General features: G+C 68.4%; 40 protein-coding genes, 1 pseudogene and 1 riboswitch (1 of these 42 cut by a window edge). Of the genes and pseudogenes, 22 read left to right on the top strand and 19 right to left on the bottom strand.

The window, feature by feature from the left end; genetic code table 11:
- Positions 1–138: 138 nt before the first annotated feature.
- Positions 139–585: a PaaI family thioesterase gene (locus ACFWPH_RS17285; protein WP_378752069.1), complete on the bottom strand. Its 447-nt coding sequence runs from the start codon at positions 583–585 to the stop codon at positions 139–141.
- A gap of 317 nt (positions 586–902) precedes the next feature.
- A complete protein-coding gene (locus tag ACFWPH_RS17280; protein ID WP_378752067.1) occupies positions 903–1610 on the bottom strand; it encodes a hypothetical protein in 708 nt (235 codons plus the stop codon).
- Positions 1611–1839: 229 nt separating this feature from the next.
- Here ACFWPH_RS17280 and ACFWPH_RS17275 point away from each other — a divergent pair, with 229 nt between their 5' ends.
- The 8 genes from ACFWPH_RS17275 (at position 1840) to ACFWPH_RS17240 (ending at position 11648) form a co-directional block, all read left to right on the top strand.
- The gene (locus tag ACFWPH_RS17275; RefSeq protein ID WP_033246209.1) at positions 1840–2229 is read left to right on the top strand and encodes a BlaI/MecI/CopY family transcriptional regulator; all 390 of its coding nucleotides are present in this window, start codon (positions 1840–1842) and stop codon (positions 2227–2229) included.
- A gap of 38 nt (positions 2230–2267) precedes the next feature.
- A complete protein-coding gene (locus ACFWPH_RS17270) occupies positions 2268–3206 on the top strand; it encodes a M56 family metallopeptidase (RefSeq protein ID WP_033246210.1) in 939 nt (312 codons plus the stop codon).
- On the top strand, positions 3199–4536 hold the full coding sequence (locus ACFWPH_RS17265) for a DEAD/DEAH box helicase (protein ID WP_378752064.1): 1338 nt from the start codon (positions 3199–3201) through the stop codon (positions 4534–4536). Before ACFWPH_RS17270 ends, ACFWPH_RS17265 begins: the two co-directional genes overlap by 8 nt.
- A 359-nt stretch (positions 4537–4895) precedes the next feature.
- Positions 4896–6332 carry a GuaB1 family IMP dehydrogenase-related protein gene (locus ACFWPH_RS17260; protein ID WP_378752062.1) on the top strand — a complete coding sequence of 479 codons (1437 nt, stop codon included), beginning with the start codon at positions 4896–4898 and terminating at the stop codon, positions 6330–6332.
- Between the two features lie 247 nt (positions 6333–6579).
- The gene (locus tag ACFWPH_RS17255; RefSeq protein WP_378752060.1) at positions 6580–7974 is read left to right on the top strand and encodes a hemolysin family protein; all 1395 of its coding nucleotides are present in this window, start codon (positions 6580–6582) and stop codon (positions 7972–7974) included.
- Complete coding sequence (locus tag ACFWPH_RS17250; RefSeq protein ID WP_378752058.1) at positions 7967–9034, top strand: hemolysin family protein; 1068 nt, start codon at positions 7967–7969, stop codon at positions 9032–9034. The genes ACFWPH_RS17255 and ACFWPH_RS17250 overlap by 8 nt, the downstream gene beginning before the upstream one ends.
- Positions 9031–9930, top strand: coding sequence for a 3-methyladenine DNA glycosylase (locus ACFWPH_RS17245; RefSeq protein ID WP_378752056.1), 900 nt, complete (start codon positions 9031–9033; stop codon positions 9928–9930). The genes ACFWPH_RS17250 and ACFWPH_RS17245 overlap by 4 nt, the downstream gene beginning before the upstream one ends.
- A gap of 140 nt (positions 9931–10070) precedes the next feature.
- Entirely contained in the window at positions 10071–11648 is a 1578-nt protein-coding gene (locus ACFWPH_RS17240; protein ID WP_378752054.1) for an LVIVD repeat-containing protein, read from the top strand.
- Positions 11649–11938: 290 nt separating this feature from the next.
- Here ACFWPH_RS17240 and ACFWPH_RS17235 read toward each other — a convergent pair whose 3' ends face one another.
- The 3 genes from ACFWPH_RS17235 to ACFWPH_RS17225 all read right to left on the bottom strand — a co-directional run bounded on the left by ACFWPH_RS17235 (position 11939) and on the right by ACFWPH_RS17225 (position 17225).
- Complete coding sequence (locus tag ACFWPH_RS17235; RefSeq protein ID WP_378752052.1) at positions 11939–12778, bottom strand: MHYT domain-containing protein; 840 nt, start codon at positions 12776–12778, stop codon at positions 11939–11941.
- A 159-nt stretch (positions 12779–12937) separates the two neighbouring features.
- Positions 12938–14632 (bottom strand): hydrogenase maturation protein, encoded by a 1695-nt coding sequence (locus ACFWPH_RS17230; RefSeq protein ID WP_378752050.1) that lies wholly within the window; start codon positions 14630–14632, stop codon positions 12938–12940.
- Positions 14633–15035: 403 nt separating this feature from the next.
- Positions 15036–17225, bottom strand: a complete 2190-nt coding sequence (locus ACFWPH_RS17225) for a malate synthase G (RefSeq protein ID WP_378752048.1) — start codon at positions 17223–17225, stop codon at positions 15036–15038.
- A gap of 908 nt (positions 17226–18133) precedes the next feature.
- Here ACFWPH_RS17225 and ACFWPH_RS17220 point away from each other — a divergent pair.
- The 3 genes from ACFWPH_RS17220 (at position 18134) to ACFWPH_RS17210 (ending at position 20977) form a co-directional block, all read left to right on the top strand.
- On the top strand, positions 18134–18682 hold the full coding sequence (locus tag ACFWPH_RS17220) for an HNH endonuclease (RefSeq protein WP_378752046.1): 549 nt from the start codon (positions 18134–18136) through the stop codon (positions 18680–18682).
- 27 nt (positions 18683–18709) lie between these two features.
- Positions 18710–18958: a WhiB family transcriptional regulator gene (locus tag ACFWPH_RS17215; RefSeq protein ID WP_280419384.1), complete on the top strand. Its 249-nt coding sequence runs from the start codon at positions 18710–18712 to the stop codon at positions 18956–18958.
- Positions 18959–19309: 351 nt separating this feature from the next.
- Positions 19310–20977, top strand: coding sequence for a VWA domain-containing protein (locus tag ACFWPH_RS17210; RefSeq protein ID WP_378752044.1), 1668 nt, complete (start codon positions 19310–19312; stop codon positions 20975–20977).
- A 758-nt stretch (positions 20978–21735) separates the two neighbouring features.
- Here the strand turns inward: ACFWPH_RS17210 and gcvP are convergent.
- From gcvP to ACFWPH_RS17175, 7 genes are all read right to left on the bottom strand, one after another.
- On the bottom strand, positions 21736–24552 hold the full coding sequence (gcvP, locus tag ACFWPH_RS17205) for an aminomethyl-transferring glycine dehydrogenase (RefSeq protein ID WP_378752042.1): 2817 nt from the start codon (positions 24550–24552) through the stop codon (positions 21736–21738).
- A gap of 144 nt (positions 24553–24696) precedes the next feature.
- Positions 24697–24796, bottom strand: a riboswitch (glycine riboswitch).
- Between the two features lie 103 nt (positions 24797–24899).
- Complete coding sequence (locus tag ACFWPH_RS17200) at positions 24900–25478, bottom strand: MerR family transcriptional regulator (protein WP_378752658.1); 579 nt, start codon at positions 25476–25478, stop codon at positions 24900–24902.
- A gap of 175 nt (positions 25479–25653) precedes the next feature.
- A complete protein-coding gene (locus ACFWPH_RS17195; protein WP_378752040.1) occupies positions 25654–26127 on the bottom strand; it encodes a bifunctional nuclease family protein in 474 nt (157 codons plus the stop codon).
- Positions 26128–26328: 201 nt separating this feature from the next.
- The gene (locus ACFWPH_RS17190; RefSeq protein ID WP_378752039.1) at positions 26329–27132 is read right to left on the bottom strand and encodes a MerR family transcriptional regulator; all 804 of its coding nucleotides are present in this window, start codon (positions 27130–27132) and stop codon (positions 26329–26331) included.
- Positions 27133–27194: 62 nt separating this feature from the next.
- The gene (locus tag ACFWPH_RS17185) at positions 27195–27680 is read right to left on the bottom strand and encodes an FHA domain-containing protein (protein WP_030520553.1); all 486 of its coding nucleotides are present in this window, start codon (positions 27678–27680) and stop codon (positions 27195–27197) included.
- A 150-nt stretch (positions 27681–27830) separates the two neighbouring features.
- Positions 27831–28229, bottom strand: a complete 399-nt coding sequence (gcvH, locus tag ACFWPH_RS17180) for a glycine cleavage system protein GcvH (RefSeq protein ID WP_378752038.1) — start codon at positions 28227–28229, stop codon at positions 27831–27833.
- A gap of 42 nt (positions 28230–28271) precedes the next feature.
- Positions 28272–28892 (bottom strand): CDP-alcohol phosphatidyltransferase family protein, encoded by a 621-nt coding sequence (locus ACFWPH_RS17175; protein WP_378752656.1) that lies wholly within the window; start codon positions 28890–28892, stop codon positions 28272–28274.
- Positions 28893–29527: 635 nt separating this feature from the next.
- Here ACFWPH_RS17175 and ACFWPH_RS17170 point away from each other — a divergent pair.
- From ACFWPH_RS17170 to ACFWPH_RS17160, 3 genes are all read left to right on the top strand, one after another.
- On the top strand, positions 29528–30886 hold the full coding sequence (locus tag ACFWPH_RS17170; protein ID WP_378752654.1) for a DUF2252 domain-containing protein: 1359 nt from the start codon (positions 29528–29530) through the stop codon (positions 30884–30886).
- 64 nt (positions 30887–30950) lie between these two features.
- A complete protein-coding gene (locus tag ACFWPH_RS17165; RefSeq protein WP_378752036.1) occupies positions 30951–31841 on the top strand; it encodes an NERD domain-containing protein in 891 nt (296 codons plus the stop codon).
- 248 nt (positions 31842–32089) lie between these two features.
- Positions 32090–32857 (top strand): phosphatase PAP2 family protein, encoded by a 768-nt coding sequence (locus ACFWPH_RS17160; RefSeq protein WP_378752034.1) that lies wholly within the window; start codon positions 32090–32092, stop codon positions 32855–32857.
- A gap of 82 nt (positions 32858–32939) precedes the next feature.
- Here ACFWPH_RS17160 and ACFWPH_RS17155 read toward each other — a convergent pair whose 3' ends face one another.
- Positions 32940–34871: an acyl-CoA dehydrogenase gene (locus ACFWPH_RS17155; RefSeq protein WP_378752032.1), complete on the bottom strand. Its 1932-nt coding sequence runs from the start codon at positions 34869–34871 to the stop codon at positions 32940–32942.
- A gap of 443 nt (positions 34872–35314) precedes the next feature.
- Here ACFWPH_RS17155 and ACFWPH_RS17150 point away from each other — a divergent pair.
- The 3 genes and pseudogenes from ACFWPH_RS17150 to ACFWPH_RS17140 form a co-directional block, all read left to right on the top strand.
- Positions 35315–36727, top strand: a pseudogene (locus ACFWPH_RS17150) (threonine/serine exporter ThrE family protein); the annotation flags it as partial.
- 742 nt (positions 36728–37469) lie between these two features.
- Positions 37470–38153, top strand: a complete 684-nt coding sequence (locus ACFWPH_RS17145) for a heme oxygenase (biliverdin-producing) (protein WP_378752030.1) — start codon at positions 37470–37472, stop codon at positions 38151–38153.
- 69 nt (positions 38154–38222) lie between these two features.
- Positions 38223–39920: an FAD-binding dehydrogenase gene (locus tag ACFWPH_RS17140; protein WP_378752028.1), complete on the top strand. Its 1698-nt coding sequence runs from the start codon at positions 38223–38225 to the stop codon at positions 39918–39920.
- Positions 39921–40254: 334 nt separating this feature from the next.
- On the opposite strand, the gene ACFWPH_RS17135 is transcribed toward ACFWPH_RS17140, so the two are convergent.
- The 3 genes from ACFWPH_RS17135 to ACFWPH_RS17125 all read right to left on the bottom strand — a co-directional run bounded on the left by ACFWPH_RS17135 (position 40255) and on the right by ACFWPH_RS17125 (position 43054).
- Positions 40255–41076, bottom strand: a complete 822-nt coding sequence (locus ACFWPH_RS17135) for an IclR family transcriptional regulator (RefSeq protein WP_378752026.1) — start codon at positions 41074–41076, stop codon at positions 40255–40257.
- A gap of 98 nt (positions 41077–41174) precedes the next feature.
- On the bottom strand, positions 41175–42605 hold the full coding sequence (locus ACFWPH_RS17130; protein ID WP_378752024.1) for a serine/threonine-protein kinase: 1431 nt from the start codon (positions 42603–42605) through the stop codon (positions 41175–41177).
- Positions 42602–43054, bottom strand: coding sequence for a thioredoxin family protein (locus tag ACFWPH_RS17125; protein ID WP_378752022.1), 453 nt, complete (start codon positions 43052–43054; stop codon positions 42602–42604). The genes ACFWPH_RS17130 and ACFWPH_RS17125 overlap by 4 nt, the downstream gene beginning before the upstream one ends.
- A gap of 222 nt (positions 43055–43276) precedes the next feature.
- On the opposite strand from ACFWPH_RS17125, the gene ACFWPH_RS17120 reads away from it, so the two are divergent.
- The 3 genes from ACFWPH_RS17120 (at position 43277) to ACFWPH_RS17110 (ending at position 44831) form a co-directional block, all read left to right on the top strand.
- Positions 43277–43945: a PaaI family thioesterase gene (locus ACFWPH_RS17120; protein WP_378752020.1), complete on the top strand. Its 669-nt coding sequence runs from the start codon at positions 43277–43279 to the stop codon at positions 43943–43945.
- Between the two features lie 125 nt (positions 43946–44070).
- Positions 44071–44559 carry a hypothetical protein gene (locus ACFWPH_RS17115; RefSeq protein WP_378752018.1) on the top strand — a complete coding sequence of 163 codons (489 nt, stop codon included), beginning with the start codon at positions 44071–44073 and terminating at the stop codon, positions 44557–44559.
- Positions 44556–44831 carry a hypothetical protein gene (locus tag ACFWPH_RS17110; protein WP_378752016.1) on the top strand — a complete coding sequence of 92 codons (276 nt, stop codon included), beginning with the start codon at positions 44556–44558 and terminating at the stop codon, positions 44829–44831. Before ACFWPH_RS17115 ends, ACFWPH_RS17110 begins: the two co-directional genes overlap by 4 nt.
- 92 nt (positions 44832–44923) lie before the next feature.
- Here ACFWPH_RS17110 and ACFWPH_RS17105 read toward each other — a convergent pair whose 3' ends face one another.
- Genes ACFWPH_RS17105 through ACFWPH_RS17095 form a run of 3 tightly spaced genes read right to left on the bottom strand, consistent with a single transcriptional unit; the run spans position 44924 to position 48048 of the window.
- A complete protein-coding gene (locus ACFWPH_RS17105) occupies positions 44924–46096 on the bottom strand; it encodes a sulfotransferase family protein (protein WP_378752014.1) in 1173 nt (390 codons plus the stop codon).
- A gap of 12 nt (positions 46097–46108) precedes the next feature.
- The gene (locus ACFWPH_RS17100) at positions 46109–46885 is read right to left on the bottom strand and encodes an SDR family oxidoreductase (protein ID WP_280419367.1); all 777 of its coding nucleotides are present in this window, start codon (positions 46883–46885) and stop codon (positions 46109–46111) included.
- On the bottom strand, positions 46885–48048 hold the full coding sequence (locus tag ACFWPH_RS17095; RefSeq protein WP_378752012.1) for a hypothetical protein: 1164 nt from the start codon (positions 48046–48048) through the stop codon (positions 46885–46887). The genes ACFWPH_RS17100 and ACFWPH_RS17095 overlap by 1 nt, the downstream gene beginning before the upstream one ends.
- A gap of 81 nt (positions 48049–48129) precedes the next feature.
- Here ACFWPH_RS17095 and ACFWPH_RS17090 point away from each other — a divergent pair, with 81 nt between their 5' ends.
- Both ACFWPH_RS17090 and cysD read left to right on the top strand, forming a co-directional pair.
- Positions 48130–49041, top strand: a complete 912-nt coding sequence (locus tag ACFWPH_RS17090; protein WP_378752010.1) for a helix-turn-helix domain-containing protein — start codon at positions 48130–48132, stop codon at positions 49039–49041.
- Between the two features lie 32 nt (positions 49042–49073).
- On the top strand, positions 49074–49309 hold the 5' portion of the coding sequence (cysD, locus tag ACFWPH_RS17085; RefSeq protein WP_378752008.1) for a sulfate adenylyltransferase subunit CysD. 697 nt of this gene lie beyond the right edge of the window; the window shows 236 of its 933 coding nt (coding positions 1–236); its start codon is at positions 49074–49076; the stop codon falls past the right edge of the window.

Here is a 49309-nt window from a genome sequence, read left to right as displayed (position 1 = left end):
CCCTGATGGGCGGTCGTGGGAGGGCGGGGGTTGTGGGAGAAGAGAGGGCCTCTGGTTTTCTCGGTCCGCGGCCCGGGTCCTCTTTTTCCCCCCCCCCCCGGCCCGTCTTTCGTTCGACCGCCGCTATGCCGCCCGATCTCAGGACCGATGCGGCAGATTCTGTATCCGTACCTGACCGCGCGCGACCAGCCGGTCCTCCTCGTCGGTGACCAGGACCTGCCACAGCTGCTGCATCCCGCCGCGATGGATCGGGGTGGCTTCGGCGGTGAGCTTGCCCTCGCGCACAGCCCGCAGGAAGTCGGTGGAGTTGTTGACTCCGACCACGATTCCCCGGTCCCCGTACCAGGCGGAGGCACCGGTGCTGGCGAGCGTTTCCACGGCGGTACACAGGACCCCACCGTTCTGGATCCCGGCCGGCTGATGATGCTGCGGAGTGACGACCCATTCACCCCGTACCCGGTCCGGACCCAGTTCGGTCACCTTCAGGCCCATCAGGTCCGCGAAGGTGCCCTTGCTGATCTCGTTCAGCTCCTCGGGGCCGAGATCGGCCATCGACTGCGGGAGCCGGGTCTGCTGTTCGGTCATGCCTCAACAATCGCACGGCCGCCGCGAGCCGGATCGGAACGGTCGCCCGATATACGTCCCGGGCTATCCGCCGCGCCCTCCGGCGCCGGCCAGGTCGAGCTCCTGCGCCCCACTCGGCCTTCGGACCGGGCCTGCCCTTGCGGGCAACAGCGGCTGCTCGGGGTGGTACGCAAGCTCGGGCCTGACGTCCGGAATGTAAGCGGCGGGCCCCACCAACAGGTGGAGCCCGCCGCGCGTTTGGATCGGGGGTCACCGCAGCCCTCGGGACTCTCGCGCGATCCGTACGCCGCTTCTGAGTATAGGTCAGGCTTACCTAACTAGGCAACACGTTGGGCGCGGCGGATTGCCAGTCCGCGATCTTCGAGGGCCGTCAGCAGGCCCTCGCCACGCCGGGCGCCCGCCACCGGATCGGCACCCGCCAGCGCGGGTACATAGGTCGTGGCGCCGCACACGGATTCGGCGACCAAGGCCCAGAAGCGCCGCGAACTCAAGCCGGCACACCGGGCCAGTGCACCCTGCGCCAGCAGAAGCGACGGTTCACAGCGGTAGGCGAGCCAGACCCACATCGCGCGCTCACACGGCAACGTCACCACATCCGGCGAATCGGCCAGCGGATCCCCGTCCACCACACGGATCGTCGTATCGGCCAGACCCGCCCAGTCGATACCGCCGTCGTTGTCGGTATGGATCCAGATGTTCTCCAGCCCCGGATCCCACGCCCGCCCGTCGGCGACCCACAGCGCCGCGACCCGGCCGACCACCGCATGAATCAGGGCGGTGGCGACCACCTCGGCGGCCGCGGTCGCGCTGATCATCTCGGCGGCGTGCCGGCGGTACATCAGGTCGATCCGCCCCTCACGCAGACCGGTGGACAGCGCCCACCAGCGCCGTTTGCCCTGATCGGCCATGGCCGCGGCGGCGTACACCCGCGGATGTTCCGGTTGCAGCGCCCGCAACCGGGAACATGCCGAACCGAAGGCCGCCTCGTAGGGACGGGGGATGCGCACAGTGGCCAGTTCGGACATTCGAACCTCCTCGGGATCGGCGTTGCAGCAGCGGCATGATCGAAAGATAGGTTAGCCTAACCAGACCTAGCAAGTATTTCGCGCAAACCGATCGAATGCGCACCATCCGGCTCACACACCACCCCGGGGATCACCGCCCGAGCGGGCGAACTGTGAGCTATGACCAATCCCACGCGGTTACGACACCCTGTAGTACGCCCAAGTGTCGTTGAGGTCGTAAAATCGAGAGATGGCTGGACTTGGTGAACTCGAGAAAGCGGTTATGGACCAGTTGTGGTCGGCCGACGAACCACAAACGGTCCGGCAGGTGCACGAGGCCCTGTCGGCGCGCCGTGAACTCGCGTACACCACGGTGATGACCGTGTTGCAGCGACTGGCGAAGAAGAATCTCGTAGTGCAACGGCGCGATGATCGCGCGCACCGGTACGCTCCGGTACACAGCCGCGACGAGCTGGTCGCCGGACTCATGATGGATGCGCTGCAGCAAGCCGACGAGGCCGGCAGCCGGGCGGCGGCCCTGGTGCATTTCGTTGAGCAGGTCGGGAAGGACGAGGCTGCGGCCCTGCGGGATGCGCTCGCTAAGCTCGAAGCAACCGAGGACACCGCACCGCCGCAGTGAGCTCGGACCCTGGCCCCACAACGCAGTGAGCAGAGTCGATGAACGCAGCAGCACCGGCATTCGCCGTACTTGCCTTGCTTCTCGCCGGTCCCGTCCCGGAGGCGCTCAGCCGTGCGACCTGGACCTACCGGGTGCCGCGGGCCGCGCTCGTCCTCTGGCAGGCCATCGCACTGGCGGCCGTACTCAGCGCCTTCAGTTCCGGGCTCGCCATCGCCGCCGAACTCCTGGTCCCAGGCCCCGACGGCCGGCCGACCACCAAGCCCACCGATGAAATCGATGCGCTCGGCCTGCCGCTGTGGCTGGCCTACGTCTCGGTTTTCATGCTGACCCTGCTGGTCGGCGCGCGGCTCGTCTACGCGTCGATCAGGGTCGGGATCCACACCCGGCGGCGGCGGGCCCGCCACCGCATGCTCGTTGACCTGCTCGACCAGAGCGGACCGGTCCGCCGCGCCGCCGATATCCGGGTGCTCTCGGCCACCGAACCCATCGCCTACTGCCTGCCCGGCCTGCGGCGCCGGGTCGTAGTGAGTGCGGGCACCCTGGACAATCTCACCGAACAGGAACTGACCGCCATCCTCAGCCATGAACGGTCGCATCTGCGGGCCCGCCACGATCTGGTACTCGAAGCGTTCACCGCGGCGCACGAGGCCTTCCCCCGCTTCGTCCGCAGCAAATCGGCACTGGATTCGGTGAAACTGCTGATCGAGCTCCTGGCCGACGATTCCGCGGTGAAGGTGACCGGACCCAAACCGCTGGCCCGGGCGCTGGTCGCCTGTTCGAAATCCACCGCCCCGCAGGGTGCGCTCGCGGTCGGTGGCCCGAGCACCCTCATCCGGATCCAGCGCCTGGCCGGGCCGCTCGGCGATATGCGTATCGCCGGGGCCGCCTATCTCGCCTCGCTCGCCATCCTGGTGGTGCCGACGCTGGCCGTCGCGATTCCCTGGCTCGTCGAACTGAGCCGGCTCTTCCGTGCCTGATCCGATATCCGCCACCCAGCGGCAGTCGCCGGAATCCGCGAGCTCGCCCCCGAAGCACCCGTTCGCCCGCCTGGGCCTGCCCGTACTCACGGTCCAGGCGCTGCGGCGGGAAGGTCTCACCGACCCACTGCCCATCCAGGAGGCGGCGGTTCCCGATGTACTGGCCGGTCGCGATGTCCTGGGTCGCGCACCGACGGGGTCGGGCAAAACCCTCGCCTTCGGGCTGCCCATGCTCGCCCGCCTCGCGGGGCGGCCGGCGATTCCACGGTCCCCACGCGGGCTGATCCTGGCGCCGACGCGCGAACTGGCCTTGCAGATCGAACGCGCGCTGGAGCCCTTCGCACTGGGTCTGCGGCTGGGTACCGCCGTCGGCGGTATGCCCGCGAGCCGGCAGGCCGATAAACTGCAGCGCGGTGTCGATCTGCTGATCGCCACCCCGGGCAGGCTCACCGACCTGGTCGAGCAGGGCGCCGCGGTACTGGACGCGGTGCAGGTCACCGCCGTCGACGAAGCCGATCACATGGCCGATTTCGGTTTCCTGCCCCAGGTGCGCCACCTCCTGGACGCGACCCCATCCGACGGGCAGCGGCTGCTGTTCTCGGCGACCCTCGACGACGAATCCGTCCGGGGCCTAGTCCGGCACTACCTGCGGAACGCGGTCACCCACAGCGTCGCTCCCGAGCCCACGGCGGCCGTCGCGGTCCACCATCTGCTCTACGTCGACACGGCCGACAAACCGGCCGTGCTCGCGCGAATCGCCGCCCGCGAGGGCCGCACATTACTGTTCGTGCGCACGCAGTACGGTGCCGAGAAACTCACCCGCCGGCTGCGCGACCAGGGGGTCACGGTCGCCGCCCTGCACGGCGGCAAAGCGCAGAGCCGGCGGCTGCGCACCCTGGCGGCGTTCGCGGACGGCGCGGTACCGGCGCTGGTCGCCACCGATATCGCCGCCCGCGGTATCCACGTCGACGCGGTTTCCCTGGTCGTCCACGCCGATCCGCCCACCGACCCGAAGGACTACGTCCACCGCGCCGGCCGCACGGCGCGCGCCGGCGCCACCGGCACGGTGGTCACCGTGGTGACCCCGGAGCAGCGCGCCGAGGTCACCGCCCTCACCGAAGCAGCGGGCATCGAAGTCGTGACCCACACCGTCCGGCCCCAGGACCGGGAACTCCAGCAACTCACCGGCGCACGCTCCCCCACGGCCGCACCCGCCGCCCCCGAACCGGCAGCCCCCGGCCATACCCGCCCGCGAAGCGGAGCCGGACGCGGATATCGCACCGCCGACGCGCCCCGGGCACGCCGCCCACATCGACGCCGGAAGAAGTAATCGTTCCCGCAGCCGACCGCCGCTCCATCACAACGGCCACCGGAACAGCTGTGAGGGCACAATGCCCCTCGTGCTTCTTCCCCACCGGTATCAGGACTGGCCCGCCCTCGGCTCGCCGCTGTGACACACCGGATCGCAACGCAGGAGCGCCCCTGTTCCCGCGGCGACGAGAGTCGCCGGTCCTCGTCGCCCGGTCACTCGCGGCAGCATAGTTCTGTACACCCGAAACGCCCGGCGCGGCTTCGCGGCCGCACGAACGGACGGCGGGCAGCGCGATGCGATCGTGCGGCGCCGACCGATCGGGGGCCCTGGGGGCAATGACCGCCCGCCGCGGTCCGGTCCCGATTACCATGGGTGCAGTGCAGTTTCTCCCCGGACAAACCCCGCCGTACGACCTGACCTACAACGACGTCTTCCTGGTCCCGAACCGCACCGACATTGCGTCGCGGTTCGATGTCGACCTCACCACGTCCGATGGCTCCGGCACCACCATTCCGCTGGTGGTCGCGAATATGACCGCGGTCGCCGGGCGGCGGATGGCCGAAACGGTGGCCCGGCGCGGCGGGATCGTGGTGCTGCCGCAGGACCTGCCCAACAGCGCGGTCGCCGAGACCATCGCGTTCGTCAAGAGCCGCTCGCTCATCGCGGATACCGCGGTCACGCTGACCCGGGACGATTCGGTGTCCGATGCCATGGCACTGATCCACAAGCGTGCGCACGGCGCGGTGATCGTGGTGGACCGGGACCGGCCGGTCGGCGTGGTCACCGAAGCGGCCTGCGCCGATGTCGACCGGTTCGCCCGGTTGCACGAGATCGCCACCACCGATTTCGTGACCGCCCCGGCCACGGCCGAACCGTCCTACATCTTCGACCGGCTCGAGGCCGCCCATGCCGATCTGGCGGTGCTCCTCGCCCCCGACGGCACCCTCGCGGGTGTGCTGACCCGCACCGGCGCGGTGCGGCACGGGATCTACACCCCGGCCGTGGACGGCGACGGAAAGCTGCGGATCGCGGCCGCCGTCGGAATCAACGGTGACGTCCCGGCCAAGGCCAAGGCGCTGGTGGATGCCGGCGCCGATCTCCTGGTGGTCGACACCGCCCATGGGCATCAGGTGAAGATGCTGGAAACCCTGCGCGCCATCCGCGACCTGGGCCTGGGCGTGCCGCTCGTGGCCGGGAACACGGTCTCGGCCGAAGGCACCCGGGATCTGATCGCGGCCGGTGCCGATATCGTCAAGGTCGGGGTGGGCCCCGGTGCCATGTGCACCACCCGGATGATGACCGGGGTCGGACGACCGCAGTTCTCCGCGGTGGCCGAATGCGCCGCCGCGGCCGCGGAGCTCGGGGCACATGTCTGGGCCGACGGCGGTGTCCGCCATCCGCGCGATGTCGCGCTGGCGCTCGCGGCGGGAGCATCCAATGTCATGATCGGTTCCTGGTTCGCCGGCACCTACGAATCGCCCGGCGATCTGCGCGTGGACCGGGCGGGCAACGCCTACAAGGAGAGCTTCGGGATGGCCTCCAAACGCGCCGTCGCCGCCCGCACCGCCGCCGACCGCGGCTACGATCGCGCCCGTAAAGCCCTGTTCGAGGAAGGTATTTCCAGCTCCCGGATGCTGCTGGACCCGGAGCGGCCCGGCGTCGAGGACCTGATCGACCACATCTGTTCCGGCGTCCGCAGTGCCTGCACCTATGCCGGTGCCCGCACCCTCGCCGAGTTCCACGACCGCGCCGTCCTGGGGGTCCAGTCGGCCGCCGGATTCGCCGAGGGACGCCCGCTGCCCGGCGGGTGGTGAGCGGACGGCCCGCCGACCGGCCCGTGCACCCCGGTGTACGGGCCGGTACCATGAGTGCCGTCGGCGATTGCCGGCCGTGAATTCACCAGGACGAAAGGAACCAGTTGTCACCCGCGTCCGAGGGCGCCACTCAGGAGGGCTCATCTATCGAGCCGGGTGACAGACCCGGCGCCCCCCTCCGCACGACCCTCCACCGACCACCTGTTCGTCCGGCCGTTGCTGCCGAAGCCCGCCGGGTGGTGGTGATATGACCGTCGTACTCACCATTGCGAGCCTGATCGGGTTCGTGGCGCTCACCGCGGGCACCGCCCTGTTCGTGGCCGCCGAATTCTCCCTCACCGCCTTGGAACGCAGTACCGTCGAAGCGCATGCCCGCGACGGTGACGTGCGGGCCCGCGCGGTCCGCCAAGCCCATCGCACGCTGTCGTTCCAGTTGTCCGGGGCCCAGCTCGGCATCACCATCACCACGCTGATCACCGGTTATATCGCCGAACCGGTGCTGGCCCGTTTGCTGGCACCACTGTTCGGCCTGGTCGGTATCCCCGATTCCGCGGCCACCGGTATCTCGCTCGTCCTCGCCCTGATCCTGGCGACCTCGCTGTCGATGATCTACGGCGAACTGGTGCCGAAGAACATCGCGATCGCGGCACCGCTGGCCACCGCACGCACCACTGCGGGCCCGATGGTGGCGTTCTCGACGGTGTTCAAACCGATGATCCAATTCCTCAACGGGACGGCGAACTGGGTGGTGCGCCGGCTCGGGGTGGAACCGGCCGAGGAACTGCGCTCGGCGCGGTCGCCGCAGGAACTGGGTTCGCTCGTGCGCACCTCGGCCCAGCACGGTGCGCTCGATCAGCGCACCGCCCAGATCCTGGACCGGTCGCTGCAGTTCGGGGCACGCAGCGCCGAGGAACTGATGACGCCCCGCGTGAAGATCGAGGCGCTCGAACGCACCGATACCATCGGCGATCTGCTGGCCGCCGCCGCCCGCACCGGTTTCTCCCGGTTCCCGGTGATCGACGGCGACCTGGACAACACGCTCGGCGTGGTCCACGTCAAACAGGCGTTCACTCATCCGGCGCGCACCCGCGCCGGGGTGGGTCTGGCGCAGATCGCGCAACCCGTTCCCGTCGTACCCGCCAGTCTCGACGGCGACGAGGTGCTCGAACGGGTCCGGGCCGACGGTATGCAGGTCGCGCTGGTGGTCGACGAATACGGCGGCACCGCCGGTCTGGTGACCATGGAGGACATCATCGAGGAGATCCTCGGCGATGTCCGCGACGAACACGACGAGGAGGAACGCGACGTCCGCCGTGTCTCCGACGGCTGGGACTGTTCCGGGCTGCTCCGGATCGATGAAGTCTCCCGGGCCACCGGTTACCAGGCGCCCGAAGGCGAATACGAAACCCTCGGCGGATTGGTGCTGACCAGGCTCGGCCGCATCCCGGCGGCCGGCGATATCGTCGTTCTGCCGCAGCGGCGCGGCCACGACCGCCGCCATATCGACGGCCCGGGTGGTTGGCTCGCCCGCGTGGAACGGATGGACGGGCGCCGGGTGGACCGGATCCGGCTGGTTCCGGTCGACGACCGGTCGCTCGAACGCGAACACCAGCCCGCCGGACGGGAGTACCACCATGGGTGACTTGTTCGCTGTCGCGCTCACTGTGCTGCTGCTCGCCGGGAACGCCTTCTTCGTCGGCGCGGAATTCGCGCTGATCTCGGCCCGGCGCGACCGGCTCGAGGCGCTCGCCGCGCAGGGTAAACGCAATGCCGATACCGTGATCCGGGCCGGCCAGAATCTTTCGATGATGCTGGCGGCGGCCCAGCTCGGCATCACCATCTGCTCGATTCTGCTGGGCCGGGTCGGCGAACCCGCGGTCGCGCATCTGCTGGAATACCCCTTCGAACTGGTGGGTCTGCCGGAGGCACTGCTGCATCCGGTGTCGTTCGTGGTGGCGCTGACCATCGTGGTGATCCTGCACATCCTGATGGGCGAGATGATCCCGAAGAACATCGCGCTCGCCGGTCCGGAGCGCAGTGCGCTACTGCTGGTGCCGCTGCATCTGGCCTGGTTGCGGATCGCCCGGCCGCTCATCGCGCTCTACAACTTCGCGGCCAACGCGACACTACGGATGCTGCGTATCGAACCGAAGGACGAACTCGAATCCGCGGTATCGAGCGATGAACTCGCCGAGATGATCGGCGAATCGCGGTCCGAGGGGCTGCTGGACGAGGAGGAACACCGCCGCCTCACCCAGGCCCTGGGTACCGGAGAACGGTTCGTGGCCGAGGTCATGATCCCGCTGCACCGGATGCGCACCGTGCCGTTGCGGGGAGCGGGCGGCACCACGCTCGGCGATATCGAAACCGCCGTCGCCGAAACCGGGTTCTCCCGGTATCCGGTGCGGGCCGCGGACGGGTCGCTGGTCGGGTACCTGCATGTGAAGGATGTGCTGGACAAGGTGTCCGACGAGTCGGCCGGACCGAATACCGAGATCCCGCGCACCGATATCCGGCCGCTGCCGACCGTACTGCTGGGCACCACCCTGTACGAGGCGCTGGCCCGGCTACGCCGCACCAGCAGTCATCTGGGCCGGGTGGTGGACGCCCGGGGGAACACGGTCGGGATCGTGGCGCTCGAGGATCTGGTCGAACAGTTCGTCGGTACGGTGCGTGATGCCACGCACCGGGTGGCCGAATGACGGTCGGTGCCACGGTGACGGTCCTCGCCGAATCCGAATGGCGACCCCGCGCCACCGCGCACACCGCCCGCGCCGATGAGCTCGCCGGTGACTATCTACGCCGGCGAGCCACCGGGACCCGGCACCCGGTGCTCGACTTCCTGTGGACCTATTACGGGCATCGTCCGGCGCAGCTGCGCCGCTGGCATCCGGGGTACGGCCTCGCCCTACGCGCCGCCGCCGAGTACAGCGGTCTGCGCGGTTATCATCGGCTCGACGAGCCCACCCCGGCCTCCGGGCCGGTGCTGACCGCCGATCCGCGGTTCCTGCGCGCCCGCGGCGATACCGTGGCCTACATCGCCGGCCTGCTGCGGGCGACCGCCTCCCGGCCGGCCCAGCTGTCCTGTTTCGGCCTGCACGAATGGGCGATGGTGTACCGCACCGGGGAGGTGCGCCACGATTCGGTCCCGTTGCGGCTGGGTGCGGCGGGTACCGATGCCGTGCTGGAGTCGATGCCGGTGCGCTGCACCCATTTCGACGCGTTCCGCTTCTTCACCCCGCCCGCCGTAGGTCGAAACAACCGGCATCTCACCCGCGACGACCAGCCACTCACCGAGCAGCCGGGCTGCCTGCACGCGAATATGGACCTGTACAAGTGGTGCTTCAAGCTCAGCCCGCTGGTGTGCTCGGATCTGCTGCTGGACTGTTTCGCCCTGGCTCGTGACGCTCGCGAACTCGATATGCGGGCCTCCCCTTACGATCTCCGCGAGTACGGGTACGAGCCGATCGAGATAGAGACCCCGGCCGGCCGCGCCGTCTATGTGCGGCAGCAATCGGCCATCGCGGACCGCGCGGCCACGCTCAGGTCTCGGCTGGTCGCCGAGTGCGAATACCTACTGGAACAACTCCGCGGATAGGCCGGAACACCGCCGGCATTCGGCGAAACCGCGCCACGGGGGCACGCCGAATCGCTACCATCACTGGACAATTCCGGGTGGTGTCCCAAAACACCGCCCGGGCGGGTCGGACGAGGTAGCTCGGGAAGCGCGAGGATGCAATGGGGCGTCCCTTCGGAGAACTCCAGCGGGCCAGGGCGATGGTGCTCGGCGTGGTCATCGTGGTCACCGCGATACTGCTACCGGGCAGTGCGACAGCGGATCTGCAGGCCGATATCCACAACGAGGTCCGGGAATTCCTCGACGTGGGCCGTACCGCTGTACCGCGCGCCGAATGCGGGCCCGGCGCCCTGCCCGAACCCGGGCTGCAGGGCGATGTTCCGGCAGCCGATCGCGACAGCGGGCGCAGCACCCAGGGCTACCGCTGCAATATGTCGATGGTCGGCCAGTTCGCCGGACGCGGCGCGGGGATCACCTCCACCAGTTTCGAGCACTGCGCCTATATGGGGACCTTCTTCCCCGGTAACCTGCTGCACCAGAACGGCGGGGTGCAGGTCCTCGATGTTTCCGATCCGGCGCATCCCCGCCCGACCGTGACCCTGAACGAACCGGCCATGGTCGCCGGCACCTGGGAGAGTCTGAAGGTGAACGCCCGGCGCAAGCTGCTGGTGGGCACCGGGGTCCCGATGCTGGTCGGGGCCGGGTATCTCTCGGTCTACGATATTTCCGATTGCGCACATCCGCGGCTGCTGAATCCCGGCCCGGGTACGAACCTCGGTATGCCGCTGCCGATCACAACCCATGAGGGCGGGTTCTCCCCCGACGGCAACACCTACTGGGCCTCCGGGCTCACGCCCGGTTTCCTCAGCGCGGTCGACCTCACCGATCCCGCGAACCCGCGGGTCGTCTGGCAGGGGCTCACGGGTATCACCGCCCATGGTTTCGGCGTGAGCCCGGATGGCAATCGGCTGTATCTGTCGGCTCTCAGCGGTGTCACGGTGCTCGACGTCAGCGCGGTACAGCGGCGCGATCCCAACCCGCAGGTGCATCACGTCGGGCGGATGTTCTGGTCCGACGGCTGGGCCACGCAGCACAGTATTCCGGTCACCTACGACGGCAAACCCCATATCTACACCGTCGACGAAGGCGGTTCCGGTGGCGTGAAACTGATCGACGTCTCCGACGACACCGACCCCCGGGTCGTCGCAAAGGTGAAGCTGGAGATCAACCTGCCGCAGAATCTGGACAGCAATATCGCCTCCTCCATGGGAGGTTCGATATTCGCCTACGAATCCCATTACTGCGCCGCCGACCGGCCGGCGAACCCCACCGCACTGGCCTGCGGCTGGATATCGTCCGGTATCCGGGTGTTCGATATCCGCGACCCGCACGCGATCCGGGAGATCGCCTATTTCAACCCGCCGGCGCGCACGGGGCGCAATCTCGAACTGACCAACTCACCGCATGCGCTGGCCTCACTGCTCGGTATTCCGGCGATGACGGCGCCCAGCGCGGCCCGCGCGGTACTCGAGGGTCAATTCGACCCGTCGCAGGCGCTCTCCTCGCGGACCGGCAAGCTCGCCTTCGGCGATGTCTCGACCGACTGGTGCCTGTCGCCACCGGAATGGCGGGGCAACGATCTCTATGTCACCTGTTCCGATAACGGTTTCATGGTGTTGCACGTGGACGAATCGGTGTACACGCCGCCGGCCGATCAGCAGTCTGTGGTGGGTTCCTGACCGGCGCACCGGCGCCCACCCGCGCGACAGCGGGGCCCGGGCACACTCGGCGCCCGGGCCCCGCATCGGCCGGTCAGCGACTCACAGCGGCGGGAAACCCGCCGAGCCGGTGGCCACCCAGTTCCAGAAATCCCCCGCCCGCATAACGATCAGCGCGGCGATATCGAGCACGGTACTACCCATCGAGCATTCCTCACATCAGCTTGCAGATACGGCGGCCCAGGATAGGACCACCGGCCCATCGGGACAACCGGGCCCCGCCCACGGTGTCACGACGGCGATCTCCGAGGTTAGTCGTGGCTGGGCATTCGTGGCCACTGACGGCCACTATGGGCCAATGTGGCCGGGTCCGTGGTGAGCAATGTGCCGGATTTGCCCGATTCGGGCGCCGGACCGGCCGCGGCGACACTGCGTACCTCGAGCTCGGCGACACCGACGAGCACCACCAGACCCACGACGACCAGTGCGACCGTGGTCAGCAACGGTGTGAGCAACTCGACGGGCGCGACACCCTCGGGTAGCCCGTGATGTTCGCCGTGATGGGCGCTCATGGACGCCATACCGGTGTAGTGCATACCGCACACCGCGACACCCATGATCAGCGCCGCCCCCACGGTATTACCCCAGCCCTGCACGTGCAGCATGAACCACAGCGCGGCGGTGGCGGCAACCACCGCGATCGCGATGGACAGCAGGACCAGGCCGGTGCTGTATTCCATATCGACGCCGGTGCTCATCGCGGCCATACCCAGATAGTGCATGGCCACCACGCCGAGCCCGGTGATGGCACCGCCGAGGGGTAGCGCGACCGCCTCCCGGTGCCCGCGGACGACGATCATCAGCCCGATCAGCACCACGACGATCGCGATCACCGCGCTGAGCAGCGTCATCGGCATGTTGTACCGGATACTCGTCCCGTCGATGGTGAAGCCGAGCATCGCGGTGAAATGCATAACCCAGATTCCGGCCCCGCCCAACGCGATCGCGGCCGCGACCAGCCAGCCGTAGGCCGGGCTCGCCGTACGCGCGCGCACGGCGCAGCGCAGGCCGAGCACCGAGCCGATGAATGACATCACATAGGCAAGGACAGGAGTCACCCAGCCGTTGCTGAAGTGCTCGAGATGTAGCACGTCTCTACTCCGCTTGTATTAGTCGATTTCCGAACCACAGCCACGCAGGCAGAAGTTCGATGTTCCCGGAACCGGGCAACAAAGTAAAAATTTCACCTCAGGCGAGTATGCCCTCGCCACCTGATGTCACAACTGGGCTACCCGGCTCCGACCGATGCCTCACCCCAGCAGATACGCCGGGGTGGCCGGGGGCACGACGTTGTACACGAAGTTCTGCCGCAACTGGTGGTACGGCTCGTCCTCGGCGAAGAAGTTCCGACGCATATGTGCCAGCTCCTCGGCCCGATAGTCGGCGAGCGGTTTGACCGCTTCGTCCGCTTCCCGCTGCCGTTTCTTCGCCGTCAGGCGAGCCTCCAGCTCCGGCGAATCGGCGAGCAGGGCCACCTCCCGGCGCACCCATTCGCGGAATTCGGCGGTACCACCCGCCGACACCCGGTCCACCAGACCGATGGCCGCCGCCGCGCCGGCCCCGACGGGCAGGGTCTCTCTGGTCAAGCGCGCGGCCTCGGTCGCCCCCACTCGGCGCGGCAGCGAATACGTCCAGTATTCCGAGCCGTACAGGCCCATGAGCCGGTAGTGCGGATTGAGCACGACCGATTCACGACACCACACCTCGTCGGCGGCCAGCGCGAGCATCACCCCACCCGCCGCCGCGTTCCCGGTCAACGCCGAGATCACCAGTTTGTCCGTCGTGGTGAGGATCGCCTCCACCAGATCGTTCATCGCGGTGATATTGCGCCATGATTCCTCGGCCGGGTCCGCGGCCGCCTCGATGACATCGAGATGGATTCCGTTGGAGAAGAAGTCACGGGCCGGGCCCAGGACAAGCGCCCGGATCGGCCGCGCACAGGCCTGCCGGTAGGCCGCATGCAGGCGCCGGCACTGGACGGTACTCATGGCGCCACCGGCGAAGGCGAATTCCAGATAGCCGACGGAGCCCTGCTCGTAATAGCACAGCTCCGACCAGGTATCGCGGACCGCTGCCTCGGCCGGCGTGACCGGTACCTCGGGAATATCCCCGGGCAGGTCGCGGCCGAGCGCGTCGGCGGCGGGACGTTTGAAGGTTGCCGGCCCGCCCGGTTTCCGGCGCCGACGCAGCTGCGGCAGCCAGACCGCGCCATCGACAGTGGCCCGGCAGATCGCCCCGTCGCGGGTCGCGACGACGGCCCCGGGAGTGCCCCGCAACCGGTCCTCACGGTGACCGCCGTGGAGGAAATACTCCCGGCCGTACAGTTCGTCGAGCACTCCCGGCTGCGAATCGGCGGCGCGCAGTTTGCGCAGGATCGAGGCGGTGTCCTCGGTACCCCAATCGATCCGGCGATACTGCTGGGAATGGTAGGGCCGCAGCTGCCCGCGCACATCGGGACGGCTGTAATCCAGCGGTTCGGGCTCGAATTCGCCGCCGGCGAACCGGTCGACGGCCAGCAGTACCGCGGTCACGGCGGCATCGGAGACCTCGTTGCGGTACAGCTCGCTCTTCCCGCAGGCAGCCACCGGGAACCGCACGGAAGCCCAGATCGGTCCGGCATCCATTTCCGCGACGGCCTGCAGTACTGTCACACCCCACTCCCGGGCACCGCTGCTGATCGCCCAGTCGAGCGAGGAGGGCCCGCGGTCCCCCTTCGGGCCGGGATGCACGATGAGCACGGTATGCGCGGTCCAGATATCTTCCGGGATCGCCGTTGTCAGCATCGGCGCCACGATGAGGTCGGGGCGGAAATGCGTGACCCGGGCCCGCAGCAGATCGTCGCCGAGTGCCAGTTCGACACCCACCTCGTGCCCGCGACCGCGTAACTCGGTGTGCACCCGCTGGGTGAGACTGTTGAATGCGCTGGCGACGAGCAGGACGCGCAAGGTTTTCCTCCATCGGGTGAGATCTGTTCGATCCCAAAGTATTGTTTCGATTCCCGACAAAGCTAATCCCCCGGCGCGCCATCCGCAGTCCGGGGTGATCCCCGTAACATCAACCCGCACGACGTATCCGTCCACCGGCCAATACATTCCGCGCCCTCCCGGCCCGAGCCGGAACGCAGCCCGGAGGCGGCGTCCGGCCCACGGCCTACCGCCGATGCCGCCACGGCATCGCGGCACGCATGATCGCGCGGCCTTCCTGTTCCATATGACCTGCGTTTCCGATCCGCCGGACGACCCATCCGGCACCGCGCCCGGCCAGTGCCGGTGGTCCGCGGCCGTGCCTGAAACGACGCCGCCCCCGACCGAATTCGGTCGGGGGCGGCGTTCGGCGTTACGCGGGCGATCAGGACCCGTTCTTCGCGGCCAGTGCCTTGGCTTCGCGGCGGCGGCGGTGCAGGATTGGCTCCGTATAGCCGTTGGGCTGCGTGGTGCCCTCCAGGATCAGCTCCTTCGCGGCCTGGAAGGCAACACTCCCGGCGAAATCCGGGGCCATCGGCCGGTAGCCCGGGTCGCCGGCGTTCTGCCGGTCCACCACCGGCGCCATCCGCTCCAGGCTGGCGATCACCTGGTCGGTGGTGACCACGCCGTGCCGCAGCCAGTTGGCCATCAGCTGGCTGGAGATGCGCAGGGTGGCGCGATCCTCCATGAGTGCGATATCGGAGATATCGGGGACCTTGGAGCAGCCCACACCCTGATCGATCCAGCGCACCACGTAGCCGAGGATCGACTGCGAGTTGTTGTCCAGCTCCTGCTGCTTATCGGCGTCGCTCCAATTCGTATCGGCCGCCAGCGGGATCTCCAGGATCTCGTCGACACTCGCGCGGGCACCGCCCTTGGCGATCTCGGTCTGCCGCTTGAACACATCCACCAGGTGGTAATGGGTGGCGTGCAGGGTGGCTGCCGTCGGCGACGGCACCCAGGCGGTGGTCGCGCCGGCCTTCGGATGACCGATCTTCTGTTCGAGCATCCCGGCCATCAGGTCGGGCATGGCCCACATGCCCTTACCGATCTGCGCCTTACCGGGCAGGCCCGCGGCGATACCGGTATCGACGTTCCAGTCCTCGTAGGCCAGGATCCAGCGCTGGGTCTTCATCTCGGCCTTGCGGATCATCGGACCCGCCAGCATCGAGGTGTGGATTTCGTCGCCGGTGCGGTCCAGGAAGCCGGTGTTGATGAACACCACCCGGTCGGCGGCGGCGTCGATGCAGGCCTTCAGGTTCACCGTGGTGCGGCGTTCCTCATCCATGATGCCGACCTTGAGGGTGTTGCGTGGCAGGTCCAGCACATCCTCGACGGCGGCGAACAGGTCGTTGGTGAACGCGACCTCGTCCGGGCCGTGCATCTTCGGCTTCACGATGTACACCGAGCCGGTGCGGCTGTTGGACAGCGCCACATCCTTGCGCAGCGAATGCTTGGCGATGAGGGAGGTGATGATGCCGTCCAGGATGCCCTCGGGCACCTCGTTACCGTCGGCGTCGAGGATGGCGTCGCTGGTCATCAGATGCCCGACGTTGCGGACGAACAGCAGCGAGCGGCCGTGCAGCGCCAGCTCGGAACCGTCGAGCGCGGTGTAGACGCGGTCCGGGTTCATGGTGCGGGTGAAGGTTTTCCCGTTCTTGCTGACCTCTTCGGCGAGATCGCCCTTCATCAGGCCCAGCCAGTTGCGGTAGCAGAGGGTTTTGTCGTCGGCGTCGACCGCAGCGACCGAATCCTCGAAGTCCATGATCGTGGTGACCGCGGATTCGATGACGAGGTCCTTGACACCGGCGGTGTCGGTGCTACCGATGGGCGATTCGGGATCGATCTGGATCTCGATATGCAGGCCGTTGTGCTTCAGCAGGATCGCGGTGGGCGCGGCCGGTTCGCCGCGGTAGCCGACGAGCTGGCCGGCGTCGGCCAGGCCGATCGTGGTGCCGTCCTCCAGGCCGACCTCGAGCTCCCCGTCGACGATCGCGTACGAGGTGGACCCGATATGCGAACCGGTGATCAGGGTGACGGCGTCGTCGAGGAAATTACGCGCCCATTCGATGACCTTGTCACCGCGCACCTTGTTGTAGCCGGTGCCCTTTTCCGCGCCGCCCGTCTCCGGGATGGCGTCGGTGCCGTAGAGCGCGTCGTAGAGCGAACCCCAGCGCGCATTGGCGGCGTTGATGGCGAAGCGGGCATTGCTGACCGGGACGACCAGCTGCGGGCCGGCCGTGCTGCTGATCTCGTCGTCGACACCGGTGGTGCCGATCGTGAAATCCGCGGGTTCGGGGCGCAGATAACCGATCTCGGTCAGGAACCGCTTATAGGCCGAGCGATCGTAGTTCGCGCCCGGGTGCTCGCTGTGCCAGGCATCGAGTTTGCCCTGGATTTCGTCGCGTTCGGCCAGCAGGGCCCGGTTACGCGGAGCGAATTCATTGATGATCCGCTCGGCGCCGGCCCAGAACGCGGCGGAATCGACGCCGGTGCCGGGCAACGCCTCGTTCTCGACGAAGTCGTGGAGAACGGTGGCAACCTCGAGCCCGCCGACCTTTTTCCGCTCTGTCATCTACTTGCCTCACTTCCGCGAATACCGGGTGGAAAGTCGATGGATATGTTACCGACCGGTAGTGCCGCTTCGGCCGCCGGGTGAGAGCGCGGGCGCGTGCCGCTGTCCGCCCCGGACTCTACTCCGTTCCCGGCAGGCCCCGGCACATCGGAACGGCACCCATGACACCGGGTCCGGACGAAGCCCGGCCACTCGCAGCAAGAGGGCTCACCGGGCACCCGGTCCTGCGATTACCACCGCCGTCTCGACATCGGAGGGCTGGGGTACTCCCTCCCCGACCGCCCTACCCTCGAACACCTGGTGAGCCTGTCCATCAACACGCTGCCGCTGCGGGTCCGGCCCGACCACCGGGCCGTTCCGTAGTGAAGAGCGGACGGCACCCCGTCGGGCCGCGCGACGGCCGGAGAACACCCTGGTGAGCCGGCCGACCGGGCGCAGACACGATGCGACCCGGTCGGCGGCAAGCCTGGTGGCCGGTATGCCCCGCACTCGATCGAAGGACAGTCGGTCCGATGCGGTTCGTGCCGCCACCGACCCCGGCCGACATCAACCGGAGCACCTCCACGGACGGCCAGGAACGCCGCCCCGGAAAAATGGGCCGACAACCGCTACTGCCCTGTGCCACCATATATTCCACCAGGCCGCCACCGGGGCAGCCGACGATACTCAGGAGGGAGGAGTGGTCTTGTATCCCATTGCACCGGCGAACAGCGCCCGATCACGGCAGCGCACCGTATCGCAGTGCCCATCGATGCCGGCACTGCCGGTGGACGCCGAACAGTCGCGGCAGGCGAAACCCACCGGCGATCGCGTGATCGACCGGCTCCTCCCGCAGCATCGCTGAAGCGTTCGCGTTCTCCCCTGTTGAAGTCCGGGTCGTACCCGGCCGTCGAAACCTGGTGATTCCCATGCCGTTTCCCGCCGTCGCCGAACCGGTGACCCTCACGCCGGACAATTGGATACACAGTCGAGTACTGGTGCTCAACGCCAGTTACGAGGCATTGGACCAGGTCACCGCCGACCGGGCAGTAGTACTGCTGATCGGCGGGACCGCCGAATCGGTCGTGGTCCGCCGGCCGCATTTCCCGATCCGGTCCCGGCACACCGAGATCCTGCTGCCCGAGACCATCCGGCTGGTGCGCTACCGGTACCTGGCCCACATCACCGTCCGGTCGCCGGGCAGCCGAGCCACCCACGCGGCGGTGCTGCGGCGCGACGGTAACCGGTGCGGGTACTGCGGCGACTGGGCGCCGACCGTCGACCACATCCGGCCGCGCAGCCGGGGCGGACCCAACACGTGGGAGAACCTGATCGCCTGCTGTGTGCCCTGCAATACCGGCAAGGCCGACCGCACTCCCGAAGAGGCGGGCATGCGGCTGCTGTGGGAACCCCGGGCACCGCAACCGCTGGCCCGTGAACAGCGCCGGGTGTGGAAGCACCTGGCCGCGACATCCTGAACCGATCCGCGAGAGGAGGGGATCGATATGACCGTCGAAGTGCTGGCAGATCTGCTGCCCATATCCGACAGCCACGGCTGGCATCGCGCCGCCTGCCGCGGCGACCCGAACCACGAGGCGTGGTTTCCGTATCCATCGCAGGACTTCGAGTACGCGCGTGCGGTATGCGGCCGGTGCCCGATCCGGCCGGACTGCCGTGACTTCGCCGAACGGACCGGCCAGTCCGGGGTGTGGGGCGGGCACGAATTCGACCGGGGAAAGATGATCCGCGAGTAGCCAGAACGAGCTGGTGCGATGCCGGAGGTGGTGCCGCGTGCACCGCCTCCGGCGCGTTCGTCGCGATGACCCTCGTCGGCGAACGCAGCAGGGCCGGCATCGAAATACTTCAGCGGCAGGGCCGGGGTCGAGGTTCTGCGGTTGCGGTAGGCCGTCCGCAAAGGGCGGGGCTGTAATTTTGGAGGCGCTCCGCGCCTCGAGGGTGGGGCCCTTATAGGCCCGGTTCTTCACTCCTCCGCTCCTCCGCTTCGCTCCCCCGCTCCGTCGCTCCAGAACCGGGCGGGCCCCACCCCGGGGTCCGTCGATGGGTCCGGAGGCGTATCGGGGTTGCGCTCCTTACACTGGCTGGCCGTGGGTACCCATCGCAGCACCGGCTCTTCCCGGGAAATCAGCAAGGGGCCGGTGATCACCGCGGTGGTGGTCGTGGCCCTGCTCGCGGTCGTTGTCGGCTGGTGGCAGTTACGCCCGGATTCGGCGGGCGGCACCACGGCCGACGGATCCTGCGCGGAGGGCCCGGCCATCCTGGATGTCACCGTCGACCCGGAGATCGCGGACCCGGTCCGCACTATCGCGGCCCGCTACAACGAGACCCGGCCGGTAGTGCTGGATCACTGTGCGGAGGTGGTGGTGACCGAACGGCCCGCCACGGATATGGTCGCCGCCTTCACCTCCGGCGCCACCTGGAATCCGGTACTCGGACCTCGCCCGGCACTGTGGATCCCGGTGTCCAGCAGACAGGTCGAGTCGATGCGGGTACCCGGCCTGGTCGAGGGCACACCGCGTTCCATCGCGTCGAGCCCGATCGTGCTGGCCGTCCCCGAAGTGCTACGCCACGCGCTCGCCGCCACCCAGACTTCCTGGGCGGATCTGCCCCGGCTGCAACAGGGTTCGCTCGAAGCCATCGGCCTACCGGGCTGGAACGGCCTGCAGCTGGCACTCCCCCCGGGCGACACCACGCTGGCGGTGGCCGCCGCGGTCGCCGGTGCCATCTCCGGTACCGAGCCGCTGACCGAGGAGGCGGCGACCGGTGGGCAGGCCCTCTCCGCGGTCTCCACACTGGCGGTCGGCGCACCGGAAGTCACGGACACCTCGGCGGCGATCACGGCACTGTCGGCGGACGCCCCGGCCGAAGCCGCGGTCCACGCGGTGCCGGTGACCCAGCGGTTGCTCGCGGCGAACCCCGGCGCCACGTCCTACCTACCGGCCGGTGCGGCGCCGATGGCCGACTACCCGGCCGCGTTGATGTCCGGGCCGTGGGTGGACAAGGCCGAGAACCTGATCGCCGGCCTGTTCGCCGAATACCTGCGCAAACCGGAACAGCAACGTGATCTGCTCGCGGCCGGTTTCGCCGCCCCACCGGCCGGCCCGGTCGCCGCCCCGCCGCGGGTCGCGCTGGACCGGCTCCGCGCCGTCCTCGACAACCCCGTCCTCGGCGTCCACGCGACCGCCCTCGTGGATGTTTCGGCGTCGATGGCGACCACCGACGGCGAACAGAGCCGGCTGACCAATGCCGTCGGCGCGCTCGCCTCCACCGTCAACGTGATGCCACCCGAATTCGGTCTGGGGATATGGACCTTCGGCGCGAATACCGGCGGCAACCCGTACGACGTGGTCGCCGATACCGCCCCGCTCAGCGACGAGCATCGCGGGACGCTGATGGGTTCACTGGGCGATATCGAGGCGGCGGCCGCGAATACCGGCGAGTGTTACCCGGCGCTGCTCGCCGCCTACCGCAGCGCGATCGAGAACTATGCCGCCGACCGCACCAATTCGATCCTGCTGGTCACCGACGGCCCGGAGGACAGCTCCGCCCTCAGCGGTGCCGAACTGTTGGCCGCCATCGAAGACGCAGGCGACCCACAGACGCCGATCCGCGTCGATGTGATCGTTGTCGGCGGCGCGGGCGCCGATACCCTGCGCACCCTCGCCGAACGCACCGGAGGCACCTACAAGGTCCTGCCCACCAGTAACGATCTCGAATTCGGGACGGCCATGGTCAGCGCCCTGACCACGCCCTGACCCCACAGGCGAGGTCGTATTCCGTCGCTCGCAGGCCGGACCGCGCGGCCTGGAGTCCAGCGCTCGGGCGAGTTCGCTCAACGGCCGCCGAGTCTGTTGACCGGTGGGCGACAGTCCGCATACCGGTGGGCGACAGTCCGCATCCTGCATAACACCGTGACAGTCCGCGTACGGCATACACCGCCCCGATCAGGCGGTGTATGAGGTCGTCATCGGCCTCGGCGGCAAACGCAGACGCCAGCGCACCAACACGTCGCGTCAGTCCTCGTCCGCCGACTCCCGGGACCGCCGCGGCGCTCCGTTGTAAGGCGTAGTGGCCTCTCCGGCCGCTCAGCTGCGCACACAATGAATGGCACACTCCGAATCCGGTGCCGACCGAATCATCCGCGAACGGACACCCGCACTCTGCTACGCAGCGTCGTTTCCGACCCGGAAAACGCGTCGCACGCGGAACACCGGCCGAACCGGCCGAACCGGCCGGCTGACAGTTCACGGTCTTTCGATACCGCGGGCCACACCGGCGCCACCGACGGGGTGATCGCACCTCCGGTGCGGCACCCAGTCTCGGTGCGGTGTCCAGTCGGCGCGGCACCCAGTCGTGCGGAGCCGGGTCGTACGGCGCACAGTCGTGCGGAGCCGGGTCGGCCGAGTCACTGCCGGACTGCCCGGACCACCGACCGGCCGGGGTCCCGGTGGCCTTACCGCCGGAACCTCGAGACAGGGGACGGCCCTATACCGGCGCCGACGGATAGGACCTGTCAGTCGCTGTAGGCGTCGATCGGCGGGCAGGTGCACACGAGGTTGCGGTCGCCGAATGCACCGTCGATCCGGCGCACCGCCGGCCACACCTTGGCCCGGGTATGCGCGACCCCGCGCGGGTACACCGCGACCTCCCGGCTGTAGGGATGCTCCCAGTCGGCGACCAGGCACGCCGCCGTATGCGGGGCGTTGCGCAGCGGGTTGTCGTCCGCCGGCCACTCCCCCGCGGCGACCCGGTCGATCTCGCGGCGGATGGCGATCATCGCCTCGGCGAATTCGTCGAGTTCGGCGAGATCCTCGCTCTCGGTGGGTTCCACCATGAGGGTGCCGGCCACCGGGAAGCTCATGGTGGGCGCGTGGAATCCGTAGTCGGCCAGCCGTTTGGCGATATCGTCGACGGTGACGCCGGTGCGTTTGGTGATCTCGCGCAGGTCCAGGATGCATTCGTGCGCGACCATATCGCCGGCGCCTGTGTAGAGCACCGGGTAGTGCTCGCCCAGCCGGCGGGCCAGGTAGTTCGCCGAGGCGATCGCGGTGAGGGTGGCGCGGCGCAAACCGTCCGCACCCATCATCCGGATATACGACCAGGTGATCGGCAGGATCGACGCCGAGCCGTAGTTCGCCGCCGATACGGCGTGCGAATCGGTGACCAGTGGATCCCCGGGCAGGTACGGCGCCAGATGCGAGCGCACCGCGACCGGGCCGACGCCGGGACCGCCGCCGCCGTGCGGAATGCAGAACGTCTTGTGCAGATTGAGATGGCTGACATCACCGCCGAACCGGCCCGGCCGGGCCAGCCCGACCAGCGCGTTCAGGTTCGCACCGTCGACGTAGACCTGGCCGCCGGCGTCGTGGACCAGCGCGCACAGTTCGGCGATCTCGTGCTCGTACACGCCGTGCGTGGATGGGTAGGTGATCATGATGCAGGCCAGCCGGTCGGCGTGGTCGGCGATTTTGGCGCGGAGATCATCCAGGTCGACGTCACCGTTTTCCCGGCATTTCACGACCTCCACGCGCAGACCGGCCATGGCCGCGGAGGCGGCGTTGGTGCCGTGGGCGCTGGACGGGATGAGGCAGGTGTCGCGGCCGGTATCGCCGCGGTCGAGGTGGTAGCGCCGGATGGCCAGCAGGCCCGCGTACTCGCCCTGGCTCCCGGCGTTCGGCTGCAGGCTCACCGAGTCGTATCCGGTGATCTCGGCCAGCCAGCGCTCCAGATCGTCGATCACGCGCCGCAAGCCGGGTGCGTCGCTGGCCGGCGCGTACGGATGCAGCCGGGCGAAACCGGGCCAGGTGATGGGCTCCATCTCCGCGGTGGCATTGAGTTTCATGGTGCAGGAGCCGAGCGGGATCATGCTGCGGTCCAGCGCGATGTCCTTGTCCGACAGCGCCCGCAGATACCGCAGCATGGCTGTTTCGGTGTGATAGCGGGTGAACGCCGGATGGGTCAGGAACTCCGAGGTGCGGTCGGCGATACCCGCGCAGACGGGTTCGGCGGGCGCGACACCGAACGCGTCCAGTACCGCGGCGATATGGTCGCCGGTCGTCGCCTCGTCACAGGCGACGGCGACGTGGTCGTCGTCCACCAGGCACAGGTTGATGCCGCGTGCCGCAGCCTTGGCGACCACGCTCTCGGCATGTCCGGGGACACGAGCGAGGACGGTGTCGAAATACTTGTCGTGCACCAGCGCCTCCCCCAGCGCGGCCGCGAGTTGCTCGGCATGCCCGTGCACCCGCCGCGCGATGGCCCGCAACCCGTCGGCGCCGTGGTAGCAGGCATACATCCCGGCGACGATCGCCAGCAGCACCTGCGCGGTGCAGATATTGGAGGTGGCCTTCTCCCGGCGAATATGCTGCTCCCGGGTCTGCAGCGCCAGCCGGTAGGCGGAGGCGCCGTCGGCGTCCTTGGACACCCCGACCAGGCGGCCGGGCAACTGCCGGGCCTGGGCGGTGCGTACCGCGAGATAACCGGCATGCGGGCCGCCGAAGCCCATCGGCACGCCGAACCGTTGCGTGGTCCCGAAACAGATATCGGCGCCCTGCTCTCCCGGCGGGGTGATCAGGGTGAGGGCGAGCAGATCCGCGCCGGCGGCGACCAGCGCACCGCGCTCATGGGCCTGCGCGATGATGCCGGTCCAGTCGACCACACGCCCGGACGCCCCCGGCACCTGCAGCAAGACGCCGAAGAAATCGCCGTCGGGCAGCCCGTCGCCGGCCAGATCGGCCTCGACGATTTCGATGCCGAGCGGTTCGGCGCGGGTGGTCAGCACGGTACGGGTCTGCGGGAAAAGATCACGGTCGACCACCAGGCGGGTACCGCGGCCGCGGCCGACCCGGTGCATCAACGTCATCGCCTCGGCCGCCGCGGTGGCCTCGTCCAGCATCGACGCGTTCGCCACGTCCATACCGGTCAGGTCGGTGACCATGGTCTGGAAATTGAGCAGCGCCTCGAGCCGGCCCTGGCTGATCTCGGGCTGGTAGGGCGTGTAGGCGGTGTACCAGGCCGGGTTCTCCAGCAGGTTGCGCACCAGCACGGGCGGGGTCAGGGTGTCGTAGTAGCCGAGCCCGATCATCGAGGTGGCCACCGTATTGGTGGCCGCGAGCGCGGCCAGCTCGGCCAGCACCTCGTGCTCACTCGCGGCCGGCGGTAGACCCGCGAGTGGGCCGGTATCCCCGGCGGGCGGGTAGGTGTCGAGGATTCCGGCGGGCAGCGCGGCCGCGGCGAGATCATCGGCGGAGGCGATACCGATCTCGGCGAGGATATGCGCGAACCCGGCGCCGTCGGGTCCGATATGCCGGTCTGCGAAGCTCTGGGTCACCACGGCTCCCTGGTAGGGCGGCCGACCGTACGGCCGGCACAGGGCCCTCCCCCTCTGTCGCGGCGCCTGAGAGCTTCGGCGGCCGGGACCGACCGCCTTTCACCTTGGGCGGGTGGCCCGCAGCCACCACTTTCCAGAGGCGCCGGTTCCCGTACGGTCCTGGTGCCTGAGAGATTGACGGGGAGGTGCTGCTCCTTCGGCGCCCGGATCCTCAGCGGACCCGGGGCTCTCCCGCACGGCTACGGCGCTTCGATATCTTAGCCCGGCGGCCGGGCCGAGCGGGAACGCACCCGGTATGTGTCCTCGGCCGCACCGCCACCCGTAGGCGCCGGAACCCGCGGAGCGCGTTACCCGGTTTTGCGGGTCATACGTGCTTTGCGCCGGTAGGACAATTCGTCCTCGGGTCGCTCGGGGGCCTCCGCCGCGCGTTCCGCGGGAAAAGCCGCGATCGCGCCGGTGAGCTCGCGCATCGCGCTGTTGACCGCGATACCGAATACGCCCTGGCCGCCCTGCAGTAAATCGACGACCTCTTCCGGTGAGGTGCACTCGTAGACCGAGGTGCCGTCGGAGAACAGTGTGATATTCGCCAGATCCTGTACACCGCGGCTGCGCAGATGATCGACCGCGATGCGGATGTTCTGCAGCGAAATACCGGCATCGAGCAGACGTTTCACGATTTTCAGGACCAGGATGTCCTTGAAGGAATACAGTCGCTGACTACCCGACCCGGCCGCGCTGCGAATGGAGGGTTTGACCAGGCCGGTCCGCGCCCAGTAGTCCAATTGCCGGTAGGTGATACCGGCGACCTGGCACGCCGTCGGAACCCGGTATCCGACCAGGTCGTCGGGGACCGAATCGTCGGGGAACAAACCGGGTTGTATTTCGTAGCGCCGAGGCGGGCCGACTTCCGACCGCATATCCCGCATATGCTCTGCCACTGAACTACTCCCTTGCTCCGCCGATCTGTGCCCATACTCGACGGCCCGGCGTCGAATACGAGGCTACTCTTCCCATTCTCTCGGCCGCAGAGGTGCCGATCCAAACGCGACGCGCGGTAACAGTCTCGACCTGTAGTTGAGGTCTAGAAAATAATCGGGAAACTCAACTGTCGGTCGCTTTGAAATCGTCCGGGGATACCGACTCGAGGAACTCCTTGAACTTTTCGACTTCGTCCTCGCGTTCGTCGGGCATCACCAGACCGGCTTCCTCGAGCACGGATTCCGCCGCATAGATCGGGCAGCCCACGCGCAATGCGATGGCCACCGAATCGGAGGGGCGCGCCGATATCCGCACCTCGTTCTCGAACACCAGATCCGCATAGAAGGTGCCCTCCTTGAGATCCACGATATGAACCTCTTCGAGGGTATGCCCGAGATCGGCGATCAAAACCTTGATCAGATCGTGGGTGAGCGGCCGGACCGGGGTGACCCCCTCCTGCTCGAGCACGATCGCCGTGGCCTCCGCCTGCCCTATCCAGATGGGCAGATACCGCTCACCACTGGCCTCCCGCAGCAGCAGGACGGGCTGGTTCTGTGGCTGCTCGACCCGGATGCCGATCACGCGCATTTCGCTCATCGCACTGCCTCCCATACTCCCCGGCCGCCCGCCCTCGCCGATGCAGGGCTCGCCGTACCACGAGTCTAGGCGAATTCCGGGCGCTGCCGCGATGGCACACGGACACCGGAATCGGTGTGTTGCCACCGGCGTCGGCGCCGGGTGATCTCGCCGCAGGTCAGGCCGATACCGCCGGTGGCGGCGGTATGCGGCGCGGGCGACTCAGCCGCCCAGTGAGTTGCGCACCGAGGCTTTCACGAGGCTCGCGTGCAAGGTGAGCGACAGTGCGGCGAGTTCCCGCACGGTCTCCTCGGCGCGGGCGCGGGCGCCCGCATCGCGGCTTTTCGCGATCGGTGCGGCGATCTGCGCGACCAGCGCCGCCTCCCGGTCCGCGGCGAGTTTGAACGCACGCAGATGCCGGGCCTCCAAACCGAATTCGGCCATCGCCTTGGCCGTAGTGGCCAAGGTCACCGCGTCGGCGTCGAAGAAACCGGCGGGGCCCGGGGTGATCAGATTTGCCCGGATCAGATCGGTGAGGAATTTCTCGTCGATACCGGCCTGTTCGAGCAGATCCTCGCGGGTCACCCGGATCTCGTGATCGAACTCGAGCTCGTCGACGGTGATCCGGCCGGGCTGGACCGCCAACCGGCGCGGCGGCCGCGGTGTCGTCGCGCCGTCGTCCGCCATATCCTGCCCCGCATCCGGACGGGCGGTGCGCGCCCGTGCCCGGGCCTCGCGCACCCCGAGCGTCGCCGCTCCGCTGTCGATTGCCTCGAGTTGTTCCTTGATCACCTTCAGCGGCAGGTACTGGTCACGCTGCGCGGTCAGTACGAACCGGAGCCGCTCGCAATCGGCCACCGAGAATCGGCGGTAACCCGAGGGGGTGCGTTCCGGGCGGATCAACCCCTCCGCTTCCAGGAAACGGATCTTGGAGATGGTGATATCCGGAAAATCCGGCCGCAGCAGATCGAGCACGGAGCCGATCGACATCCCTCCGTGCGCCCACTGTTGCGCCGCGCCTGTCATGACTTCGAGTCTTTCATGCCGAAGCGCCGATCACCCGGATCGGCGCACCGATCATCACTTGTTCACAAACTACCGGCCCCGGCGGCCGAACCGGCCTCCTGCGTCCGCGGACCGGTGAGGAACACCAGCCGGAACTTGCCGATCTGTACCTCGTCACCGTTCTGCAGTTCCGAGGAGTCCACGGGCTCCCGGTTGACGTAGGTGCCGTTCAGGCTGCCCACATCCACGACCTGGAAGGAATCCTCGTCCTGCCGGAACTCGGCGTGACGGCGGCTGACGGTGACATCGTCGAGGAAGATATCGCTGTCGGGATGACGGCCGGCCGAGGTGGTCGGCTGATCCAGCAGGAACCGCGAACCCGCGTTCGGGCCGCGTTTGACCACCAGCAGCGCCGCTCCGACCGGAAGACCTTCGACACCCTGCACCGGCTGTTCGCCGGTCGGCTCGCCGGAGCGCGATGCGTCGACCTCGTTCAGGAAATCCGCGCGGAAGACCGACGTCGTCTCGGCCGCGGTCTCCCCGTAACCCGGGTCTTTGTTCTCGCTCACCGTTTCTCTCCTCCTCGAACCTCATAAACCATGCAGGCAGATGCCGCGGTGCGACGTGGCTCGGCGGCCCCGACTCCGGGCGGCACATCCGTTGGCATTGACCGTACCCTGCCGGGCCGTGCCCGTGCAGGTAGAACCGGGAAGGCTGGATCAGCCCCCGATAACTCCTTGATAACCTGCGGCATCGAGTAGTTCACCGAGACTCGAGTCCAGTGCCGAGGCACTGTCCACCTCGAGTTCGAACAACCACCCGCCACCGTAGGGATCGGTGTTCAGCGTTTCCGGCTTCGCCTCCAGTTCCTGGTTCACCGCAACGACTTTCGCGCTCAGGGGAGCGTAGATGTCGGAAACGCTCTTGGTCGATTCGACCTCGCCGATACCGTCCCCGGCGGCAACGGCGGCACCGGTTTCGGGCAACTGAACGAACACGACGTCACCGAGTTGCGACTGCGCGTAATCGGTGATTCCCACCCGGACCCGGGTGGGCTCGATCCGACGCACCCATTCGTGTTCGGCGGTGTAGCGCAGGTCCTCCGGAGCCGGATTCACGTGGTGTCCTTTCCTCGTGTCGTCGTGCACGATGCAGCAACTCTATGCGAGCCCGCCGGGGTCCGCCGCGCCGGTATCCCGCCCGGGTGTGCCACCGGGGCGGGGCACGGTACGTGCGACGGCGATCGCGCGGCCGAGGTACAACAGGCCGGTCCACACGTAGACCGCGGTACCCCAGATGAGCAGTGCCCCACCGAAGGCCCTGCCGAAACCGTCGCCCGCCCAGTCCAGCTCTCCGGCCAGTATCCAGGGCAATGCCGACATCAACGCGAACGTGGCGGCCTTACCCAGATAGATGACCTCGGGCGGGTCGAGGCCGCGGCGGCGGTACACCGGGAGGGTGAGCGTGAGCACCAGATCGCGGCCGATCAGCAGCGCTGCCACCCACCAGGGGAGGAGGCCGCGGGCAACGAATGCGGCGAGCGTGGTCACCAGGTAGAGCCGGTCGACGAACGGATCCAGCAGGGCACCCAGCCGCGACGACTGGTCGAGCAGCCGGGCCAGTTTGCCGTCCAGGAAATCGGTCAGGCCGCTGAGGATCAGCAGGGTGAACGCCCAGCCGTCGGCCCGCTCCACCAGCAGCAACCAGAGGAACAGCGGAACGCCGATCAACCGCAGCAGGCTGAGCACATTGGGGACGGTGAGCAGCCGATCCGACAGCACCGCCCCGAGGGCTCCACCGGATCGCCGGTCCGCGGCCGCGGTCTCGGATCCGCCGGTTCCCGAATCACTCGTCACATGGCAGTGCTTACCGCACGACCCCCGCCGATGCCAGCACGACCCCCCGCACGGTCCGCGGAGAAGTAACGAGCATCGAACACCCGGCACCGCCGGTATGAGTGAGAGAAAGATCATGTCGGCCGGTGCTCCGCTTCGTTCCGTCTATTCGGCCTCACCGCCGAGCGCGAACGCATGCCGGGTGCGACTCCCCGGCCACATCCGGGTTCTCACCCCGGGTGCTGCGCCGCACCTGCCGGCCGGCAGGTGCTCCCGCGGACTGTGGCCACCGAGCCGCGGCCGGGCCCGGCGGGTCTGTACGCACCGCCGCCGAGGCTCGCCGTGACCGGCAGCGACGACGACCCGACCGGGCGTCATGGGCGAGATACGGACCCGGCTCCCCACCGGGAAGCCCGTATCGGTCGCCGCCTGGGACCGAATTCGGTGCCGGCCGGTGCAAGGACGGGTACGGCATACCGAAACCTCGTTGTGATGCCGGCGCGGACCGCGGTCGCCGTGGGTACGGTTACCCGGTGTCGAACAGTCGTATCCCCTTGCGCTCGTATATACCCGCCGAGGACATGCTGGCCCGCGGTCGTGCGATGCGCGACCGGGTGTCGCCCACCGCACGCGATCGCGCGATCCGTACCGAGGGGCGGCCGTCGATCGTCGAATTCGTGGAAGCCACCAACAAGGGCAGGCTCGAACATCTGGTTCCGTTGCGGATCGGCCGGATGCTGGCGTCGCCGTTCGCGTTCTACCGGGGCGCGGCCGGTTTGATGGCCCTCGATCTGGCGGGCAGCCCGGATACCGGGTTCCACGCCCAGCTCTGTGGTGACGCACATGCGGGCAATTTCGGCCTGTACGGCACCTCGCGGGGCGAAATCGTCATGGATATCAACGATTTCGACGAAACCGTGCCCGGGCCCTGGGAATGGGACCTGGAACGACTGGCGGCCAGCCTGGTCCTCGCCGGGCGGGTCGGCGGCGCGGACGAGGACGAATGCCGTACCGCCGCAGCCGATGCCGCGCGCAGTTACCGGCGCACCGCCGCGGCATTGGCGCAACGGCCGTTCCTGACCTCGTGGTCGGCTCTGGCCGACGAATCGATTCTGGACCGCGTCGAAGCCGACGATCTGCTCGACAATTTCAAGAAGGCCGCCAAAAAGGCGCGTAAGAACACCAGCGAGAAGGTCGTCCGCAAGTGGACACATATCGACGATCACGAAACGGGTGTGGAAAGCCACCGTTTCGTCAGTGATCCGCCGATCCTCACCACCGTGACACAGGAGGTGGAGGACGCGGCCATCGATGCGCTGGAACGTTACGGGTCGAGTCTGCGCGAATCGCGGCAGGGATTGCTCGGGCGGTTCGCGGTCGCCGATATCGCGTTCCGGATCGTCGGCACCGGCAGCGTCGGCATGCACAGCTATGTTGCTCTGCTGCACGGGAATTCGGGTGAAGTACTGGTATTGCAACTCAAACAGGCCGCCCCCTCGGCCTTGGCACCGGTACTCGGGATCCCGGCACCGAAACACGAGGGGAAGCGAATCGTCCAGGGCGCCAGGCTGGTTCAGACCGAAACCGATATCCTTCTCGGCTGGACCACCATGGCGATTCCGCAGCCCGGCGGCGGCAGCCGGGAACTGCCGTTCATCGTCCGCCAGTTCCGCAATCTCAAGGGCGGGATAGCGCCGGAAGAACTCGAACCGCACGATCTCGACGATTACGGGCGGCTGGCCGGCGCCCTGCTGGCCCGCGCTCACGCCCGCTCCCTCGACCCCCGGTTGATCAGCGGCTATCTCGGCGAAGAAGCCGACTTCGACGGCGCCGTGGCCGATTTCGCGGTCCGCTACGCCGACCGTACGGAAGCCGATCACGCCGAACTCGCCGCCGCGGTTCGGGCCGGGAAACTTCCGGCGGAGGAGCCGGACCGGTAGTTTCGAGAGGTGCGCCGCGCTCGGCGCCGCAGGAGTCTCGGTTCGGACGCGAAGGGCGGTCACCATGCTCGTGCAGGTTCAGGACAGCACCGACAGTTTTGCCGAGCGGTCCCTGATCGATTGGCTCAGCGGCTGGGGCACGGCCGACAGTCCGCACGGAGTCGCCACGGTCAACTGCGACCTCCTGTACGACGGCGCCACCTACCATTTCGACGCCGTGGTGTGGACGCCGACGAGCTGCGTCGTCATCGACGTGGCCGGTCTGCGCAGTGATCACGGCGGTACGTTGCATGTTCCGCTCACCGGCAGGTCGACACTCAACGGCGTGCGGGCCCAGCTGGAGGCCGCCGACGACCGGTCGCTGCTGGAGCGGTCCCGCGAACACACCTTCGCACTGCAGAGCTGGCTGGCCGCCCGCGGGCTGGGGCAGCGCATGGTCCACGGTGTCGCCCTGATCGTGCCGTTCCAGCGGGTCCCGGTGCAGATCGACCAGAAGGTGCACGACCCGAGTTTCGATGTGATCGTCGGCGACGACGCCGAACAGCTCCGGCACTACTTCGGCGTCCTCGCCCAGCGGGAATCACACCGCTGGACTGCCAACGATGTGGCGACCGCCTTCCGCGGCCTGGGCATCCTGGCGTACCTGCCGGCTCCCCAGCTACTGATCGAAGAGGGTTTCCTGGGCCCGGTCGATGTCACGCTGTGGCACGGCAGTCCGGCCCAGGCGGAGGCCGAACAGTACGCCGAGGATCTCGCCGAACTCGAACGCATGGCCGGCGGGCGGCGGTTCCGCGCGCCCTGGTTCAGCCCGTGGCAGCTGTACCCCCGGGAAGCCGGTGATATCGATTTCGGGCGGGCGGTCATGCGCGCGGTATACGCGCTCGGCATCTTCGTCGCCGTTGCCTGGTTCGTGTGGTTCGTGATCACGGCCTTCATCACCTACGGCCCCGGCTGAGCAGGTTCCGCCGGCCGAGCCGACGGCGCACGGGTATCGGGCGCGCGTTGTGTAGTTCGCGCGGGCGCACCGGCGCCGTCCGGGCAGTCCCGATCGGCGCACGTTCGCACTATGCGCGCCACAGTCGAGTGCGCATCGGATAGATCCGCGCGATAAGGCCCGGGCCCGGCGACCCGGCATCGCTTCCGCCGAACCGTCGCAGCACGACGGATTACCTCGTGGCCGCCTGCGGTGGATAGGGTCGGCTCGTGAGCACCGCACCCGGCGCGCCGAACCCGTGTCCCGCGGACCGGCCTACCGGAGACGATCACCGCCCGGCCGAGAACCGCCCGGATCCACCGGCACATCTCTCCCCCGCCCACGGGCAACGACCGGCGCACCCATATCCGGGTGCCGTCCCGGTCCCGCAGACCGCCGGTCCCGCAACCACGGGAGTGATCGCGGCGACCGCGGCAGCGGTGGCAGCGGCGTTACCGTGGTCGTTCCCGCCGGGTGGCGGGGCCACCACCTTCGATCTGGCTGTCGGGGCACGCGTGGACCCCCGGCTGGATCCGCGGCCCTGGGTGGCCGAGGTCCTCGCGCTGGCGACCAACACCGGAGTCGTACTCGCATTGCTCTGCGGCGGCGCCGTGTGGTTCGCCTGGCAACGCCGGTGGTGGGAGACGGCGACCGTGGTCCTGGCGCCGGAGCTCGCGGTGGCCGTCAACACCTGGGCGCTGAAACCGTGGTGGGGGCGGCCGCTGCACGACTATCTCGCGTATCCGAGCGGCCATACCGTACATCTCGTATCGGTGATCACGGCATTGGTCCTGCTGCTGCGCTCGGCGCGGGCCCGGGCGGTGATCATCGCGTTCGCCACGGCCGCCTGGTGTGCGGGCGCGGCCGGCATGATCGCGCTCGACTACCACCACGCCACCGATATCATCGGCGGGGCCGCCGCGGCGATTTCGCTGACCATCGCCCTCTATTGGGTCTCGGTCTGGATCGGCCGCACTTTCGGGCCGCGCCCGCTCTGACCCGCAATCCGGGCACAGACCCCGACCGCCACCGCCCATGACCACCTGAACCCGGCCGTCCCGCCTGGGCCGGGCCGCCCCGCTACTGCCGGTCGTAGACGCTGGCGTCGTCCAGCATGGCGGCATCCAGCATCGATTCCGGCACGCCGAGTGCTTCCACCAGTGTGAGGGCGTCCGGGCGGAGCCGGTCGACCAGTTCGTTCACCCCGCGCCGTACGGCCTTCGCCCGTTCCACCGAGATGAAACGGTGCATGATGAACCAGGCCGAGTTCTCCTCGAGCACGGTGTACACGTACAGATCGCAGACGGTTTCGGCGAGCGCGCGAGCTTCCTCGTCCTCGATATCGGCGATCCCCTCGATGAACGCCTCGAGGACCAGCCGATCGATATGGGCGGATCCGGCGGCCAGGATATGGTCCTGCGCGTTGTTGAACGCCTCGAAGGGACCGGTCTCCTCGGCCCGGGCGCGTAGCCGGTGGGCGGCGGTGCGGGTGAGGTAGTCCTCGCGGTCGGCGAACAGCTGCAACTGGGTGGCGCGTTTGCCGAGGTCGCCCTCGTCGACGGTTTCGCCGCTGCGGTCGCGCAGGGTCTGGATCAGCTGGCGCACACCGGAGCGTTTGCGCACCACATCACCGGCCATGGTCGCGGCGAAGCGGACCCAGCCGAGGGCGTCCAGATCGCGCACCTCGTCGGCGTAGGCGGTGAGGATCTCCTTGGCGACCAGCTGGGTGAGCACCACATTGTCACCCTCGAAGGTCGTGAACACATCGGTATCGGCCTTCAGCGTGACCAGGCGGTTCTCGGTGAGATAGCCGGCACCGCCGCAGGCCTCCCGGCATTCCTGGATGGCGCGGGTCGCGTGCCGGGTCTGTGCCACCTTCAGCCCCGCGGCCCGTTTCTCGAGGGCGCGCTGCGAATGCGGGTCGATATCCTGGCCGGTCTGCACCAGATGCATCCGGCGGACCAGATCGTTCTGCGCGAAGGCCAGCGCGTAGGAGCGGGCGAGCAGAGGTAGCAGCCGGCGCTGATGCATCCGGTAGTCCAGCAGCAGCGTTTCGCCGCCGTCGTCGGGGTTACCGAACTGGCGGCGCTTCAGTGCGTAGCGCAGCGCGATACTCAAGGCCACCCGCGCCCCGGCGGCCGCGGCGCCGCCGACACTCACCCGGCCGCGCACCAGAGTGCCGAGGGTGGTGAAGAAACGCCGGCTGGGGTTGTCGATATCGGAGCTGTAGGTGCCGTCCGGGGCGACCTCGCCGTAGCGGTTGAGCAGGTTCTCCCGCGGTATCCGCACGTGGTCGAAAACGATGCGGCCGTTGTCGACGCCCGGAAGGCCGCCTTTGCGGCCGCAGTCGGAGGTGGTGACGCCGGGCAGATCGTTGCCCTGTTCGTCCCGGATCGGGACCAGCAGGCAGTGCACCCCGTGGTCGCCCGCCGGTGTCCGCAACTGCGCGAACACGGCTGCCATGCGGGCGTGTTCGGCGGCGCCGCCGATGTAGTCCTTGCGCGCCGAAGGGGTCGGGGTGTGGATCACGAACTCTTCGGTGGCCGGATCGTAGGTGGCGGTGGTTTCCAGATTCGCGACATCGCTGCCGTGCCCGGATTCGGTCATGGCGAAACAGCCGAGCAGGTCCAGCGTGATCAGTTGCCGGATGTGTTCGGTATGCCGTTCGGTGCCCAGGTTCTCCACGGCGCCGCCGAACAGACCCCACTGCACACCGGACTTCACCCAGAGCGAGAGGTCGGCATAGGCGAGCATTTCCAATCCGACCACGGCGGCGCCGGGCTCACCGGTGCCCCCGTGCTCGCGCCGGAACCCGCGATCGGCGAGGCCGAGTTTCGCGATCTCGCGCATCTGGTCCAGTACCCGGGCGCGGGCGGCAGGGAGATCCAGGTCGGGATCACCGGCGAACCGCCCGTCCGCGAGCTGGGTCCGGGCTTCCTCCCGCACTTCGCTCCACGGCCCGTCCAGTGCCTGCCGTAACTGTTGTGCTGTCGCAGTGCTGCCGGTGCTCATACCTTCGACCCTAATGGCCGTGGCGGGGCGAAGCCCGGCGACAAACCGCGCACGGTCGCGGTGTCGGCGGCGTACATGGTTGCGATGTGAGCGGGTATGCCGGCAGCGCCGGGCGAGGCCGGCCGAAGTCCGCACCGCGACCGGAGCTATGTGCCGGGTGTATCGGCGCGGCGTGCGTAACGCGATCGCGGTGGCGGCCGACGCACAGAGGAGAACTCGCTCAGCTGGGCAAACGCGCCCCTATTTCCATTTCTAACCTCGAATAAACCGGTGCGTAACGAAGATCACATTCATCCGACCTATTTTCCGGTGGATAAGAGCCCCCTTCGGCCACTACCTTCGCGGCTATGGCTGCGCAAGGATTCCTGGAAGGAGCGACCTCCCCACCACAGATCTCTCCGGACCCGTCGGGTTATGCCGAACATCGGCGTACTCCCCTGCGTTTGCCTGTGATCACCGGTGCCATCAAGAAACTGGTCGCCGACCGCCCCGCCACCGCCGATACGATCGTCTCCGCACCCGCCCCGCTGCAGCCGATCGACCTCACCGACGACGCCACGGTGGCCGAGGTGATGGATCTGGCGATCCGGATGGGCGAAGTGGTGCTGGCCTCCGGCTCCGCCGTCACCGATACCGAGACCACGGTGCGCTTCATCGTCGCCACCTACGGTCTGTCGGAGTGCGATGTCGAGGTCACCTACAACGCCATCCGTATCTCGGTACATCGCGGCCGGCGGCTGCCGCCGGTCAGTTCCATGCGGGTGGTGCAGTACCGCTCGCTGGACTTCACCCGGTTGGCCGCGGTGGACCGGCTCACCCGCCGGATCCGTCGCGAAATCGTGCCGCCGCACGAGGCGCGCGCCGCCCTCGACGCCATCACCTCGGCACCGCACCCCTACAAGCGGTGGACGGCAACCTTCGGCTGGTCGCTGATGGCCGCGGCGATCTCACTGCTGCTCGGCGGCGGGATCCTCATCGTCGCACTGAGCTTCATCACCACCGCCTTGATCGACCGCACCAACCGCGCACTCAACCGGTACGGGCTGCCGTTCTTCTTCCAGCATCTGGTGGGCGGCGCCATCGCGGCCACACCGGCCGTGGTACTTGCCGCCGTCGCCGAACCGCTGGGTATCTCGGTGAGTCCGACGCTGATCATCGCGGCCGGGATCACGGTACTGCTCAGTGGGCTCAGCCTGGTGGGCTCGGTACAGGACGCGATCACCGGGGCGCCGATCACCGCGGGCGCGCGGATGCTCGAACTGCTGATGATGACCGGCGGCATCATCGCCGGTATCGCGCTCACCCTGCGGATCGGCGAGATGTTCGACGCGACGGTGCCCTTGGATCTCGGCCCCGGCCACGGGCTGACCAACCTGCCCGTTCAGGTCTTGGCGGGAGCCACCGCCGCGCTGGCGTTCTGCCTCGCCTGCTACGCGGAGAAACGGGCATTGGCCGCGGCCGCCGGCGGCGGCGCCATGGGCACCATCTGCTACCTGCTGGTGATGGCGGCCGGCTTCGGGCCGGTGCTCGCCGCAGGGGCGGCGGCCGTGGTGATCGGTATGGCCGGTGGTCTGCTCGCCCGGCGGGCACTGACGCCGCCGCTGGTCGTGGCGCTGGCCGGGATCACCCCGCTGCTGCCGGGCCTGAGCATCTACCGCGGTCTGTACGGCATGCTCAACGACGAGATCACCCGCGGCGCGGACCAGCTGCTGGCCGCGTTCGGTATCGGCTGCGCGCTGGCCGGTGGGGTGACCCTCGGTGAATGGTTCGACCGGACCGTGCGCCGCCCGCCGATCCTGCGCAAGTTCGGTGCCCTGCGGCGCCCGGTGGTCGTGGTCACCCGCAAGCGGCTGCCGTCGGTGAACCTGGCCAAACGCCTGTACTCGGTGAACCTGGGCAAGCGGCGGGCCACGCCGCTGGGCCGCACGCACGGCCCGGTGCTGGGCGCCGCGCCCGCCGCGGTGATGGCTTCACCGGATATGCCGGTGGGGTTCCCTGTCGCCGGGCAACTGCCGCAGGCACCCGTCCCGGTCGCAGCGCAGGCCCCGCGACCCACCCGGCCCACCACCCCGCGGCCCACCGCACCACAGGCGCCGGTACCGTCCCCGCGCGGGCGGGCCACGGTATCCGGTGTGGACCACCACGTGTGGACCCGCGACCTGGATCCCGCACCGTTGAGTTCGGCCGTATCGGCGCAGCCGCGGGACCTGTCCGATACCCCGGGCACGGCAGCGTCACCGGAGATGCGTGAGATGCCGGTACTGCCCGCGGATCTGCTGTCCCTGCCCACCGCAGCACTGGGTATGGCCGAGGATATGCTGCCCACCGCGGCGATACCGTTCACCCGGCCCGAGCCGGTCGGCGTCGGCGCCACGGCCGAGCCGGTGGGTGTGGGTGCGGGCGAATCCGGCCCGGTGCCGACCGAGCCGCTACCGGCGTCCCGGCGTTCCGACGCCAGCTGACGGACATCCCCACAGGTGATGTGCGCCCGGTATCGTCGGGTTGCCGGCTGTCGGCGGCGTGGTGACATGCCACGCCGCCCGCGGCCGCGTAATGGTGCGGCGATCGGCCGCCGTGTTCGCAGGAAGGGTTTGTTGTATGCCGGAGACCACCGAAACCGCCGACCCGGCCGCCCCCTTCTCCACGCGGATCCGGGAGGCCACCGCACGCGAACACGAGGAAGCGGAGAATTCCACCTTCATCACCGAGATGCTCGCCGGCGTACTCGGCATCGAGTCCTACCGCCGCTACACCGCGCAGCTCTGGTTCATCTACCGGGCGCTGGAGGAGCACACCGCCGCCCTCGCCGACGACCCGGTGGCGGGCCCGTTCATCAAACCGGAACTCGCGCGTACAGCGGAGCTGGAACGCGACCTGGCGCATCTGGCCGGGCCCGGCTGGCGCGACCAGCTGGACCCACTCCCCGCCACCGCCGCCTACGCCGCGCGGATCGAGGAATGCGCCCGCACCTGGCCGGGCGGCTATATCGCGCACCACTACACGCGGTATCTGGGCGATCTGTCCGGCGGGCAGGTGATCCGCGGACATGCCGAGAAGCTCTGGAATCTGCCGCATCGCGGGGATGGCGTGCGCTTCTACGTTTTCGACGGCATCGGTAATCCGGCGGCGTTCAAACGGGAATACCGCGCCCTGCTCGACCGTATCGGCGCCGACGAACTCGAACAGCGCCGCATCCTGGACGAGGGGAAACAGGCCTTCGTCCTGAACCGCGCGGTGTTCACCGAACTGGCCGGGGAATTCGCGGCCCGGCGACCCGGCTGAACCCCCGTCGGCGATCCCGCGGGTCTGATAAGTTTCCCGCCGGTAACTACCGTGAGCGAAGGGTGAACCGTGTCCGAAACCTCTCCCGGTGACCGGGTATCCGGCGAATATCCCGTAATCGTCGTCGGCGCCGGATTGGCCGGTCTCGTCGCCACCTACGAACTGACAAGGGCCGGGCATCGCGTTCTCGTCGTCGACCAGGAGAACCGCAACAATCTGGGCGGGCAGGCCTTCTGGTCGCTCGGCGGGCTGTTCTTCGTCGACAGCCCGGAACAGCGGCGGCTCGGCATCCACGATTCCTATGAACTGGCCCTGCAGGACTGGCTGGGTTCGGCCGGATTCGACCGGGACGACGAGGATCACTGGGCCCGGCAGTGGGCGCAGGCCTACGTGCAGTTCGCGGCCACCGAGAAACGCGACTACCTCTACGACCTCGGGCTGCGGGTCACGCCGCTGGTCGGCTGGGCCGAACGCGGTGGAGCCCTCGCCGACGGCCACGGCAATTCGGTGCCGCGGTTCCATATCTCCTGGGGCTCGGGGCCCGGGGTCCTGGAGATCTTTCTGAACCCGGTCCTGGAAGCGGAACGCAACGGCCTGGTGCGGTTCGCGTTCCGGCATCGGGTCGACGACCTGCTGGTCGACGACGGTGCGGTCACCGGGGTCCGCGGCAGTGTGCTGGAACCCACCGAGCTGGCCCGCGGGGTCGCCACGTCGCGCACCGTGGTGGACGATTTCGAATTCCGGGCCGGCGCGGTCGTGGTCACCACCGGCGGTATCGGTCACAATCACGACCTCATCCGGCGCAACTGGCCGGTCGACCGGCTGGGCCCCGCTCCGCGCACCATGATCTCCGGGGTGCCGGCACATGTGGACGGCCGGATGCTCGGTATCGCCGAATCCGCGGGCGCCGCGCTGGTGAACCGGGACCGCATGTGGCACTACACCGAGGGCATCAACAACTGGGACCCGATCTGGCCCGACCATGCGATCCGTATCATTCCCGGCCCGTCGTCGCTGTGGTTCGACGCGAACGGTAAACGACTGCCCGCGCCGTGTTTCCCCGGTTTCGATACCAACACCACGATGAAGGCCATTCTGTCGACCGGGCACGACTATTCGTGGTTCGTGCTGACCCAGGCGATCATCGAGAAGGAGTTCGCGCTCTCGGGGTCGGAGCAGAACCCCGATATCACCAGCAAGGACCGGCTCACCACGGTACGCAGCAGGTTCACCAAGGGCGCGCCCGCCCCGGTGGAGGCGTTCAAGGAGCACGGCGCCGATTTCGTGGTCGCCGATACCCTCCGCGAACTGGTGGACGGTATGAACGCGATCGCCCGCGGCCCGCAGCTCGACTTTGCGGATATGGAACGCCAGATCGTCGCACGCGACCGGGAGATCACCAACAAGTTCACCAAGGACGCCCAGGTGAGCGCGATCCACAACGCGCGCACCTACTTCGGCGACAAGACGGCCCGCGTCGCGAAACCGCACCGGATCCTCGATCCGGCGGCGGGGCCGCTCATCGCGGTCCGGCTCAACGTCCTCACCCGCAAAACGCTGGGCGGCCTGCAAACCGATCTGGACTCCCGGGTGATGCGTTCCGACGGCACCCCCTTCCCCGGGCTGTACGCCGCGGGCGAGGTGGCCGGATTCGGCGGCGGTGGTCTGCACGGCTACAACGCCCTGGAAGGGACGTTCCTCGGCGGCTGCATCTTCTCCGGACGCGCCGCAGGCCGTGCGCTCGCCGCGTCCCTCCGCTCGGCCTGACATCCAGTCCACACCACTCCCCGTGGCACGGCTGGCGCACCACGCGACTCGCGCGTCTCGGCCGCGGGCAACACTTCCGCACAGGTGCGCGCAGTTCCCCGGAAAGTGTATGACGGCCTGGGCAGGAGTCGATCTAGACGACGCTCCGAAAACGGTCTGGCGGCGGCGCCTGGAACGACTCCCGGCGCCGGCCCTGCCCGTCCTCCGGGCGAACCGCGTCTCCCCGGGGGTGCTCAGGCTCGTGCCCTCTCGCATCGGCGTCTCGTTTCGCGGCTGCGAGCTTCCAGCCACATGGGTATCGGGCTGCGCCGTGCACGTCACGGCACCCCCGGGCTCAGTCGCGGGACAGTAGCCGTCCGGCCTCGGCGGCCAGCGCGGAGAGTTGCTGCGCTTGGCGGCCGGTGTCGACGACGGGGCGTCCGGCGCCGATCCGGGTCGCCAGTGACAGCGCGGCCACCGCCACTCCCCGGCGCCGGACGGGTACCGCTACGCAGCCGATTCCGGTGACCGCTTCCTCGTTGTCCACCGCGACCCCCTGGCGGCTGCGGATCCGGGCCAGTTCGCGGTGCAGTTCCAGCCGGTCACCGATCGTGCGTGCGGTGAGCCGGGGAAGCTGTTCGCGCAGCGATGTTTCCACGACACCGGGATCCAGGCCGGCCAGCAGCGCCTTACCGAGGGCGGTGCTGTGCGCCGGTAGCCGGCCGCCGACCCGGGTGGGGACCGTGGCGCTGTTGCGGCCACCGGTTTTGTCCAGGTACACCACGTCGCGGCCGTCCAGGACACCGAGATGTCCCACCGAAGCGGTCCGCTGGCACAGTTCGTGCAGTAGCGGGCCGATCACTGCGCGAAGTTCGTTGTGGCCGGCGGCCAGGCCACCCAGTTCCAGTGTCCGCAGGCCCAGGCGGTAGCCGCCGGGCGAATGCGCGAGCCAGCGCAACCGGATCATCTGGTCCAGGATGCGGTGCACCGTGGACCGGGGCAGGCCGGTGCGCTCCACCAGGTCCTGCAGGGTGAGCACCGGTGTGGCGGGCGCGAACGCGTCCAGGATCGATGTCATCCGCTCGATCATCGATACCGGTGGAGCCGGCCGGACCGGCTGTTGCCCGCCCTGCCACGACCCGCCCGATTCCGGGTCGGCCAGTACCTCGACCGTCAAGACTTACCTCCATCGTGCAGCCCGGCCAGCTTATGCGTAGCGAACCGGACGCTATCGACGATGCCCCGTTCCAGCGGTGTGCAAACCCTCACAACACATCATCCCGGCATGAACGGCGCATTGAACACGCTGCACAGCCACCGGCCGTCGACGAGTTCCATCACGGTGGACACCGACAGTTCCCGTGGTGTCTCGGCGGCGCCGGGTTCGGCATTGAGGGTGGTGAGCTGCACCTGGACCTCGGCGCGGGTATCGCCGGCGCTCATCGTCGCCGTGCAGGTGGCCTCCTCGACCCGGGACCGCTCGGGATCGGCGGAGATGAGGACCCGGGCCATCGGCAGGACGGTTTCGGCCTGGCCCTTCCACTGCCCGGTGGCGCCGGCCTGCACTTGCCGTTCCCAGCCCGCCGGGTCCGCGTAGTCGTACGTGCCGACCAAGGTCGTGTACGCGCAGGCGGCCTGTTCGGCGGCGGCTTTCGGATTCGCGGGCGGTACCGGTGGACCGTCCGAGCCGGCGGTCCCGGTGCGCCATATCCCGGTGAGCCAGGCGGCCGTTCCGAATACCGCCAGCGCGACCGCGGCGGCGAGCGCTGCCGATATCCGCCTGCGGCGGCGCGGCGACCGGGCCGGCGGAGGCGGCGCGGACTGCGCGACCGGCGGTACGGGCAGGGTCGCCGGCATGGTAACCGCGGGCTCGGTCAGCGCCCGGCGGGCGGACAGCGCCAGTTCACCGCAGCTCGCGAAACGCTCGTAGGGGTTCTTCGCCATGGCCTTGGCGATCACACCGTCGAATCCGCGCGGCACCCGCGGATCGGCCTCCGACGGCCGCGGCACCGGCGCATTGAGATGGGCGTTGATCAGTGCCCCGGTGGTCGTCGCCGGGTACGGTAACCGGCCGGTCAGCAGGTAGTACAGCGTGCAGCCCAGCGAGTACACATCGGCGCGGCGGTCGATATCGGGCCGCATCTCGAAGTATTCGGGCGCGGCGTAGTGGAAACTCGCGTACAGCTCGCCGGTGCGGGTGAGCCCGTCGGAACGGTCGAGCGCCTTGGCGATACCGAAATCGGAGAGGTACACCCGCTGGTGCTCGCCCCAGGCCAGCAGGATATTCGCGGGTTTCACATCGCGGTGCAGGACCCCGGCGGTATGGGCGTGGTCGAGGGCGCGCGCGGTTTCCTCGGTGATCCGTACCGCGTGGTCGGGCCGGACGGGCCCGTCGCGCAGAACCGCCGCGACATCGGTGCCCTCGATGTACTGCATCGCCATCCAGAGGCGGTTCTGTTCTTCCCCGCGGGCGTAGACGGCGACGATATTCGGGTGGGCGAGCCGCGCCACGGTATCGGCCTCGCGCAGGAACCGGGCCCGGACCTCCCGCTCGTCGCCGGCCATCGGGTTCAGCAGTTTCAGGGCGACCGGACGCGGTAGGTCGCGGTCGCGGGCCAGATAGACCTGGCCCATACCGCCCGTTCCGAGGAGCCGTTCGATGCGGTAGCCGGCGAATACCGCGCCCGGTTCGAATGCGCCGTTCACGCCGGCCGCAGACCGGGCCAGCCGTAGGACTGTGGCCCGGGGGCGGGCCCGGCCCGGCCGGCCGCGGGTTCCGCGGGCACCGCCGGCTCGCGGGACGGCTGTCCGTGTTCGCGCCGGAAGGTCTCCATATCCATCCACCGGATCTGCTGGACCAGTTCCTCGAGCTGCTCGGCGGGCAGGAATCCGGCCTTCGAATACACCAGCATGCCCTCGCGGAACCCCATGATCCACGGGTAGCGGTCGACCTGCCCCGCCGCCGCCAGGGCGGGTTCGGCCTCGGCCTCGACCGTGGCGTGCACGATATCGCGATGCGTTTCGGAGGAGGCCTCGTAGACCGGCGCGAACCGGGTGCACCAGCCACACCAGGTCGCCCAGAAATCCACCAGCACAATATGGTTGGTGGCCACGACCGTCTGGAAGTTCTGCTGGGTCAGTGGCGTCGTCGGCATCTGTCGTCCTCCCGGCGGCCCGAGCCGACCGCCCCGCGTGCGTATCACCCCGTCCGGAAATCCTCCCACGAACAGGCACCGGCCGCCCGGCGAAAAGGTACTGCCGGACAGCCGTTGCCGGGCAGCCTACGCGGCGCGAGCAGCGCGGGGACGGCCGGTGCGCGGGCGCGCGAGACTGCCCCGCCCGGCCGCGGCCCCGGACCCGAACGATAACGTGTTCTCATGAGCGAAGACGAGGCCGGGAACGCACTCCCCAGCGCGGAGCATCACGAAGGCGGATTCCGGCCGATGTCGGAGCTGATGAATCAGATCCGGTCGGTGGACACCAGCCGCGGCGGACCCCACTACGGTGATTTCGTCGAACAGGTCCGGACGCTCATGGACCGGGCGCGGCTGGCCGTACCGCCCGACGATCTGGTGCAGGAAGCGGCCGGGATCCTGGAGAAACTCAACGACCGGCTCGGCGCCCACGTGCACGAGGAATGGGACGCGCCCGGCTGGAACCGTTTCGATCTGCCGTCCCGGGGGAATGTGACCCTGCCGCCCTACCGGGTGGATCGCGCGAAACCGGACGGCGTCGAGGCCCGGATCACCTATCGCACCTTCCATCTGGGCGGGAACGCGGCGGCGCACGGCGGGTACGTCTCGCTGGGGTTCGACGATCTGATGGGTCTGGCCGGTTCGCTGTATTCCGGGTCGGTCACCCGGACGGCCTCGCTCACCGTCGACTACCGGGCGATCACACCGCTGAACAAGGAACTGCAGCTACGTGCCTGGGGTGAACGCCAGGAGGGCCGCAAGGTGTGGATCAAGGCCACCCTGCACGACGGTGACCTGCTTTGCGCCGAAGCCCACGGGCTGTTCATCGTGCTGAAACCCGGCCAGCCCTGAGGCTCGGCCGCGCACAGGGCAGCCCACAACTTCGCGGCAGGCGCCCCACCGGTGACGCTCTCAGGCATTAGTCTGAAAACAAGTACGCGCCATCGGGAGGAGGCGTACCCGGGAGGTGCGGGGCTGTGCAATCCAAACGTATTGTCATCCTGGCCCGGGATCAGCTCGAGCGAATCGCCAGGTCGATCAGCTCGTATACCGCTCGCAGACTCGACGACGCGAGCCTCGGGATCAACGATGCGAGCAACACTTTCAGCAAGCTCGACCGGCCCTTCGAGGTGCGGGTCAACGGTGAAACCCACCTGGCGGTCGCCCGTCCTGCCGACCATCGGAAAACACCCGAGGATCTGCAGAACAAACCCAAGGATTCCACCGGCCGCACGACACCCGGCAGCCGGGAGGAGGCCGAGGCGATGAACTTGGTCAAGGAAAATGCGGAATACGGCGATGTCCTGACCAATGTCCGGTTGAAGGACCCGCGGTGGCGAGCCGAGGACGGGTGGGTGAAGATGAGCCAGACAGTGCACGATATCGAGATCCACTACGTACGCAACCCGACTACCCGTGAGGTCGCGGACTTCAAATTCAAGGATCGAACGGAGCCGAACCGATGACCGAGGGAATCGACCTACCCGCTGGCGCCCTTCCGGCGGGGACCCGCGTCAAGGTGATCCACGACTCCGAGTGGGCGGGCCCGTGGCGTGCGGAGTTCTTCGGGACCGTCGACTATTCACCCGAACCGCCGGCGCCGGTCACCCTGTCGAGTGCCCGGCCCGGGGAACTGGTGTACTGGGTTCGGTTCGACGAATCCCAGTACGACGCCGACGGCGACGGCCCCTACCGCAAAGCACAAGTCTGGGACCGTTATCTGGTGGCACAGCAATAACCGACTTTTCGGCCACAGCCGGCTCGTGCACGGAGCCGAACCGGCACACCCGGACAGTGAGTGCCGCAGCGTCTCACTGTCCGGTGCCCGGTTTATTTGCGGTTTCCGCCCGGGTAGTGCTCGGCGAGGTACGGGGCGAATGCCTCGTCGACCTGGTCGGCAGTGAGACCGAAATCGGCCAGCGAGTACTTGTGCGCGGGACGTGCGGCGCCCGAAGTGGATTCGCTGTGCAGGCCGGCCATCTGCGTACGTGCCGCTTCGGTGAATTCGATCCCGAAGTGGTCGTAGACCCGCTCGACGGTGGCGAGCGGATCGGTGACGAAATCCTCGTAGTACACATCGCAGAACTGCGCGGCGGGATACTTCGCGCGATCGGCGAGGAAGGTCCGTGCGCCGCGGGACCACAGCTCGAGCTGCGCCTCCCCCACCACCGGACCGCGGAACTTCTCCGACCAGCCGTCCGTGGCCTGCTCGTTCAGGCTGCACACCGACGCCACGATGGTGCGTGGCTGCCGGTGCATCTGGATGATCAGTGCGTCGGGGTATACGGCGAGCAGGGCGTCGAGCGCGAACAGGTGGCTCGGGTTCTTCAGCACCCACCGGCGATCCGGATCGTTGAGCCCGATCAGCTGCAGATTGCGGCGGTGGCGTGCGTAGGCGGGCGTCCAGTCCTGGTCGCGTAACCATTCGGAGTAGCGCGGCAGGTAGGCCAGGCATTCGTAGGAGATCGACATCGCCGACTGCCGCAGCAGCTGCCAGCACTCCTCCACCTGGTCGGCCGAGATATGGTGCACGCCCATGAATTCCGGATGCTCCACGTGATGTTTCTCGTAGGCAGCCTGGAGCTGCTGGAACACCGGGTTCTGCTCCCAGGTCTCGCGCGGCGGGCGGGGCTGCGGCATCTCGGTCAGCCACATTTCCAGGCCCTGATGGCCGGGGTCGGCGGTGAGCAGGCGGTGCACGGCCGTCGTACCCGAGCGCGGTAGCCCGGTGACGAAAATCGGGCGTTCGATTCCTACCTCGGCATGCTGCGGATACTGTTTCCAGCCGGCTTCGCTCAGCGCCCGGGCGATGAGGGCGCCGCGCAGGAACGCCCGGTTGACCTTGTTGCCGAACGGGGTGAGTTCGGCGTCGCGTTCGAACGATTCCAGCAGCACCGACAGTCCGGTGCGGTAGTCGTCGGCGCCGAAATCGTCCAGGCCGATCACCTTGGTGGCGGAGGCGTGCAGATCGTCGATCGTGCCGACATCTTCCCTGCCGATCATTTCTGTTTCTCCTCAGTGGTGGAATTCGCCGCAGTTCACGTCCAGACAGGTCCCGGTGATCGCCCGGGACATCTCGGAGGCGAAGAAGAGGACGGCATCGGCGATTTCGTCGGGTTCGGGCAGCCGGCGCAGATCGATATCGGCGGCGGTTTCGGTGTAGACCTCGTCGGCCGTGATCCCGCGCTCCTTGGCCAGGTAGTCGAAATACCATTTGAGGGTGTCGGCCCAGATCCATCCCGGAGCCACCGAATTCACCCGGATACCGCGGGGTCCCAGTTCGGTGGCCAGGCTCTGCGCCAGCGCCAGCAGCGTGGTCTTGGCCATCTTGTACGGGCCGTAGGGTTGCCGGGAATGACGCAGAACAGCCGAGTTGATCATCACCACCGACCCGTTGCGTTCGGCGAGCGCCGGCGCGAACAGGCGGGTCAGGCGGAGTGCGGCGAAGACGTTGGTTTCGAAACTGGCGCGCAGATCGTCGATCGCCACATCGGCGAGGTCGGCCATGGGCGGCATGGCGAAGGCGTTGTTCACCAGTGCGTCGACCCGCCCGAATTCCTCTTCGGTGGCGCGCACGAGTTCCTGCGCCGCGGCGTCGTCGGTGATATCGGTGGGCACCACCAGTGCGCGACCGCCCAGTTCCTCGATTTCGGCGGCAACCTTACGCAGCCGTTTCTCGGTACGCGAGGCGAGCACCACCTTCGCGCCGGCCTTCGCGCTCTGCACCGCGATGGCCTGGCCGAGCCCGGGGCCGATTCCCGAGACGACCACCACTTTGTCCCGCAAAAGCATCAGCCCAGCATCCTTTCCGCCACCGCGGCCTGCCGGGCGGCGATACGCGCCTTCCAGTCCTGCGGGGTGATCCGGGCTTCCTGGTAGTAGGGCAGCCGGTCCGGCAGTTCGTCGAAGGACACCAGCTCCACCGTCGGCCCGTCTTCGGGTTTCAGTTCCCGGGACAGGCGCTGCCAGCGGAACTGCAGGTAGGCGCGGTCGTGGCCGGTGCGTTCGATCCAGTTGGCCAGGCCGGGGTCGCGTTCGCTGATCACCAGCCGGATCATGCCGTCCGGGTCCACCGTCGCCTGGTCGGCGTTGAGGCTGGTCTGGTGGTTGATGTAGTCCAGTGACAGGTACCACATACTGCCGAGCTGGAACCCCTGGTAGGGGGCGTCGGATTTCGGCACGGTCAGGATCATGACCTGGTCGTCGGTGAGGTCGTAGTGCCCGACCGAGGAGAACTGCGTGGACAGCCCGCCGGGGGTGCGCCGCGGTTCGGTCATGGTGTTGACCGGCAGGTTCAGATAGAACCACTCGGGGAAGGCCAGGAAGGTTTTCAGCCGGGAGACCAGCATCTTGCCGGCGACTTCGTACCGTTTGGCCATCAGATCGGTGGTGATCGCCGGCGGGGCCGTGCCGGCGGTGTCGACCCGGCGGATCCGGACGGTGCCGGCCTTCTCGTTCGCCCAGTCGCCGTAGACCTCGCGCACCGCGAGCATGGTCGAATCGGCGGCGAGCTGAATATGGTTGCGGCCGCCGGTGCCGGGTCCCAGCGTCAGTTCATAGGTGCCGTCGGCCGCGATATCGATGGAGCGGTCGTCGAAGGCGGTTTCCCCGCCGGGCACCTCGGTCGGCGAGTAGTTGCCGTTGAGCACCTGGAAGCTCAGGTCGCGGGTGGTGCCGCGGGTTCCGGTGACCACGTAGTCCGCGTCGGGACGCAGATTGGCGTGCCAATAGAGGGTGTCGGGGTTGTCCAGACCCATCTTCGTGTAGGGCCCGGTGGAGGTCACGAAGAACGGGTGGTCCCGCTCGAAGGCCCACGACATCTGGACGGCGGCCCGGATACTGGCGCCCAGATAGTCGTAGCCCTCGGCCAGATCCTGTTCGGTGCGGATATGGGGGGCGCCCTTGATGATTTCCTCGGCGGCGGCGATCGCGTCCGCGAACGGCTGAGTGAGCACGATACTCCCGGTGTTCCATATATGTACCGCCCTGGTACATTCTGATATCGAAGAGATTAGAACCTGTTCTAGGAGTGGTCAATGGCAGCGGGCTCGACGGAGGTGCGCGAGGTGGGTCGGCGGTCCGCACCCACCCAGCGCGTGATCCAGGTGATCGACTACCTCACCGCGCGGCGGGGCCGCCGGGCCGGACTGTCGGAAATAGCGCGCGACCTGGACCTGGCCAAACCCACCTGCCTGGGCATCCTCACCGAACTCACCGCCGCCGGCTACCTCACCCGCGACCCACGCACCCGCGACTACGGCCCCGGCCCGGCACTGATCGCCGCGGGCCGCGTCGCCCAGGACAGTTTCGCCATCGCCGGCCTCGCCCACCCGGAACTGGCACGCCTCAGCGCGAAATATGGCACCACCTGCACCGCGTCCGCTGTGGTCGGCGAACGGATCAGCGTCCTGGACAGTGCGGGTCCGGCGATGGTGCGCGTCGGGGCGACCTACCGCTTCGCGCCGCCGGTCGGCCTGATGTACGCGCTGTGGGATACCGACGCCGCCTTCGACGCCTGGCTGGCGACCCCACCGACCGTCCCCCTGAACCAGGACGAGACCCGGCTGCGCCGCCTCGTCGCGGAATGCCGGGAGCGCGGCTACCTGGTGGAGAGCATGACCGGCGCGGGCCGGCAGTTGTATTCCATGCTGGCCGGGGTCGGTGGCCACGAAATGCCCGATGAGCTGCGCACAGCCGTCGCGGAGCTGGTGACCACACTCGGCGAGCGGGTGTATCTGGGCGCCGATCTGCGGCCGCGTAAGGAGCATCCGGTGAGCCTGCTGGCCGCGCCGACCTACGACGCCGACGGCCGCCAGCAACTGGTGCTCACCATGTACGTGGGCACCTCGATCACCGGCGCCGAGATCGCGCGCCGCGGCACCGCACTGGTCGCCGCGGCCGATGCGGTCACCGCGGCGGCGGGCGGGCACCGGCCGCAACACCATTGACCGTTCATAGAAACTTGTTCTAGTTTTTAAGCGTGAGCCAGCATACGAAGTCGGCAGCGGGCACCTACGAGCTCTCGCATCAGGCCGCACTCGAGGCCGAATCGGTCCACATCCTGCGGGAGGTGGCCGCAACCTTCGAACGTCCCGTTCTCCTGTTCTCCGGCGGCAAGGATTCGGTGGTGATGCTGCACCTGGCCACCAAGGCGTTCTGGCCGGCACCGGTACCGTTCCCGATCCTGCATATCGATACCGGGCACAACTTCGACGA

Source organism: Nocardia sp. NPDC058499, assembly GCF_042719915.1.
Classification (GTDB): domain Bacteria; phylum Actinomycetota; class Actinomycetes; order Mycobacteriales; family Mycobacteriaceae; genus Nocardia.
This window is presented reverse-complemented; position numbering and strand designations above follow the sequence as displayed.

What these genes read in the sequence shown, in the direction of transcription:
- ACFWPH_RS17165 (WP_378752036.1), top strand. Translation starts at nt 30,951, where the DNA reads ATGCTCGTGCAGGTTCAGGACAGCACCGACAGTTTTGCCGAGCGGTCC.
- ACFWPH_RS17255 (WP_378752060.1), top strand. Translation starts at nt 6,580, where the DNA reads ATGACCGTCGTACTCACCATTGCGAGCCTGATCGGGTTCGTGGCGCTC.
- ACFWPH_RS17170 (WP_378752654.1), top strand. Translation starts at nt 29,528, where the DNA reads ATGCTGGCCCGCGGTCGTGCGATGCGCGACCGGGTGTCGCCCACCGCA.
- ACFWPH_RS17250 (WP_378752058.1), top strand. Translation starts at nt 7,967, where the DNA reads ATGGGTGACTTGTTCGCTGTCGCGCTCACTGTGCTGCTGCTCGCCGGG.
- ACFWPH_RS17220 (WP_378752046.1), top strand. Translation starts at nt 18,134, where the DNA reads ATGCCGTTTCCCGCCGTCGCCGAACCGGTGACCCTCACGCCGGACAAT.
- ACFWPH_RS17090 (WP_378752010.1), top strand. Translation starts at nt 48,130, where the DNA reads ATGGCAGCGGGCTCGACGGAGGTGCGCGAGGTGGGTCGGCGGTCCGCA.
- ACFWPH_RS17155 (WP_378752032.1), bottom strand. Translation starts at nt 34,871, where the DNA reads ATGAGCACCGGCAGCACTGCGACAGCACAACAGTTACGGCAGGCACTG.
- ACFWPH_RS17280 (WP_378752067.1), bottom strand. Translation starts at nt 1,610, where the DNA reads ATGTCCGAACTGGCCACTGTGCGCATCCCCCGTCCCTACGAGGCGGCC.
- ACFWPH_RS17275 (WP_033246209.1), top strand. Translation starts at nt 1,840, where the DNA reads ATGGCTGGACTTGGTGAACTCGAGAAAGCGGTTATGGACCAGTTGTGG.
- ACFWPH_RS17200 (WP_378752658.1), bottom strand. Translation starts at nt 25,478, where the DNA reads ATGCGGGATATGCGGTCGGAAGTCGGCCCGCCTCGGCGCTACGAAATA.
- ACFWPH_RS17105 (WP_378752014.1), bottom strand. Translation starts at nt 46,096, where the DNA reads ATGATCGGCAGGGAAGATGTCGGCACGATCGACGATCTGCACGCCTCC.
- ACFWPH_RS17225 (WP_378752048.1), bottom strand. Translation starts at nt 17,225, where the DNA reads ATGACAGAGCGGAAAAAGGTCGGCGGGCTCGAGGTTGCCACCGTTCTC.
- ACFWPH_RS17190 (WP_378752039.1), bottom strand. Translation starts at nt 27,132, where the DNA reads ATGACAGGCGCGGCGCAACAGTGGGCGCACGGAGGGATGTCGATCGGC.
- ACFWPH_RS17240 (WP_378752054.1), top strand. Translation starts at nt 10,071, where the DNA reads ATGGGGCGTCCCTTCGGAGAACTCCAGCGGGCCAGGGCGATGGTGCTC.
- ACFWPH_RS17110 (WP_378752016.1), top strand. Translation starts at nt 44,556, where the DNA reads ATGACCGAGGGAATCGACCTACCCGCTGGCGCCCTTCCGGCGGGGACC.
- ACFWPH_RS17145 (WP_378752030.1), top strand. Translation starts at nt 37,470, where the DNA reads ATGCCGGAGACCACCGAAACCGCCGACCCGGCCGCCCCCTTCTCCACG.
- ACFWPH_RS17120 (WP_378752020.1), top strand. Translation starts at nt 43,277, where the DNA reads ATGAGCGAAGACGAGGCCGGGAACGCACTCCCCAGCGCGGAGCATCAC.
- ACFWPH_RS17215 (WP_280419384.1), top strand. Translation starts at nt 18,710, where the DNA reads ATGACCGTCGAAGTGCTGGCAGATCTGCTGCCCATATCCGACAGCCAC.
- ACFWPH_RS17195 (WP_378752040.1), bottom strand. Translation starts at nt 26,127, where the DNA reads ATGAGCGAAATGCGCGTGATCGGCATCCGGGTCGAGCAGCCACAGAAC.
- ACFWPH_RS17270 (WP_033246210.1), top strand. Translation starts at nt 2,268, where the DNA reads ATGAACGCAGCAGCACCGGCATTCGCCGTACTTGCCTTGCTTCTCGCC.
- ACFWPH_RS17245 (WP_378752056.1), top strand. Translation starts at nt 9,031, where the DNA reads ATGACGGTCGGTGCCACGGTGACGGTCCTCGCCGAATCCGAATGGCGA.
- ACFWPH_RS17100 (WP_280419367.1), bottom strand. Translation starts at nt 46,885, where the DNA reads ATGCTTTTGCGGGACAAAGTGGTGGTCGTCTCGGGAATCGGCCCCGGG.
- ACFWPH_RS17125 (WP_378752022.1), bottom strand. Translation starts at nt 43,054, where the DNA reads ATGCCGACGACGCCACTGACCCAGCAGAACTTCCAGACGGTCGTGGCC.
- ACFWPH_RS17285 (WP_378752069.1), bottom strand. Translation starts at nt 585, where the DNA reads ATGACCGAACAGCAGACCCGGCTCCCGCAGTCGATGGCCGATCTCGGC.